General features: G+C 43.3%; 42 protein-coding genes (1 of these 42 running past the window's edge). 41 read left to right on the plus strand and 1 reads right to left on the minus strand.

Annotation, left to right across the window (positions count from 1 at the left end):
- From FS736_RS03420 to FS736_RS03530, 23 genes are all read left to right on the plus strand, one after another.
- Nucleotides 1–806, plus strand: the 3' portion of a protein-coding gene (locus FS736_RS03420; protein WP_251541956.1) for a BMP family lipoprotein. It extends 292 nt beyond the left edge of the window; 806 of the gene's 1,098 nt are visible here — the last part of the coding sequence; its start codon lies off the left edge, out of view; the stop codon is at nucleotides 804–806.
- Between the two features lie 192 nt (nucleotides 807–998).
- Nucleotides 999–2,522 (plus strand): ABC transporter ATP-binding protein, encoded by a 1,524-nt coding sequence (locus tag FS736_RS03425; RefSeq protein ID WP_144474930.1) that lies wholly within the window; start codon nucleotides 999–1,001, stop codon nucleotides 2,520–2,522.
- Nucleotides 2,519–3,598, plus strand: coding sequence for an ABC transporter permease (locus FS736_RS03430; protein WP_144474931.1), 1,080 nt, complete (start codon nucleotides 2,519–2,521; stop codon nucleotides 3,596–3,598). Before FS736_RS03425 ends, FS736_RS03430 begins: the two co-directional genes overlap by 4 nt.
- A gap of 1 nt (nucleotide 3,599) precedes the next feature.
- The gene (locus FS736_RS03435; RefSeq protein WP_144474932.1) at nucleotides 3,600–4,553 is read left to right on the plus strand and encodes an ABC transporter permease; all 954 of its coding nucleotides are present in this window, start codon (nucleotides 3,600–3,602) and stop codon (nucleotides 4,551–4,553) included.
- 186 nt (nucleotides 4,554–4,739) lie between these two features.
- On the plus strand, nucleotides 4,740–5,825 hold the full coding sequence (locus FS736_RS03440; protein WP_144474933.1) for a GGDEF domain-containing protein: 1,086 nt from the start codon (nucleotides 4,740–4,742) through the stop codon (nucleotides 5,823–5,825).
- Between the two features lie 230 nt (nucleotides 5,826–6,055).
- On the plus strand, nucleotides 6,056–7,333 hold the full coding sequence (yfmF, locus tag FS736_RS03445) for an EF-P 5-aminopentanol modification-associated protein YfmF (RefSeq protein ID WP_144474934.1): 1,278 nt from the start codon (nucleotides 6,056–6,058) through the stop codon (nucleotides 7,331–7,333).
- Nucleotides 7,333–8,625: an EF-P 5-aminopentanol modification-associated protein YfmH gene (gene yfmH / locus FS736_RS03450; protein ID WP_144474935.1), complete on the plus strand. Its 1,293-nt coding sequence runs from the start codon at nucleotides 7,333–7,335 to the stop codon at nucleotides 8,623–8,625. Before yfmF ends, yfmH begins: the two co-directional genes overlap by 1 nt.
- A 71-nt stretch (nucleotides 8,626–8,696) precedes the next feature.
- Nucleotides 8,697–9,419, plus strand: coding sequence for an elongation factor P 5-aminopentanone reductase (gene ymfI / locus FS736_RS03455; RefSeq protein WP_144474936.1), 723 nt, complete (start codon nucleotides 8,697–8,699; stop codon nucleotides 9,417–9,419).
- A 101-nt stretch (nucleotides 9,420–9,520) separates the two neighbouring features.
- On the plus strand, nucleotides 9,521–9,778 hold the full coding sequence (locus FS736_RS03460) for a DUF3243 domain-containing protein (protein ID WP_144474937.1): 258 nt from the start codon (nucleotides 9,521–9,523) through the stop codon (nucleotides 9,776–9,778).
- A gap of 194 nt (nucleotides 9,779–9,972) precedes the next feature.
- The gene (locus tag FS736_RS03465; RefSeq protein ID WP_144475010.1) at nucleotides 9,973–10,764 is read left to right on the plus strand and encodes a DUF3388 domain-containing protein; all 792 of its coding nucleotides are present in this window, start codon (nucleotides 9,973–9,975) and stop codon (nucleotides 10,762–10,764) included.
- A 20-nt stretch (nucleotides 10,765–10,784) separates the two neighbouring features.
- A complete protein-coding gene (locus FS736_RS03470; RefSeq protein ID WP_144474938.1) occupies nucleotides 10,785–11,666 on the plus strand; it encodes a helix-turn-helix domain-containing protein in 882 nt (293 codons plus the stop codon).
- Between the two features lie 223 nt (nucleotides 11,667–11,889).
- Nucleotides 11,890–12,468 carry a CDP-diacylglycerol--glycerol-3-phosphate 3-phosphatidyltransferase gene (gene pgsA / locus FS736_RS03475; protein ID WP_144474939.1) on the plus strand — a complete coding sequence of 193 codons (579 nt, stop codon included), beginning with the start codon at nucleotides 11,890–11,892 and terminating at the stop codon, nucleotides 12,466–12,468.
- Nucleotides 12,469–12,491: 23 nt separating this feature from the next.
- Nucleotides 12,492–13,739 (plus strand): competence/damage-inducible protein A, encoded by a 1,248-nt coding sequence (locus FS736_RS03480; protein WP_144474940.1) that lies wholly within the window; start codon nucleotides 12,492–12,494, stop codon nucleotides 13,737–13,739.
- A gap of 282 nt (nucleotides 13,740–14,021) precedes the next feature.
- A complete protein-coding gene (gene recA / locus FS736_RS03485) occupies nucleotides 14,022–15,062 on the plus strand; it encodes a recombinase RecA (protein ID WP_144474941.1) in 1,041 nt (346 codons plus the stop codon).
- A 295-nt stretch (nucleotides 15,063–15,357) separates the two neighbouring features.
- On the plus strand, nucleotides 15,358–16,920 hold the full coding sequence (gene rny / locus FS736_RS03490) for a ribonuclease Y (protein WP_144475011.1): 1,563 nt from the start codon (nucleotides 15,358–15,360) through the stop codon (nucleotides 16,918–16,920).
- 112 nt (nucleotides 16,921–17,032) lie between these two features.
- On the plus strand, nucleotides 17,033–17,830 hold the full coding sequence (locus FS736_RS03495; protein ID WP_144474942.1) for a TIGR00282 family metallophosphoesterase: 798 nt from the start codon (nucleotides 17,033–17,035) through the stop codon (nucleotides 17,828–17,830).
- A gap of 1,337 nt (nucleotides 17,831–19,167) precedes the next feature.
- Nucleotides 19,168–19,428: a stage V sporulation protein SpoVS gene (gene spoVS, locus FS736_RS03500; protein WP_010193268.1), complete on the plus strand. Its 261-nt coding sequence runs from the start codon at nucleotides 19,168–19,170 to the stop codon at nucleotides 19,426–19,428.
- Between the two features lie 104 nt (nucleotides 19,429–19,532).
- Complete coding sequence (locus tag FS736_RS03505; RefSeq protein WP_144474943.1) at nucleotides 19,533–20,468, plus strand: dipeptidase; 936 nt, start codon at nucleotides 19,533–19,535, stop codon at nucleotides 20,466–20,468.
- A gap of 282 nt (nucleotides 20,469–20,750) precedes the next feature.
- Nucleotides 20,751–22,484, plus strand: a complete 1,734-nt coding sequence (locus tag FS736_RS03510) for a 2-oxoacid:acceptor oxidoreductase subunit alpha (RefSeq protein ID WP_144474944.1) — start codon at nucleotides 20,751–20,753, stop codon at nucleotides 22,482–22,484.
- 1 nt (nucleotide 22,485) lies between these two features.
- On the plus strand, nucleotides 22,486–23,352 hold the full coding sequence (locus tag FS736_RS03515; protein ID WP_144474945.1) for a 2-oxoacid:ferredoxin oxidoreductase subunit beta: 867 nt from the start codon (nucleotides 22,486–22,488) through the stop codon (nucleotides 23,350–23,352).
- 355 nt (nucleotides 23,353–23,707) lie between these two features.
- Complete coding sequence (gene miaB, locus FS736_RS03520) at nucleotides 23,708–25,252, plus strand: tRNA (N6-isopentenyl adenosine(37)-C2)-methylthiotransferase MiaB (RefSeq protein ID WP_144474946.1); 1,545 nt, start codon at nucleotides 23,708–23,710, stop codon at nucleotides 25,250–25,252.
- Nucleotide 25,253: 1 nt separating this feature from the next.
- Nucleotides 25,254–25,691: a YlbF/YmcA family competence regulator gene (locus FS736_RS03525; protein ID WP_144474947.1), complete on the plus strand. Its 438-nt coding sequence runs from the start codon at nucleotides 25,254–25,256 to the stop codon at nucleotides 25,689–25,691.
- A 538-nt stretch (nucleotides 25,692–26,229) separates the two neighbouring features.
- A complete protein-coding gene (locus FS736_RS03530) occupies nucleotides 26,230–26,772 on the plus strand; it encodes an outer spore coat protein CotE (RefSeq protein WP_144474948.1) in 543 nt (180 codons plus the stop codon).
- 109 nt (nucleotides 26,773–26,881) lie between these two features.
- Here the strand turns inward: FS736_RS03530 and FS736_RS03535 are convergent, their stop codons facing one another.
- A complete protein-coding gene (locus FS736_RS03535; protein ID WP_144474949.1) occupies nucleotides 26,882–27,793 on the minus strand; it encodes a 4Fe-4S dicluster domain-containing protein in 912 nt (303 codons plus the stop codon).
- Between the two features lie 309 nt (nucleotides 27,794–28,102).
- Between FS736_RS03535 and FS736_RS03540 the strand changes: the two genes are divergently transcribed.
- From FS736_RS03540 to FS736_RS03615, 18 genes are all read left to right on the plus strand, one after another.
- Complete coding sequence (locus FS736_RS03540) at nucleotides 28,103–28,720, plus strand: TorD/DmsD family molecular chaperone (protein ID WP_186326643.1); 618 nt, start codon at nucleotides 28,103–28,105, stop codon at nucleotides 28,718–28,720.
- A gap of 24 nt (nucleotides 28,721–28,744) precedes the next feature.
- Nucleotides 28,745–28,873 (plus strand): hypothetical protein, encoded by a 129-nt coding sequence (locus tag FS736_RS25050; RefSeq protein WP_260983510.1) that lies wholly within the window; start codon nucleotides 28,745–28,747, stop codon nucleotides 28,871–28,873.
- Nucleotides 28,873–31,068: a molybdopterin-containing oxidoreductase family protein gene (locus FS736_RS03545; protein WP_144474951.1), complete on the plus strand. Its 2,196-nt coding sequence runs from the start codon at nucleotides 28,873–28,875 to the stop codon at nucleotides 31,066–31,068. Before FS736_RS25050 ends, FS736_RS03545 begins: the two co-directional genes overlap by 1 nt.
- The gene (locus FS736_RS03550) at nucleotides 31,068–31,604 is read left to right on the plus strand and encodes a 4Fe-4S dicluster domain-containing protein (protein WP_144474952.1); all 537 of its coding nucleotides are present in this window, start codon (nucleotides 31,068–31,070) and stop codon (nucleotides 31,602–31,604) included. The genes FS736_RS03545 and FS736_RS03550 overlap by 1 nt, the downstream gene beginning before the upstream one ends.
- A 6-nt stretch (nucleotides 31,605–31,610) precedes the next feature.
- Nucleotides 31,611–32,507 (plus strand): NrfD/PsrC family molybdoenzyme membrane anchor subunit, encoded by an 897-nt coding sequence (gene nrfD / locus FS736_RS03555; RefSeq protein WP_144474953.1) that lies wholly within the window; start codon nucleotides 31,611–31,613, stop codon nucleotides 32,505–32,507.
- An 839-nt stretch (nucleotides 32,508–33,346) separates the two neighbouring features.
- Nucleotides 33,347–33,805, plus strand: coding sequence for an NUDIX domain-containing protein (locus tag FS736_RS03560; RefSeq protein WP_144474954.1), 459 nt, complete (start codon nucleotides 33,347–33,349; stop codon nucleotides 33,803–33,805).
- Nucleotides 33,806–33,993: 188 nt separating this feature from the next.
- The gene (locus FS736_RS24120) at nucleotides 33,994–34,137 is read left to right on the plus strand and encodes a hypothetical protein (RefSeq protein WP_186326644.1); all 144 of its coding nucleotides are present in this window, start codon (nucleotides 33,994–33,996) and stop codon (nucleotides 34,135–34,137) included.
- Nucleotides 34,138–34,160: 23 nt separating this feature from the next.
- Nucleotides 34,161–34,487, plus strand: coding sequence for a hypothetical protein (locus FS736_RS03565; RefSeq protein WP_144474955.1), 327 nt, complete (start codon nucleotides 34,161–34,163; stop codon nucleotides 34,485–34,487).
- A gap of 291 nt (nucleotides 34,488–34,778) precedes the next feature.
- Nucleotides 34,779–35,276 (plus strand): GNAT family N-acetyltransferase, encoded by a 498-nt coding sequence (locus FS736_RS03570; RefSeq protein ID WP_260983511.1) that lies wholly within the window; start codon nucleotides 34,779–34,781, stop codon nucleotides 35,274–35,276.
- Between the two features lie 144 nt (nucleotides 35,277–35,420).
- Nucleotides 35,421–36,464: a sensor histidine kinase gene (locus tag FS736_RS03575; RefSeq protein ID WP_144474956.1), complete on the plus strand. Its 1,044-nt coding sequence runs from the start codon at nucleotides 35,421–35,423 to the stop codon at nucleotides 36,462–36,464.
- Nucleotides 36,451–37,068: a response regulator transcription factor gene (locus tag FS736_RS03580; protein WP_260983514.1), complete on the plus strand. Its 618-nt coding sequence runs from the start codon at nucleotides 36,451–36,453 to the stop codon at nucleotides 37,066–37,068. Before FS736_RS03575 ends, FS736_RS03580 begins: the two co-directional genes overlap by 14 nt.
- A gap of 161 nt (nucleotides 37,069–37,229) precedes the next feature.
- Nucleotides 37,230–38,171, plus strand: coding sequence for an ABC transporter ATP-binding protein (locus FS736_RS03585; protein WP_144475013.1), 942 nt, complete (start codon nucleotides 37,230–37,232; stop codon nucleotides 38,169–38,171).
- Nucleotides 38,172–38,182: 11 nt separating this feature from the next.
- Nucleotides 38,183–39,373 carry an ABC transporter permease gene (locus tag FS736_RS03590; protein WP_144474958.1) on the plus strand — a complete coding sequence of 397 codons (1,191 nt, stop codon included), beginning with the start codon at nucleotides 38,183–38,185 and terminating at the stop codon, nucleotides 39,371–39,373.
- The gene (locus tag FS736_RS03595) at nucleotides 39,366–40,499 is read left to right on the plus strand and encodes an ABC transporter permease (RefSeq protein WP_144474959.1); all 1,134 of its coding nucleotides are present in this window, start codon (nucleotides 39,366–39,368) and stop codon (nucleotides 40,497–40,499) included. Before FS736_RS03590 ends, FS736_RS03595 begins: the two co-directional genes overlap by 8 nt.
- A gap of 252 nt (nucleotides 40,500–40,751) precedes the next feature.
- Complete coding sequence (gene mutS, locus FS736_RS03600; protein ID WP_144474960.1) at nucleotides 40,752–43,403, plus strand: DNA mismatch repair protein MutS; 2,652 nt, start codon at nucleotides 40,752–40,754, stop codon at nucleotides 43,401–43,403.
- A gap of 397 nt (nucleotides 43,404–43,800) precedes the next feature.
- On the plus strand, nucleotides 43,801–45,726 hold the full coding sequence (gene mutL, locus FS736_RS03605; RefSeq protein ID WP_144475014.1) for a DNA mismatch repair endonuclease MutL: 1,926 nt from the start codon (nucleotides 43,801–43,803) through the stop codon (nucleotides 45,724–45,726).
- A gap of 189 nt (nucleotides 45,727–45,915) precedes the next feature.
- Nucleotides 45,916–46,362 (plus strand): hypothetical protein, encoded by a 447-nt coding sequence (locus FS736_RS03610; RefSeq protein ID WP_144474961.1) that lies wholly within the window; start codon nucleotides 45,916–45,918, stop codon nucleotides 46,360–46,362.
- A 108-nt stretch (nucleotides 46,363–46,470) separates the two neighbouring features.
- Nucleotides 46,471–46,989 (plus strand): DinB family protein, encoded by a 519-nt coding sequence (locus FS736_RS03615; protein ID WP_144474962.1) that lies wholly within the window; start codon nucleotides 46,471–46,473, stop codon nucleotides 46,987–46,989.
- Nucleotides 46,990–47,257 lie beyond the last annotated feature (268 nt).

Consider the following 47,257-nt stretch of genomic DNA (forward strand, 5'->3'; position numbering starts at 1 on the left):
GATATAAGTTCATCGTTACGCCTGGCTTTAAGTTCGAAACTGCTGTTTTCCAAGCCCAAGATAAATATAAAGATGCTAAGTTCGTCATTCTTGACGGAAATCCACATAATGGAGACTACAACCCTGTTGTAAAAGATAACACAGTCGCTGTATTCTTCGCAGAGCACGAATCAGGCTTCCTTGCTGGTGTAGCAGCTGCTCTTGAATTAAAAGAAGGTGAAGCTGGCTTCATCGGCGGTATGGAAATCCCTGCTGTACAGAAGTTCAACTGGGGCTTCCAGCAAGGTCTAAAGTATGCTAACGAAAACCTTGGAACAAATGTAGTAATCAAACAAGAAAACGTTATCTATCAAGGTTCATTTGATAATGCTGCTGCTGGCGGACAAATTGCTGCTCAGTACTATGACCGTGGCGTTGATGTAATCTTCACAGCTGCTGGCGGTGTTGGAGTAGGTGCTATTAAAGAAGCGAAAGACCGCGCTAAATCAGGCGAAAAAGTTTGGATCGTTGGTGTAGACGTTGACCAGTACGAAGATGGTAAGTACGAAGGCGACAAGTCAGTTATCCTGACTTCTGCAATGAAGAAGCTTGACCAGGTTTCTTACGACATGGTTCAGGCTGAACTTGATGGCAAATTCCCTGGCGGACAAACTCTGACTTTCGATGCCAAGAACGATGGTATCGGTCTTCCTGACAAGAACCCTAACCTAAGCGATGAAACTGTAAGCAAGGTTAAGGAAGTATATGAAAAGATCAAGTCTGAAGAGGTTAAAGTCTCTGCTGAACAAGGTGACTTGTTTAAGTAAAATAGAGTGAAAGAGACGGTTGTTTCCGTCTCTTTTGTCTATTAAAGTCTGAACGGTAAATTTTTGAAATAAGGACTTGAATATTTTCAATCTTTCAAAAGTCTTTTGAAGTTTTACCAGAAATTCTGTTCCAGTATAGGGGACTCCCTATTTAAAAAAGGTATAGAGTCTAATACAAAGGTGAGTGCTACTATGAGTTATGTTGTAGAAATGTTAAATATCCGGAAAGAGTTCCCGGGTATCGTAGCCAACGATAATATCACCCTTACATTGAAAAAAGGGGAAATCCATGCACTGTTAGGGGAAAATGGTGCAGGAAAATCAACCTTGATGGGCGTTTTATTCGGGATGTATCAGCCTGAAATAGGCGTTGTTAAAGTCCATGGAAAAGAAGTGCGCATCACGAATCCTAATGTGGCCAACCGTTTAGGAATCGGGATGGTGCACCAGCACTTTAAACTGGTTGAGAATTTTACCGTAACAGAAAATATCATACTGGGCAGCGAGCCGCTTAAAGGCATGGTGCTTGATATCGACAAAGCAGCAAAAAGAATTGAAGAATTATCAAAGCATTACGGATTGAATGTGGATCCACACGCGAAAATTGAAGATATTTCAGTAGGTATGCAGCAAAGGGTAGAAATTTTAAAGATGCTTTACCGAGAAGCAGACGTCTTGATATTGGATGAACCAACAGCTGTTCTTACACCAGCAGAAATTGATGAATTGATGAAGATTATGCGCAATCTTATTAAAGAAGGAAAGTCTATCATCATTATCACTCATAAACTGAAAGAAATTAAAGCAGTAGCTGACCGCTGTACGGTAATACGCCGTGGAAAGGGAATCGGCACTGTCAATGTGGCTGAAGCAAGTGAGGCAAGCCTTGCAGAAATGATGGTTGGCCGTCATGTTTCATTCAAAGTGGATAAGAAAGAAAGTGCTCCTGGAGAGGTAGTACTTAAAATAGATTCTCTATCTGTGAAAAACAATAGAAAAGTAATGGGCCTTAAAGATTTTTCACTTGAAGTCCGTACTGGTGAAATTGTTGGGATCGCCGGGGTCGAAGGCAATGGCCAAACAGAGCTTATTGAAGCAATCACAGGATTAAGAAAAGCGGAATCAGGCTCTATCCAGATTGATGGCACAGAGATCAGCAGCTTGCCTGTTCGCGAGCGACTTGAAAAGGGAATGAGCCATATTCCGGAAGACAGGCACAAACGCGGACTGGTTCTGGACTACTCGTTACAGGAAAATATGGTTCTGCAAATCTATAACAAGAAGCCTTTTTCAAAAAATGGGATATTGAACAAAAACGCTATGAAAACGTATGCTCAAAACATATTGACCAACTTTGATGTGCGATCAGGCGAAGGTGCAGTCTCTATCGCCAGGACACTATCAGGCGGCAATCAGCAAAAAGCGATCATTGGAAGGGAACTTGAGCTGGATCCGAAACTGCTGATTTGTGTACAGCCTACTCGCGGGCTGGACGTAGGTTCTATTGAATATATCCATAAGAGAATCGTAGAACACCGTGATAAGGGGAATGCAGTATTGCTTGTTTCTCTTGAGCTGGATGAAATCTTGCAGCTATCTGACCGTATAGCAATCGTTAACAACGGTGAACTGGTCGGAACAGTGATCGCTGCTGAAACGAACGAAAATGAAGTTGGTCTAATGATGGCAGGCGTGGCTAAGGAGAGAAGCATATGAGACATACCATCGTATCTATAATATCGATTTTATTAGGACTGGTGGCCGGGGGAATCCTGATGCTCTTCATCGGAAGCAACCCGATTGAAGGCTATTCCTATCTTCTTCAAGGTGCCCTGAAGAACCTTGAACGTATCGGGAATACCTTGGCTACGGCAACTCCACTTGTATTTACCGGTCTGTCCGTTGCTTTTGCATTCCGTACTGGTTTGTTCAATATTGGTGCTTCCGGCCAAATGTTAGTTGGCGGCTTATTGGCATCAGCTGTTGGTCTAACATATGATTTTTCAAGACCAGTCCTTCTTGCGGTCATGATTCTGGTGGGGATGCTTGGCGGAGCGCTTTGGGCATTCGTTCCTGGTTTGCTTAAGGCAAAATTCAATGTTCATGAGGTTGTATCGACAATCATGATGAACTGGATTGCTTATTGGACGATCTATTATGTGATTCCTGGATACTTCAAAGGGGAATTCCTCGAAACTGAATCCAAGAAGCTGGCAGAATCCGCTACCCTGCGTACGCCTTGGCTGACAGATATGTTCCAGGGTTCATACATCAACCTTGGATTGTTCCTTGCGGTCATTGCGGTAATCATTATAGCGTTCATTATCGATAAAACGACCTTAGGTTATGAGTTAAAGGCTGTAGGTTTTAATAGATTTGCAGCTGAATATGCAGGCATGAAAGTAAATCGCAATATTATTTTATCTATGCTGATTTCAGGTGCTCTTGCCGGACTCGGAGGAGTAGCGCTGTACACTGGTAATGCTTCCAGTATCCAGATCGGAATCCTGCCAGCCCAGGGTTATGATGGAATTGCAGTAGCATTGCTTGGTGCCAATAATCCAATTGGTGTATTCTTCGCAGCTGTTTTATTTGGAATCCTCTATTCTGGTACAGGCTTTATGAATGCGATGACTGAAATTCCTCCTGAACTGGCGAATACAATCATTGCGATCATTATCTACTTCGCAGCGACAAGTGTACTGATTGAGCGCTTGCTGAACAAATTCAAGAAGAGAAGCTCAAACCGAAAAGACAAAAGTGGTCCTGTAGTCGAGAAGGGAGATTCCTAAGATGTGGCATATTATAGAACAAATTTTTCCTTACGCGATTGTCTTTACAATTCCTCTTCTGATTACAGCCCTGGGCGGTCTTTTTAGTGAGCGAAGCGGAATTGTCAATATTGCCCTTGAAGGCTTGATGATCATCGGTGCTTTCTCTGGCGCTTTATCCATCCATTATCTGAGTGGTGTAATCGAAAACAATACGCTCGTTCTTTGGCTGGGATTATTGGCTGCTGTAGCAGCAGGCATCCTTTTTTCAATCTTGCATGCATTTGCGAGCATTAACTTGAATGCGGATCAAATCATCAGTGGTACGGCAATCAATTTGATTGCGACTGCCTTGACGATTTTCCTTGCAAGAAATATGACTGGAAGCGGGAATATCCGAATCACTAGTGGATTCACACCTTCGAATGTCCCTTTCTTGTCTGATATTCCGATAATTGGAGATCTTTTCTTTACAAAAACATATCCGACTACTTGGTTTGTATTGGCCATTCTTTTCATTAGTTCGTTTATCCTTTACAAAACAAGATTCGGTCTGCGTCTAAGATCCTGTGGTGAATTCCCGCAGGCAGCAGAGGCAGCAGGAATTAATGTGCGAAGAATACGCTATAGTGGAGTCCTTATTTCCGGTGCGTTTGCTGGTCTTGGCGGAGCTTTGATCATTGTGACTTACGCTGGTGAGTTCACAGGTACTGTATCTGGTCTAGGATTCCTTGCATTGGCATCCTTGATCTTTGGACAGTGGAAGCCGCTTGGCGTATTGGCAGCGACATTCTTCTTTGGTTTTGCCAGTACAATTGCAAACGTATCACAGGTAATTCCAGAATTGGCTGTCATCCCGCCAATTCTGCTGAAGATTTTCCCTTATGTCGTAACGCTGATCGCATTGGTCATCTTTTCTAAGTCTTCACAGGCTCCAAAAGCCGTCGGTGAAACATTCGACAGTGGAAAAAGATAAGTTTTTACCAAGAGGTGCCTTTATCGAGGTGCCTCTTTTCTATTCATTCGTTTAGTAACATTTGAGTAAAATGATAACCTTTAAAATATAGAAGAAAATGACACATTAAATTTAGAATTTTTCAAACCGTTATGGTAGAATATAGGAAAATGCTGGTTAAAAAAATAGCGGTAAGAGGTCTATAAGATGAAGCTATCATTATATTTGGATGACCGTGAAACAGAGAAGATATTTTCTTATTTGCGCTGGATTTTTCTTGTTATTGGTGTTCTTGTTTTTTATTATCCGCCTCTCGCTGACAGGCTGGATTTTACAGAAGAGACCTTCCCGCTGCTTTTGACAGTGGGATTCATTTATATGGCCTCTGCACAAATTGCCCTGGTCAAGCTGCCTCCTGGAAATGAATATTTTTCATTGCTTACTAAAGCAGGTATTGTATTCGACTATGTCGCACTCATCTGGCTGCTCGTTTTAACCAGGGGAACCATGTCTCCGCTATTTCCGATTTCATACTTGCTTGTCATGCATGCGACGATCTATTGGAGAACAAAGGGGGCGATTTTGTCCTCTGCCTTTTTAACTCTTGGATACAGCATCATTTATGTTACACAGGGACATTTTGAATTTTATACTTCCTTTGTGTTTATCCTGAATCTCGCGTTCATCTGGGTTGTCGGTGTATTTGGTTCACTTATTGTCATAAGGGAAAGAAAGCACCTCAAGCAAAAGGAAATTTTCCATGAATTGATGTTCACTGATTATCTCACGGGTTTATACAACCATAGGCATTTTCAGGAACAGTTGAGGATGCTTACTCTCAATAAGGAAGATTTCATGCTTGTCATGGGGGATATTGATTATTTTAAGCAGGTGAATGACCAGTTTGGCCACCTGACCGGTGATGAAATATTGAAGCGAATTGGGTTGATTTTTCAGGAGCTGGCCGACCGCCATGACGCACAGGCATTTCGATACGGTGGAGAAGAGTTTGCGTTCCTTTTGCCTTTAATGGATGAAATGAGACAAGTTGCCTTTTTTGAAGATCTTTATTCAACCCTGGCGGCTGAGGAATTTACCGGGGATTGTAAAACCATTACGATGAGCTTCGGAATTGCTTCCTCACAAACAGTGTCACTGCCTGATAAGCTATTAGGCTATACCGATCAGCTTTTGTACAGCGCGAAGGCTGCTGGCAGGAATCAGGTAAAATTTGAAACAGGCTATACATATCGTTTTGATGCTGTATCGGAAATTGCCGCAGCAAGAGAATGAAAATATAAAGCTCCCCATTTTGAGGGGAGCTTTTGTGTTCAAATTTAATCGAATTGGCAATTGCTTGAATTAGACAACTATGGAAAGGTATAGTTAGAGTGTATTTATAGGAATATTAAATATGAGCATCTCAACGTATACATAGAGTAAAGATGTTTTGCAGGATTACAAACAGTGAAGAATGGATAGAAAAAGATTACTTATCGTGTTCCCATTAAAGGAGGATTTAAATGGCTGTCATTTCAGAAACAATCAAGGATATGAAGGGTTACAAGCTTCACATCGTAAAAACAGCAAAGTTCAAGACAAACACAATTGTCTGGAAGATGAAAACACCTCTGACGAGCGAAAACGTAACAAAACGTGCTTTGCTTCCATACGTTCTGCAGAGCAGCTCAAAAGCATACGAGACAACTTCAAAGCTGCGCTCCTATTTAGATGAGCTCTATGGGGCCAATCTTTATGTTGATGTATCCAAAAAAGGGGAGTACCAGGTCATTAGCTTCTCGCTTGAAATTGCCAATGAAAAATTCCTGAGTGACCCAGAGCCTTTGTTGAAAAAGGGGATGGAATTAATCGCAGAAATCCTTGTCAATCCTCTGGCCGAGAATGATGCTTTTGACAAAGAAACGGTGGAGAAGGAAAAGCGCACCCTTAAACAGAGGATTCAGGCAGTTTATGATGATAAAATGCGCTACTCCAATTTCAGGCTTGTACAGGAAATGTGTAAAGGTGAGCCGTATGCATTGCATGTGAATGGAGAAATAGACGATATCCCCCAGATTAATGAGGGGAACTTGTATGAGTATTACAAGCAGGCTTTTGCAGAGGACGAAATGGATTTGTACATTATTGGCGATGTGAACGAAGACGAAGTCCATTCCACTGCTGACGAACTGCTTCAATTCGAGGATAGGGTCCCTGTGAAGGTGGAAACACATCATGCTGGCAGCATAGAAGAAAAAACAGTAAAAGATCAGGAAGATGTAAAACAAGGCAAGCTGAATATCGGCTATCGGACAAATGTGCTTTATGGTGATCAGGACTATTATGCACTTCAGGTGTTCAATGGTATCTTTGGCGGCTTCTCACATTCCAAGTTATTTTTGAATGTCCGCGAAAAAAACAGCCTTGCCTATTATGTCGCCAGTCGTCTTGAAAGCCACAAGGGTTTGATGATGGTCATGTCTGGTATCGAATTCGAAAATTTTGAGCTCGCTGTTAAAATAATCCGTGAACAAATGGAAGCCATGCAAGCAGGCGATTTTACCGATCAGGAAGTTGAACAGACAAAAGCGGTGATTGAAAACCAAATGCTTGAAACTATGGATACTGCAAGAGGCATGGTAGAGGTCCTTTATCATAATGTTGTATCAGATCAAAATGTTAGCCTCGATGACTGGCTTCAGGGCATGAGTAAAACCACAAAAGAAGAAATCGTCGATGTAGCCAAGAAGGTCCAGCTTGACACGGTTTACTTCTTAACTGGATTGGAGGCGGACAAATAATGGAGAAGATCACTTTTGAACAACTTCAGGAAGAAATGTACTATGAAAAGCTGAATAATGGGCTTGATGTCTACATTCTGCCGAAAAAAGGCTTCAATAAAACATATGCCACATTTACAACGAAATTCGGTTCAATCGATAATCACTTCCTTCCTCCGGGAAAGGATGAATACGTTAAGGTCCCTGATGGCATTGCCCACTTCCTTGAGCATAAATTATTTGAAAAGGAAGATGGGGATGTATTTCAGCAGTTCAGCAAGCAGGGTGCATCTGCGAATGCTTTCACATCGTTTACGAGGACTGCTTACTTATTTTCCAGTACCTCCAATGTGGAGAAAAACCTTGAAACACTGATTGACTTCGTTCAAGAGCCTTATTTCACAGAGAAGACGGTTGAAAAGGAAAAGGGAATCATCGGGCAGGAAATCACGATGTATGATGACAACCCTGACTGGAGGCTGTATTTCGGGCTTATACAGAATATGTATAAAAACCACCCAGTAAGCATCGATATCGCGGGTACCATCGAATCGATTTCCCATATAACGAAAGATATGCTGTATGAATGCTATGAAACCTTCTACCACCCAAGCAATATGCTGCTGTTTGTGGTTGGTCCTGTCAACCCTGATGAAATCATGGGCCAGATAAAAGATAACCAGAGCAAGAAAGAGTATAAGAACAAGCCTGAAATCCAGCGGAAATTTGATGCAGAACAGGCTGGAGTCGCTGAAAAGAAACAAGTCCTTAAAATGAACGTCCAAACATCAAAATGCCTTGTGGGAATCAAAGCTGCCAACCCGACTGAATCAGGAAGCGAAATGCTGAAAAATGAACTTTCAGTTAATGTGCTCCTTGATATGCTATTTGGAAAAAGCTCTGATAACTACACTGAATTGTATAGTTCGGGGTTGATTGACGACACGTTTTCCTATGACTATTCACAGGAGCAAGGTTTCGGGTTCGCGATGGTTGGCGGAGATACAAATGAGCCGGATGTCCTGGCCAGTAAGCTTGAAGCGATGCTGAAGGAAGCGAAATCGGGTCAGGGACTCACTGCTGAAAGCCTCGAAAGGACAAAAAAGAAAAAAATTGGGGCTTTCTTAAGAGCGGTGAATTCACCAGAATATATCGCAAATCAATTCACGCGTTACGCTTTCAATGATATGGATTTGTTCGAAGTAGTCCCTGTGCTTGAAAGTCTCACAATGGATGATCTCAATCAGGCAGCTGAACGGCTTATATCAGAGGACCGATTCACAGTCTGCCAGGTAGTTCCAAAGGGGAAGTAACTGACATATGAAGCGTGTGCGCCGGCCTTTCCCGGCGCATATTTAATTAGAAATGGTGAGAGGGAAAAGACATGAAAAGATTCGCATTGGTGACAGGTGCAAGCGGAGCAATCGGTAAAGCAATCTCAATCAAGCTGGCATCAGAAGGTTATTCGCTTTACTTACATTACAATCAGAACGAAAAGGGAATTGGAGAGCTTTTAAGCGAGATTGGCTCATTTGGCGGAGAATATATACCGATCAAGGCCAATTTAGCCTCGAAGACAGGTTATCTTGAATTAGCCAACCAGATTTTTTCGATTGATGCAATCGTACATAATGCTGGCAATGCTTTATATGGCCTTCTCGAGGATTTGGAAGAAGAAGAAACAGAAGCCTTGATTCAAATCCATGTTACAACGCCGCTTCTTCTGACAAAAAAGCTGCTTCCAAAATTGCGGCAAAAACAAAATGGGAATATTGTGATTGTCTCATCTATATGGGGCCAGACAGGAGCGTCATATGAGGTGGCGTATTCAACAGTAAAGGGAGCGCAGTTGGCATTTGCGAAAGCGCTAAGCAAAGAACTGGCACCTTCTAATATTAGGGTGAACGCAGTTGCGCCTGGAGCGATCCAGACTCCAATGGTAGACGGATTTACCCTCGAGGAACTTGAAGCGATTGCTGCTGAGGTCCCATCCGGCCGTCTTGGGACCCCTGAAGAAGTAGCAAATGGCGTGGAATTCCTTTTATCAGAGAAATCCTCCTATATTACCGGACAGGTTGTGGCAATCAACGGCGGCTGGCTGACCTGAACAATTTGTGACAAATTTTCTAATCCCGTTTCTTGATGAATAATTCTCCGCGAACCAATGCAAAATAACCTTGTACTATTTTAGACAAGGAGGTTGTCAATATGTCTGTATTGGAAAATTGGAATCAGTGGAAAGACTTCCTGGGAGACCGTCTTCATCAGGCGCAGGATAAAGGGATGAATAAAGAAGTAATGGGTGATCTTGCATACCAGATCGGCGACTATCTTGCCAAGAACGTCGACCCTAAGAACGAACAGGAAAGAGTTCTTTCAGACCTTTGGTCAGTAGCAAGCCCGGACGAGCAGCATGCGATCGCTACCATGATGGTAAAGCTTGTTCAAAACAACGGAAGTAAATAGGTGAGTTTGATGAAGAGGGGACTTACATTCCTCTCTTTTTTTATTTATAACAGTCCATATCAGATGCATTAGGGCAGTTTTCATTTCTGGCTTGTTTTTCCTTTCATCTTCTTAGAAAATCATATATTATAGTAGCTAGATAATCGATGTCAAAATGTGTCGCAATTATTGGCTGAAAGCAGAGGAGGAGAATGATGGAGAAGAAAGAATGGTACTTGGAATATGAAATAATGATTAACCGTCCAGGACTGCTAGGTGATATTTCCTCTTTGCTTGGAATGCTGTCCATCAATATTGTAACGATCAATGGTGTGGATGAAGGAAGACGTGGCCTATTGATCCTTGCGAAAGATGATGATCAAATTGAGAGACTTGAGTCAATTTTAAATACTATGGATACAATAAGGGTAATTAAAATCAGGGAGCCTAAACTGCGTGACCGGATGGCGGTAAGACATGGCAGGTACATACAACGTGATGCGGACGATAAAAAAACATTCCGGTTTGTAAGGGATGAACTTGGACTGCTGGTCGACTTTATGGCAGAATTGTTTAAGATGGAGGGGCATAAACTGATTGGCATACGTGGAATGCCTCGTGTCGGAAAGACAGAATCTGTTGTGGCATCAAGTGTTTGTGCCAATAAAAGATGGCTTTTTGTTTCCTCTACATTATTGAAGCAGACAATTCGCAATCAGTTGATTGAGGATGAGTACAATGCTGATAACCTATTCATCATCGATGGTATTGTTTCAACAAGGAGAGCCAATGAAAAGCACTGGCAGCTTGTCAGGGAAATCATGCGCCTTCCTGCAGTCAAGGTTGTGGAACATCCTGATATTTTTGTCCAGAACACAGAATATACATTGGATGATTTTGATTATATTATCGAATTAAGAAATAACCCCGATGAGGAAATCGTATATGATATGGTCCAGAAGAATCACATGTTTACTGATTCCGATTTTGGAGGATTTGATTTTTAACAGTATTGGAAGGTGTTATCGTGTCTGAGTTAGGAATTATTTTAAAGGAAGCACGGGAAGCAAAAGGTCTCAGCCTGGACGAACTGCAGTCCATCACGAAAATTCAAAAGCGTTATCTCCTGGGCATTGAAGAAGGCAATTATTCTATGATGCCAGGTAAGTTCTATGTTCGGGCATTCATCAAACAATATGCCGAAGCAGTGGGCCTTGATCCGGACCAGCTTTTTGAACAGCATAAATCCGAAATCCCATCTTCATATAACGAAGAGTTGCCAGAACAGCTGTCACGTGTCCAATCGAGGAAGAGTCTTTCACCAGAAACTTCTAAGGTTCTGAATGTACTTCCAAAAATATTGATTGGCATATTCATTATTGGCGCGATAGCTCTCGTGTGGTATTTAATTGTCAAAAACGCTGGCGATGACGCTGGACAGACTGCGAATACCAAAAAGGACCAGCCAATCGTTGAAGAACCTGCAGGGAGCGCGGAAGATGCCGCTGATGATGATCCAAGCGAATCTGATACCCCTGCTGAGGAAAAACCTGCTGAAGAAGAAGCAGAGCCTGAAACCCCGGCACAGGAGCTTACAGTCTCTTCTAGCAATGGCAGCAAGACGGTATACGAACTGAAGAATACCGATAAATTTGCCATCAAGATTGTTTCACTTGGGCAAACATGGGTTGGCCTTTCTAATGGGGCTGGGAAATCGATCTTCCAGGGTATGCTGGATAAAGACAAAACTGGAAGCCATACAGAAGATATGACCAGTGAAACAGAGGCAGTCATCAATATCGGACGGGCTACCGAAACGGAAATTTACGTAAACGACCAAAAGCTAGAGTACGCCGTTTCGCCGGAAGAGGATATGACCCAGCTGATCACAATCAAATTTGTGAAATAATGTAACGTAATAAAATGCAGTCCGATTAGAGGCTGCTGCAACAAAAATGCCCGTATGGACGTTTGTTTATACGGGCTATACTATTAGTGCTAAGCTCCAGCGCTTCTCGGAGCTTGTTGAGGTGCTTGCCGCTTCAGGCATATTTAATGTCGTTTTTTACATATTGGATATAATGAAGAAGTCAGCCAAATGGCTGTGTAATTAACATCTGGAGGAATAGGATATGAACTTGCCAAATAAAATTACGGTTTCACGCATTTTATTGATTCCGTTATTCTTGATCGTGATGGTTGTTCCATTTTCCTGGGGCGAGATTGCCCTGCTTGGAACGACAATGCCGGTCACTCATTTAGTAGGAGCGCTGATTTATATTTTCGCTTCTGTTACAGACTGGGTTGATGGGTATCTTGCACGGAAACATAATCTCGTTACGAATCTGGGGAAATTCCTTGATCCGCTGGCGGATAAACTTCTGGTCTCCTCGGCACTGATTGTGCTTGTTGAACTTGGGTATGCCCCAGCGTGGATTGTCATCGTGATCATCAGCAGGGAGTTTGCCGTGACAGGGCTTCGTTTATTGCTTGCGGGAGGCGGCGAGGTTGTTGCTGCCAAGATGCCAGGGAAAATCAAAATGTGGGCTCAAACAGTCGCGATTTCCGCTTTGTTGCTGCATAATATCATCTTTGAAGCTTTCTCAATCCCGTTTGCCGATATCGCCTTATGGGTGGCGATGTTCTTTACAATCTGGTCTGGTTGGGACTACTTCGCCAAGAACAAGCAAATATTCAGCAATTCTAAATAAAGGATTTGCCAGGAGGATGTCATATGAATGCAGAAATCATAGCAGTTGGATCTGAATTGCTTCTCGGGCAAATTGTCAATACAAACGCCAGGTTCCTGTCAAGGCAGCTTGCAGACCTGGGAATCAATGTATTCTATCACACGGTTGTCGGGGATAATTCCGATAGGCTGAAAAGTGCAATCAGGATTGCCCAGGAACGTGCAGAATTGATCATTTTCACTGGCGGCCTTGGGCCAACTAAAGATGACCTCACCAAAGATACCATTGCCGCTCAGCTCGGAAAGAAATTGGTGCTTGATGAGGAAGCCATGAGGTCGATCGAACTCTATTTTGAAAAAACGAAGAGGGTAATGACCGAGAATAACAGGAAGCAGGCTCTCGTGATTGACGGTTCCGTTATTCTTAAGAACGAAAATGGCATGGCTCCGGGTATGTTCCTGTCAACATCTGACCACAAGTATATGCTGTTGCCGGGTCCTCCTTCTGAAATGGAGCCCATGTTCCTGAAATATGGCCAGGCAGCTATCACTGGCATAAATGGCAGCCAGGCAAGGATTGAATCAAGAGTCCTGCGTTTTTTTGGAATAGGCGAGGCAGCATTGGAAGCACAAATAGAGGATTTAATCGATCAGCAAAGCAATCCGACCATTGCCCCGCTGGCAGGTGACGGGGAAGTGACCCTGAGGCTTACAGCAAGAGATGATGCTAATGGCACTGCCCAGGAATTAATTGATAAAGTGGAAGCGGAAATCATGGACAGAGTCGGCGAGTATTTCTATGGTTACGACGAAACCTCACTAATATTGGAACTTTCCAAACTAGTAAAAAGCAAGAACTTGACGATATCAGCAGCGGAAAGCCTTACAGGCGGGATGTTCCAGGAGGAATTGACCTCTGTTTCCGGAGCCAGCAGCCTTTTTAAGGGCGGGATTGTATGCTATTCAAATGAGGCTAAAATCGGACTGGTGAACGTCAGCCCTGCTACAATAGAGAACTTCGGGGCTGTCAGCAAAGAATGTGCGGAAGAGCTTGCGGTCAATATTGCATCGATCACCAATTCGGAAATTGGCTTAGGCTTCACGGGAGTGGCAGGCCCTGACTCTCTTGAAGGGCATCCGGCAGGAACTGTTTTCATTGGTGTACATATAAAGGGGAAGCCAGTGCATGTAGAAAAATTGAACCTGAGCGGGTCACGAGCTGCAATCAGGAGCAGGTCAGTGAAGTTTGGCTGCCAGCTGCTAATTAATAGATTATCAGAAACACGGAAGTGATTTGCTTCCGTGTTTTTTCATTAGCGAGGTTCCTGGAGTACCGAATAGGCAGATTACTTGCCGAATTCGTGTTTTAAAGGGGATGTTCCTACTCAAAATTAGTAAAAAAGCTATTTAAAATTCAGTTTTAATGATTATTCCAGCTTCAAAAAAAACGAATAAATGTTCGATTTTTTAATGGACAAACCGCATGGAAAAAGGTATAGTAATAGTAGGCTTTGAATAAGAGATTTGCGGACAGGCAGTATGCAGTTCGTTTTTTATATAAAAGGAGGAAATTGTGTGAGTGATCGTCAAGCGGCGTTAGATATGGCATTAAAACAAATCGAAAAGCAATTTGGTAAAGGCTCTGTAATGAAGTTGGGTGAGAAGACAGATACCAAGATTTCTACTTCTCCAAGTGGTTCTCTTGCGCTGGACACAGCGCTGGGAATAGGCGGCTATCCTCGCGGACGTGTTATCGAAATCTATGGACCTGAAAGTTCAGGTAAGACAACTGTTGCGCTCCATGCGATTGCTGAGGTGCAGGCTAATGGCGGCCAGGCAGCGTTCATTGACGCTGAACACGCGCTGGATCCTGTATATGCACAAAAACTCGGTGTAAACATTGATGAGCTTCTTTTGTCACAGCCGGACACAGGAGAGCAGGCGCTTGAAATCGCTGAAGCACTTGTACGAAGCGGCGCGATTGATATCATTGTTATTGACTCCGTTGCAGCTCTAGTCCCTAAGGCAGAAATCGAAGGTGAGATGGGTGATTCCCATGTCGGTCTTCAGGCTCGTTTGATGTCCCAGGCATTGCGCAAACTTTCCGGTGCAATCAACAAATCAAAGACTATCGCGATCTTCATCAACCAGATTCGTGAAAAGGTTGGCGTCATGTTCGGTAACCCTGAGACTACACCAGGCGGCCGTGCTTTGAAGTTCTACTCAAGTGTCCGTCTTGAAGTGCGCCGTGCTGAAACGTTGAAGCAGGGCAATGACATGGTCGGTAACAAAACGAAGATTAAAGTTGTCAAGAACAAGGTTGCACCTCCGTTCCGTACAGCTGAAGTGGATATCATGTACGGTGAAGGAATCTCCAAAGAAGGTGAAATCATCGATATGGGATCAGACCTTGATATCGTAGATAAAAGCGGTTCATGGTATTCCTATAATGGTGAACGTCTTGGACAGGGAAGGGAAAACGCAAAGATTTTCCTTAAAGAAAACCCATCCATCCGTCTTGAAATTCAGAAGAAAATCCGTGACCACTACGGTCTGGATGGCGAATTCACTGTGACTGAAACAGACGAAGACCAGGAAGAACTTCAACTGGATTAATAGATTTACACTAAGGATTAGCAAGGTCTCCTGAATGACAGGAGGCCTTTTTGGTATGAATTCACTCTAAAAATAAGAATTGATTGAATAATTAATTAAAATCGATGACATCCTTATGGGACAAACCCTTGACAATAAAATTTGGCAGCTTTACAATTAAAAATGTATATTTTACATTTTCATGGTATTAAAAACGTTTAAAAGCATTAGAGCTGTATGTTGATGCTTGTAACAATGTACATGCCGACACTTTAAAAAACGTAACACAAGTTCATAGCAAGAGGAGGTGAAAATGATGGATCTAATTATTTCAATCATCTCCATTTTGCTTGGCCTATTCGTCGGTGCAGTTGTTGGCTATTTTTATCGTAAATCCGTTGCGGAAGCAAAAATTGCAGGTGCCAAAAACGCCGCAGAACAAATTATTGAAGATGCGAAGCGTGGAGCAGAGGCAATGAAGAAGGAAGCCCTGCTGGAGGCTAAGGATGAAAATCACAAACTGCGTACTGAAGCAGAACGTGAGATTCGTGAACGAAGAAATGAACTGCAAAAACAAGAAAATCGTTTATTGCAAAAAGAGGAGAATCTTGATCGTAAAGATGAGTCGTTGAACAAACGCGAGAATCTTTTAGAGAAAAAAGATGACGCTCTTACCAAAAGACAACAGCATATTGAAGAGATGGAAAGCAAAGTGGACGAGATGGTACGAAATCAGCAGGCTGAACTGGAACGCATCTCGAGCTTAACGCGTGATGAGGCTAAATCCATCATTTTGGAGCGTACTGAGCAAGAACTTGCTCACGACATTGCACTAATGATTAAGGAAAACGAAAACAGGGCGAAAGAAGAATCCGATAAGAAAGCGAAAGAGGTACTTTCACTTGCCATCCAAAGATGCGCAGCTGACCATGTCGCTGAAACGACTGTGTCGGTCGTGAATCTTCCGAATGATGAAATGAAGGGACGCATTATCGGACGTGAGGGACGGAATATCCGCACCCTGGAAACGTTGACGGGAATAGACCTCATAATTGATGATACTCCGGAAGCAGTTATATTATCCGGATTTGACCCAATCAGACGTGAAACAGCCCGATTAGCTCTGGAAAAGCTTGTCCAGGATGGACGTATTCATCCGGCCCGAATCGAAGAAATGGTTGAGAAGGCACGCCGTGAAGTGGATGAACATATTCGCGAGGTTGGTGAACAGACGACCTTCGAAGTGGGAGTACATGGGCTGCATCCAGACCTCATCAAGATTCTTGGCCGCTTGAAGTATCGTACAAGCTACGGACAGAATGTTCTTAAGCATTCAATGGAAGTAGCCCAATTGTCCGGATTGCTTGCTGCAGAGCTAGGTGAAGATGAAACATTGGCTCGCCGAGCAGGACTCCTGCATGACATCGGAAAGGCAATTGACCATGAAGTAGAAGGCAGCCACGTTGAAATTGGCGTGGAGCTCGCTACCAAGTACAAGGAACATCCTGTTGTCATCAACAGCATTGCTTCCCACCATGGTGATACTGAGCCTACATCGATCATCGCAGTTCTAGTTGCTGCTGCTGATGCATTATCAGCTGCAAGGCCAGGTGCCCGCAGCGAAGCACTTGAAAACTATATCCGCCGTCTTGAAAGACTCGAAGAAATCTCGGAATCCTATGAAGGGGTCGAGAAGTCCTTCGCTATTCAAGCGGGAAGAGAAATCAGGATCATGGTTCGACCTGATCAAATCGATGACTTGCAGGCACACCGCCTCGCTCGTGATATCCGTAAGAAAATCGAGGAAGAGCTCGATTATCCAGGACATATCAAGGTTACAGTCATCCGTGAAACACGTGCAGTTGAATACGCAAAATAAAGCGGTGCTTCGGCGCCGCTTTTTATATTGTGGTCACATTGCTGTTTTCCTCTGATCACGATGATATGATACAATTTTTATATAAATAACTTATAGGCAGGAATGAAGATTAATGAGAATTTTATTTGTAGGGGATGTTGTAGGTTCTCCAGGCAGGGATATGGTTACGGAATACCTGCCAAAGCTGAAGGGGAAATTTCGTCCGACTGTTACGATCATAAATGGTGAGAATGCAGCGAGCGGTAAAGGGATTACCGAAAAGATTTACCGGCAGTTTCTCGAGCAGGGCGCACAGGCGGTCACTCTAGGAAACCACGCATGGGATAACCGTGATATTTTTGAGTTCATCGATGGAGCTAAATATCTGGTACGGCCTGCTAATTTCCCAGAAGAAGTTCCTGGCAAAGGGATTGTTTATTTAAAAATCAACCAGGAGGAACTGGCAATAATCAATTTGCAAGGCCGAACATTCTTGACGCCAATTGATTGCCCATTTAAAAAAGCCGATGAACTGATTGAAGAAGCTAGAAAGCGCACATCCCTCATATTCGTTGATTTCCATGCAGAAGCAACTAGCGAAAAGCAGGCAATGGGATGGTATCTTGATGGAAAAGTTTCCGCCGTGGTCGGTACGCATACTCATGTCCAAACTGCAGATGAGCGAATTTTGCCTTCTGGTACAGCATATCTGACCGATGTAGGCATGACCGGTCCATATGATGGCATTTTAGGAGTAGAAAAAGAAGCAGTTCTCAGAAGGTTCATTACAAGCCTGCCAACACGTTTCGAAGTAGCCAAGGAAGGAAGGAACCAGCTATCAGCAGTATTGATCGATTTGGATAAGAAAACTGGCAAAGCAGTGAAAATCCAGAAAATCCTTATCAATGAAGACCACCCTTTTTATGAATAAGACATTAGAGTGACAATCGTGAGACTGCAGGAAAACTCATTCGAGTTTATCTGCAGTCTTTACTTATGAGCTGAATTTGGTTATTTGGAGAAGGATTAAGTTGGATGAAAGATACCCTTGTGAAGAGGTAGGAGGGTGGATAAGGGTATCATTGCTGTCGAGAAATACCCTTTTGATGGGAAAAGAGTGCGCATAAGGGTATCATTCCTGTCGAGAAATACCCTTATGACGAGAAAAGAGTGTGGATAAGGGTATCATTCTGCCTGAGAGATACCCTTATGAAGAGTGAAGAGTGCACATAAGGTCACCATTGCCTCCGAGAGACACCCTTATGAAGAGTGAAGATTGCGCATAAGGTCACCATTCCGCCAGAGAGACACCCTTATGAAGAGTGAAGAGTCCACATAAGGGTATCATTCCTGTCGAGAGATACCCTTATGACGAGAAAAGAGTGTGGATAAGGGTATCATTCTGCCTGAGAGATACCCTTATGAAGAGTGAAGAGTGCACATAAGGTCACCATTGCCTCCGAGAGACACCCTTATGAAGAGTGAAGATTGCGCATAAGGTTACCATTCCGCCAGAGAGACACCCTTATGAAGAGCTAAGAGTCCACATAAGGGCATCATTCCGCCAGAGAGACACCCTTATGAAGAGCTAAGAGTCCACATAAGGGCATCATTCCCCCAGAGAGACACCCTTATGAAGAGGCAAGAGAACGCATAAGGTCACCATTCCGCCAGAGAGATACCCTTATGAAGAGTGAAGATTGCGCATAAGGGCACCATTCCACCCGAGAGATACCCTTATGAAGAGTGAAGAGTCCACATAAGGCCACCATTCCGCCAGAGAGACACCCTTATGAAGAGGCAAGAAAACGCATAAGGGCACCATTCCGTCAGAGAGACACCCTTAAGAAGAGGCAAGAGTGCACATAAGGGCACTATTCCGCCAGAGAGACACCCTTATGAAGAGGCAAGAGTCCACATAAGGGCATCATTCCGCCAGAGAGACACCCTTATGAAGAAGAAAGAGTCAACATAAGGGTACCATTGCCCCCGAGAGGTACCCTTATGAAGAGAAAAGAGTCCGCATAAGGTCACCATTCCGCCCGAATAGCATCATAACAGGGGTGTGATCCCGGTTCTAAAGGGAATTACCATTATAAAAAAGCCTTGCCATGCAAAAAAACAGAATCAAAGTCATCACTTGCAATGCTTTTTTTAACTGAAGGTCATATGTGGGCTTCCTCCTGAATATAGTAGCAGTGGAACAGACTAACCTGGATGTCCACAAACAGGACATCTGGTACGGGACAAAATAAGGAGGAGCCAGGAATGGAGATATTAAAAGTTTCAGCAAAATCTAATCCTAATTCTGTAGCTGGTGCGCTTGCTGGAGTACTGCGCGAAAGAGGGGGCGCAGAAATTCAGGCAATTGGGGCGGGTGCATTAAATCAGGCCGTTAAGGCAGTAGCGATCGCAAGAGGGTTCGTAGCACCCAGCGGCGTTGATTTAATTTGCATCCCGGCATTTACTGATATCCTGATTGATGGCGAAGAGCGGACAGCCATTAAGTTGATTGTTGAACCCCGATAAAGTAAATATCAAACACATAAGAAATTATTGATATACTCGCCTGTTTGCATGTGCAAGCAGGTTTCTTTTATTTTCTTGTATAATGGGCACAAGGGGGAATTCTTTTGAAAATCTATGATGGACATTGTGATGTTCTCTATAAACTATTAATGGATCCGACACTTGATTATGTTAAAGCAGGGGAATTACAGGTCAATTTGGAAAAGCTGAATGCTTCAGGAACGAAAGTCCAGTTGTTCGCCATTTATGTACCCGAATCGGTCCATCCTGATTTGAAATTCGAGGCAGCACTTAGGATGGTAGATTTGTTCTATGAAAAGGTTCTATCGCCGAATCCCCAAATGAAGCTTGTGACTAACAGGGCAGAGATTAATGACCTCACTGAACAAGAAATAGGTGCTGTCCTGACTCTTGAAGGTTGTGATGCCATTGGTCAGGATTTGTTGAAGCTGCGAACGCTGTTAAGGCTTGGGGTGCGTTCCGTAGGATTGACGTGGAACTTTGGAAATTATTGCGCCGACGGGGCGTTAGAGGAACGGGGGGCAGGGCTGACGAGATTTGGCCGGCAGGTTGTCCAGCTCCTGAATGAAACGGAAACAGCCTGTGATGTCTCCCATCTATCCGAGAGGGGGTTCTGGGATGTGCTGGAAGTATCAGACCGTGTGTTTGCGTCCCATTCAAACAGTTATACGAAATGCCAGCATCCGCGGAATTTGAGGGACGAACAAATCAAAGCGCTGATCGATTTGGATTCTGTCATGGGCCTCACCTTTGTCCCGGAATTTTTATCGGGTAAAAAGGAATCGGCATCGATTGATGATATAATCCGCCATCTGGAACATGTCTGTACTCTTGGAGGAGAAAATCATGTAGGCTTCGGTTCCGATTTTGACGGTATAGAATTTACGGTGAAGAATCTATCGGGAAATGATCAATATGAGAACCTTTGGAACGAATTGCAAAAATATTATACTGATATACAAGTCCGAAAGTTTCTTTTTGACAATATGGCGTCCAAACTTCCGTTGAAAAACAGCTGAAATCAATAGACACAACAGGTTTCAGTCCCTGAATAAGAGGGCCAGAATGCAGGAAACTTAAAATATTTTAACAAATAAAAAAATATTCATATTTTCGTCAAGAATTATTCTGAAAGGGTTGCTTTTTTTTTCACATAGGTCTAGAATTGAAAGCGTTTAGTACCATCCATTTACTAGATTTGACAGGGGTTTTAGAGATACCCACTAAATTCTAGTGAATTACTTGGAAAAGTGCTACACTTAATAACGAAGCGTTTTTACATATCTAAAGGGGTGTAAGAGATGATCAATCAACTTTCATGGAAAGTTGGCGGACAGCAGGGAGAAGGAATTGAATCTACCGGGGAAATTTTCTCTATTGCTTTGAACCGTCTAGGCTACTACTTGTATGGCTACCGTCACTTTTCATCACGTATCAAGGGCGGACACACAAATAACAAGATTCGGGTAAGCACTACAGAGGTTCGATCTATTTCTGACGATTTAGATATTCTTGTAGCGTTCGATCAGGAAACGATCGATGTTAACTACAAGGAATTGCATGAGAAAGGCGTCATTTTGGCTGATGCGAAGTTTGATCCTAAAAAGCCAGAAGATACTCAAGCTGCATTGTATGCGGTTCCATTTACGGAAATAGCTACTGAACTTGGAACATCTCTTATGAAGAACATGGTCGCGATTGGTGCGACAAGTGCAATCCTTGACTTGGACATCCAGGTTTTCGAGGAAGTCGTCCAGGAAATCTTCGGACGCAAAGGACAACAGGTTGTCGATAAAAACATGGAAGCCATTAAAGCTGGCTACGAATATACGAAGGAACAATTGTCGGGCGCCGAGACGATGCAGCTTGAAAAGGCTGATGGACAGAAACGTCTGTTCATGATCGGCAATGACGCAATCGCAATGGGTGCAGTAGCAGGAGGCTGCCGCTTTATGGCTGCTTATCCAATCACGCCTGCATCAGAAATCATGGAATATCTGATCAAGAAGCTGCCGGCTCTTGGCGGAACTGTCATCCAGACAGAAGATGAAATTGCTGCTGCTACAATGGCAATCGGTGCCAACTATGGCGGAGTTCGTGCGATTACAGCATCTGCGGGTCCTGGCCTTTCTTTGAAAATGGAAGCAATCGGCCTTGCCGGAATCACTGAAACTCCGATCGTTATCGTTGATACACAGCGTGGCGGTCCATCAACAGGTCTTCCTACTAAACAGGAACAATCAGACCTTATGGCAATGATCTATGGAACGCACGGCGAAATCCCTAAGATTGTCATGGCTCCAAGTACGGTCCAGGAAGCATTCTATGATGCAGCTGAAGCATTCAACCTTGCTGAAGAGTATCAATGCCCTGTTATCGTCCTGACTGACCTTCAGCTTTCACTTGGAAAGCAAACAGTCGAGCCGCTTAATTTTGATAAAGTGGAAATCCGCCGAGGCAAGCTGGCGACAGAAGAACTTCCTGAAATTGAGAATAAAGGGTACTTCAAGCGTTATGAAGTAACTGAAGATGGTATTTCACCTCGTGTCATTCCAGGCATGAAAAACGGAATCCACCACGTTACTGGTGTTGAGCATGACGAAACAGGAAAGCCTTCAGAATCTGCTGCGAACCGCATTGCCCAAATGGATAAGCGTTTCCGCAAAATCAGCAATCTGAAGTTCGATACGCCAATCCATAAAAATGCTCCGCATGAGGAAGCTGATCTCTTAATCGTAGGTTTCAACTCTACTAGAGGTGCAATCGAAGAGGCAATGGGAAGACTGGAGAAGGATGGTTTGAAAGTAAACCATGCTCATGTACGTTTGATCCACCCATTCCCTGCCGATGAAATGATGCAGCTTGTAAATTCTGCTAAGAAAGTGGCAGTTATTGAAAACAATGCGACAGGACAACTTGCGAACATCATGAAGATGAATGTCGGAGGACACGAGAAGATCCACAAGATCCTCAAGTATGACGGAAATCCGTTCTTGCCGCAGGAAGTCCACACAAAATGCAAGGAGTTGTTCTAGGATGGCGACTTTTAAAGAATTTCGCAATAATGTAAAACCAAACTGGTGCCCAGGCTGCGGAGACTTCTCTGTACAGGCAGCGATGCAGCGTGCTGCTGCTAACGTTGGTCTTGAACCCGAAGATCTGGCCGTCATTTCAGGTATTGGCTGTTCTGGCCGTATCTCTGGATATATCAATTCTTACGGTTTCCACGGAATCCATGGCCGCTCACTTCCAATCGCACAAGGTGTGAAGATGGCGAACCGTGATTTAACGGTTATCGCTTCCGGTGGTGACGGGGACGGTTTCGCGATCGGTATGGGACATACTGTCCATGCGATCCGCCGTAACATCAATATCACTTACATTGTCATGGACAACCAGATTTATGGTCTGACAAAGGGACAAACTTCTCCGCGTTCGGCAGCTGGATTCAAGACAAAATCAACACCTGCTGGTTCCATCGAGCAAGCTATTTCCCCTATGGAACTGGCTTTGACAGCTGGTGCTACTTTTGTGGCACAAAGTTTCTCAACTGACCTGAAAGACTTAACTGCCCTGATTGAAGCAGGTATTAAGCATGAAGGTTTCTCGCTGATCAATGTCTTCAGCCCTTGTGTAACTTACAACAAGGTAAACACATATGACTGGTTCAAGGAAAACTTGACAAAGCTGAGCGACATTGAAGGTTATGACCCGTCAAATCGTGAAGCGGCTATGCAGACTTTGATGGAACATAAAGGTTTGGTTACTGGCCTAATCTATCAAAATACAGAGCAAAAATCTTATCAGGATCTGGTTAGCGGTTATTCTGAAACTCCGCTTTCAAAAGCAGACCTTAAGCTTGACCAGGCTCATTTTGATAAGCTTGTTGCTGAATTCATGTAATAAATCTGCACATTGCAATAAAACCCCAATCATCATGGATTGGGGTTTTATTTTTCAGTAAGAGTATGAAACTGAAAACTTGCGAAATGATTTATAGTGATAAGTATCACTACTATAATGACAGTTATAAGGTAATATGATTGAGTCGGTTTTTTTTACCGTGAATGCTGTATTTCCAATGCATACTATTGTTTTCATTGAATCAAGAGTTTATACTATTATAATGTGTATATTTAATAATTTCAGGGTAAAATATCGCCCTTTTTGCAAGTAGAATGCAGTTCAGTATGCTTCCCAGGAAAAATTACCGGGAATCTATGCTGCCTGCAAGCTTTCTATTGAAAGGAGATCTGTCATGAACGAAAATCAACGCCTGGAAGGACAGCAAGTACAAACTGAAAATTCTTCGGACAAAAAATCCAGCAAGGATTATAGCAAGTACTTTGAAACAGTATATACTGCTCCTTCTTTGAAGGATGCGAAAAAGCGCGGAAAAGAAGAGGTAAAGTACCATAAGGACTTCGACATCCCACAAGAATTCATCGGGATGGGAAAAGGCCGCAAATTCTATATCCGTACGTATGGGTGCCAGATGAACGAACATGACACTGAGGTCATGGCTGGTATTTTCCTTGGGTTAGGCTATGAGCCTACTGACAGTGTCGAGGATGCGAATGTCATCCTGCTGAATACATGCGCAATCCGGGAAAACGCTGAAAACAAGGTGTTCGGTGAACTTGGTCATTTAAAGCATCTGAAACGTGAAAAACCGGATCTGCTTTTGGGTGTATGCGGCTGTATGTCACAGGAAGAATCTGTCGTCAATAAAATCCTGAAAACCTATAACCAGGTTGATATGATTTTTGGTACGCATAATATCCATCGCCTGCCGAATATTCTCCAGGAAGCATACATGTCCAAAGAGATGGTCGTGGAAGTTTGGTCCAAGGAAGGGGATGTCATTGAAAACCTTCCTAAGGTACGCCGCGGCAATATCAAGGCATGGGTTAACATTATGTATGGCTGCGATAAATTCTGCACATACTGCATCGTTCCTTATACACGGGGCAAAGAGCGAAGCCGCCGTCCGGAAGATATCATCCAGGAAGTACGCCAGCTTGCGGCACAGGGCTATCAGGAAATTACCCTGCTGGGCCAGAATGTAAACGCATATGGAAAAGACTTCTCAGATATTAAATACGGACTGGGAGACCTGATGGATGAAATCCGTAAAATCGATATCCCGAGGATTCGATTCACTACGAGCCATCCACGTGACTTCGATGATCACTTGATAGAAGTCCTGGCAAAAGGCGGAAACCTGATGGACCATATCCATCTTCCTGTGCAATCAGGTTCTACCGATGTATTGAAAATCATGGCCAGGAAGTATACGCGTGAACAATATCTTGAACTTGTACGCAAGATTAAGGCAGCCATTCCGAATGCCACTTTGACAACGGATATCATCGTCGGATATCCGAATGAAACGGATGAACAATTCGAGGAGACATTGTCACTCGTCCGTGAGGTTGGCTATGAATCAGCGTATACCTTCATCTACTCTCCAAGAGAGGGAACTCCAGCAGCGAAAATGCAGGATAATGTTCCTATGGAAGTGAAAAAGGAGCGTCTTCAGCGTCTGAATGCACTTGTGAATGAACAGTCTGCCCAGTCGATGAAGAAGTATCAAGATCAGATTGTTGAGGTACTGGTCGAAGGCGAAAGCAAAAACAATCCGGATGTACTTGCGGGATATACAAGCAAGTTGAAGCTCGTCAATTTCGTAGCTCCTAAGTCGGCAATCGGCAAAATCGTCAAAGTAAAGATCACAGATGCAAAAACATGGTCTTTAAACGGGGAAATGGTAGAAGAAAACGAACCAGTTGAGGTGAAGTAAGTTGGCAAAATACAATAAAGATGACATTATCGAACGTTCAAGAGAAATCGCACGAATGATTGCTGAAACAGAAGAAGTGGACTTTTTTAAGCGTGCTGAAGCACAAATTCATGAGAATGAAAAAGTAAGAACGCTTATTTCTTCTATAAAAGGTCTTCAAAAACAAGCTGTAAACTTCCAGCATTACGGAAAAACAGAAGCTTTGAAAAAGACCGAGGAAAAAATCGCTTCCTTAGAAGCGCAGCTTGACGCAATTCCGGTAGTACAGGAATTCAAGCAATCCCAGATCGATGTAAATGACTTGCTGCAGATGGTCGCAACGACTATTTCTAATACTGTTACAGATGAAATCGTTGTATCAACCGGAGGAGATATCCTCCGCGGCGAAACCGGCGCTTCACTCCAGAACGGAGCAAGCTGCCACACCCACGAACATTAAATCACTAGTTTAAAACAAGGCACCTGTTTATAGCAGGTGTCTTTTTTATGGAAAAGGCTCTGTTAAACAGGACAGTTAATATGCGTTCCAGGTGCTTCGCTTTCCGCGTGGATGGGGTTAGCTGAGCTGCTTCTGCAGGGTCTCACATGACCAGCTGCGCCCGCAGGACAATGAGAACCTTCCTCGAACTCGCCAACGCATGAGGAAAAATTCGGAGGAGTCTACGCGCCTTCCACTACATACAATCAACAGGTGTAATACCAATATTGAACTTTAACAGAGCCATGCGAAAAAGAGCTTTCCGTCTACAAGTGCAAAACATTATTTTGCTTTCTTTTTCAGGTTTCTCACTATAAATGGACTCCAGTGAATGCTCAAATGAATTACCCATCATCTTTCATCAATCGGGAACATTCATCGCCTGTGGGCATACAATGAACTATGCCTAAATTTTTAACAGCGGTTCTAAAATTAATCGCACACTAGTCTAATATCACGCATAGGATGAATTGAAAAAGATTGAGGAGGTTTCGCTCGCATGGGAGATTACAGAGAGATTATCACGAAAGCCGTCGTAGCGAAAGGACGTAAATTCACACAGTCCAATCATACGATCAACCCAGCGCATCATCCAAGCAGCATTCTTGGCGCTTGGGTCATAAACCATAAGTACAAGGCAAAGAAAGTAGGGAAAGTGGTTGAGGTAAACGGGTCCTACGAAGCCAACATCTGGTACTCCTTTGATGATAATACAAAAACAGAAGTAGTCACGGAGAAAGTAACTTACTGCGATGTCATCAAGCTTAAGTACCGTGATCCAGATTGCATGGATGACCATGATGTGCTCGTTGAAGTCCTTCAGCAGCCTAACTGCATCGAAGCGGTCATTTCGCCAAATGGCAACAAAATCATCGTTCACGTCGAAAGGGAATTCCTGGTCGAAGTCATCGGTGAAACCAAGGTTTGTGTCGTCACTCACCCAGGCGGATGTGACTGTGACGAGGACGAGTGGGGTCACGGAGTCGATGACGATGAATTTGAAGACTTGAACCCAGACTTCCTGCTTGGTGAGGAAGAATAACATCGAACTAGGAAGCTTCTACTTCCTAGTTTTTTTTTACGCAATAAACAGGCAGCAGCTACCCTGTAAGGTAACCCGGGGTCGCTGCTGCCTGTTTTCGTTCATGTATTTATAAGAAGAAATTCGGTTTTTCAACAGAGCTGCAAATTGGACATAATTCTGCTGCTCTCCAGGAATGGAAGGGAGTATGGCATTTTTGGCAGTTAGTTTTGATGACCGGGAATCTCTCTTCATCACTTTTATGGACTTTAGGGAAGATTTGCACTGATTTTTCTCTGCATATGTCACTGCAAAGACGGCAGCCGCTGCAGTTATGATCCGTAAGTTTCAATGAATCATCAACAAGGCGGAATACATCAGAGGGACAAATCGCAAAACATGCCTCGCATAATGTACAATCCTCTTGATTCAACTTTACCTCATAAAATGACCAACCTTTAAAAAGGTTCGAGGTTTTGAAGCTGCTTTCATTGAACCGCCATTTGATTGGAGTCATAGAAGAAAGAACGGTCTTTTTGCTGTCTGAAGTAAGCTTGGCAAAAAAGGCACGTCTTGATATCAGGAGCTGATCTCCTATATCTAATTCAACTTTATTTACGAGGGATAGTGGCTCAAATTCCATTTTCGCGAGCAGTTCATTTGTCCGCTTGACTTTCTCCTTTAGCTCCTCGCACATCAATGGATCATGGACGCGCCGTATTCCTTTCTTATGATAATAAAGAAGTTCAGTGACAGTAGGTAAAGCAGAACCATCCTCCAATAAAATATGATTTTGGATGATTCTCCTTGGTGGTGACTGTCCTTTAATCGCCTGTACCGGGCAAATCGTGATACAGACACCACAAGTCGTGCATGATTGTTTGCTAATATTTATTTCGCCATTTTCCACACGTATGGCTTCTGTGGGGCATTCGTCTATGCAGGCTGTACAGGAACTCATGTGACTGATTTTTCTTGTACAGGAGGAGGAAATCTCCAATTCATAACTCAAGCTTTCAATCCAATTGCCAATCAGCGACATTGAAGGTCACCTCAACATTCATTTTTACTACACTACCATTCTACGATTAAAGTCTTTTAAAAAAGTCGTGTTCGCCAGAAATTCATATAGATGTTAAGGAATGTTCACAAAACCTCTAGCACAAATATAGAAAAAAAGCAGGTTAGAGCGGACTTAGCACAGTGTATGGCGGGAAGGTCAATGAAAATCTTCCAGTCTTATTAGGTGAAATCCTTCACATACTAAAAGGCTATTCTCCACAGAATGTTTGTTGTTTCACAAACTTGCTTGAAATATAGTGAAGATGTAATCGAAAGGTGGTGTAACCAGATGATTGAGTCAATCGAAAAGAGAGCCGGAACTGCGGTGGTTTTTAACATTATTGCAGACTTATATAAGCCGCCTGTTTTGGAGACCTGGAAAGAGATGGAGCAAAACCATTTACTGAAAAGGCTAGAGTTACTGGCCAGGGATTTATATGGTTTTGAATCTTCATTAGACGGGATCTTGCCTGATGACTTTGAACAATTATGCAAAATACATAAAAAGGCGATCGGGTCAGCAGAAGAGAAAGCCGTCCTTCCGATAGAGTCGCTATATAAACCGTGGACCCAGGATGAAACTTGTACTCTTCCATTTGCTCGGGAAAAAGGCTACCTGCAAGGTGATCCGGCCCTGCACATTACCTTCCTCTTAAATGAACTGAAAATGGAAATTCCAATGCAGTACAAAGGCATTCCCGATCATATATCCATTCTGCTTGAGCTGGCAGCATACTTCATCGAACATGCTCCTGAAAAATTCAGCAGAGAGTTCATTGAGGATCACCTGGACTGGCTGAGTGAATTTGAAATAAAACTTAAAGAAAAATCGATCCATTCTTTCTATGAAGGGATTACTCGTTTATTAATAAAAGTTATTGAAGCGCAGCAGAAAATGGATAATTAAAAAGGTCTGCAACATAAGGTGGTGATGCTTTCGGTGCGAGCAATGAGACGATTGCAAAGAGGGAAGGCTGGGTTTGATCTGTTCAAGGTTTGTGAAGCAGCCTGCCTGACTGAAGGCGGAAAAGGGTCAAGAGAAAAAGGAGGGCTAGTATAATGCTAGAAACAAAACTATCAAGGCGGCGATTCATAAAAGCTTCTGCCGCGACAGCTGCCCTGGCATCTGCGGGGACTGTTGGCTTTAATGAATGGTCTAAAGAATATGTAAAAGCTAGTGCTAACGCGGAAATTAAAGAAATTCCCAGTACATGCAATGCATGCTCCAGCAAATGCGGAATGGTTGGCCACATCAAGAATGGGCGTTTATGGAAGCTTACCGGGCATCCAGACCATCCATATTCCAAAGGAAAGCTTTGCGCCAGAGGACATGGGTATGCGACGGTTGTTTATTCTCAAGACAGGCTGACCCAGCCGCTGAAACGGGATGGAAAGAATAACTTCGAGCCCATTACCTGGGAGCAGGCTTATAAAGAAATTGCTGAAAAATTAAATAAGATCATCAAAGAGCATGGTCCCGAGGCGGTGGCGCTCACAGAAGACCCAAGAGCTACAGGAAAGTTCTATTCTCCACGATTTATTAATGCGCTGGGCTCGGCCAATTATTATACACATCATGTCGTTTGTTCAAATTCAAGAGATGCGGGTTTTCTTCATACAGTCGGAGTGACTGCTACCAGTGCGGACATCAGCAATGCAAAATATATTATGTTCATTGGCAGAAGCTACGGCGATGGAATCCGTCCGAGTTCGGTCCAGTCTTTGGCAGCTGCACGGGACAATGGAGCAAAGATTGTCATCGTGGATCCGCGATTGAATAACACGGGCAATCTCGCTACTGAGTGGCTGGCCATTCGTCCAGGTACTGACCTTGCCCTCGTGCTGGCAATGTCACATGTTCTTATCAAGGAAAACCTTCATGATTTGGATTTTATTAAAAAGTATACAGTTGGTTTTGAAGCGTATGCCAAAGAATTGGTAAAATACACTCCGCAATGGGCAGAGGGTATCACGGGTATTCCAGCTGCAGATATCACCCGTATTGCAATTGATATGGGGAAAGCAAAACCAAAAGCCCTGATTGAACAATCTTGGAGAGGCGCATTTGGCTGCAACTATGAAAATAGCACAGAAACCGGCCGCGCCGTCGCCATGTTCAATGCTTTACTGGGTAATTACCAGCAAAAAGGCGGAAGTATCTTTGGAGCTAAACCCCACCTGGGCAAATTAGATGAGGTGAAATATCCAAACCCGAAAGAACCAGAGTCACCAAAGGCAGGCAAAAAGGAATTCCCTCTTGCCTACCAGGGTAGCGGTGTCGCAACAATAGTTGCGAAAGAAGCACTGGAAGGCAAAATGAAGGCGGCTATTTACTACCATTCCAATGCTGCCCTTGGCTATGGGAATCCAAAAGTGATGAAAGAAGCATTTTCAAAAATGGATTTGGTTGTAGCCATTGATGTCCAAATGTCTGAAACGGCTCAATTGGCCCATTATGTTCTTCCGGAAGTCACCTATATCGAGCGTGATGAGGTCATTGAAGAGTTATCCGGTAAAGTACCGGGAATCGCCTTAAGACAGCAGATGGTTGATAAAGTCCATCCTAAGACAAAGCCAATCCATGAGATTTATACAGAGTTGGCAAAAGCGTGCGGTGTAGGCCAATATTTCAATTTCACTCTGGATGAGTTGAACGAAGCAATGCTTGCACCGACAGGAATAACCTATAAGCAGCTGAGGGAAAAAGGCACTATCATGTTCCCTGCTGAGGAAATTACGATAGGGGAAATGCCGAAAGTAAAGACACCATCTGGAAAAATTGAATTCTACAGTGAAACGTATAAGGAAGCCGGTTTTAACCCAATTGTCGAATGGATCGAGCCAAAAGTTAGTCCTGCAGATGATTCTTTCCGGTTAATCACAGGAAAACAGGCAATCCACAGCCATACACAAACTGCGAATATCCCCATATTGATGCAGATTACTAAAGATTATGATTTAGAAAGAATCTGGATCAACCCAGTTCGTGCCAAAGCGCTGGGAATAAAGGATGGGGATATGGTGGAAGTGAAATCCAGTGAAGCCACCAGCAAAATCCGTGTTAAAGTAACTGAGAGGATCCATCCGGAAGCAATCTTTGTTCCAAGCCACTATGGGATCACATCCAAGGATTTAAAGACCGGATACGGTGTGGGCTTTGGCTACATGGAACATGTACCCTTCGATTTTGAAAAATGGAGCGGAGCAGGAAATATCCACGAAGTAATCGTGAAGGTTAGGAAGGTGAATGGCTGATGGCACGCTATGGAATGGTGATAGACACAAGAAAATGCGTCGGCTGTTACGCATGCCGGGTGAGCTGCCAGATGCAGAATGAACTTCCGGTGGAAGAGTCCTTTATTAAATTTTACGAAAAAGAAACGGGCGTTTTCCCGAACGTAAAGAACGAAATCGTCCCTGTGCAATGTCAGCATTGCGAGGATGCACCATGTGTAAGTGTCTGCCCGACCAAGGCTACCTACACAACAGAAGAAGGCATCGTACTTGTAGACTCAGAAAAATGTATAGGCTGCAAATATTGTATGGTTGCTTGCCATTACGGTGCAAGAACACAGAATCACGAGACGGGAGTAGTGGAAAAATGCCGTTTCTGTTCCGAACTTGTGGCGGAAGGAAAACAGCCGGCCTGTGTCACAACATGCATTAGCAATGCCCGGATTTTCGGTGACCTTGATGATCCGAGCAGTGAAGTATCAAAGGCGATTGTAAAATTAAATGCCCAGCCTTTGAGACCGGATTTAGGAAAGGCAAAAATTTATTACGTGAGGTGATTATAAATGGTTTGGGGAACTATTATCGCAGCTTATTTATTCCTTGCCGGGCTGAGTGCAGGGGCGTTCTTAACCTCTTCCTATGCAGCAAGAAAATATCCTGATGCTGTTGCCGTCCGTTTTGCTGGCAGACTGATCAGTCCAATCCTGATGGGGATCGGTCTATTGCTTCTCATTGTCGATGCAGAGGCAGGATTGAAAGATCCATTGCGCTTCATCTATTTGTTCACGAATTTCAATTCAGTCATGACCATTGGGACTTATTTCATCAGCTTCTTTATGATGGCTGCAGCCTACATGGCCGTGATGGAATTGTTGAAAAAAGAAACAAACAAAATAATCGAATACGTCGGCATGGTTTTTGCTGTTGCAACAGCAATTTATACAGGCTTCCTAATTGGTGTCATTGGTGCTGTACCACTTTGGAACACGGCCATTTTGCCTATCCTGTTTGTTGTTTCTGCCTTCTCAACAGGGATTGCCGGGACGATGCTTGCGGCATCGATAATGGATAAAAAAGTCATCCATCATGTGATGTCCATCAAAAAAATTCACCTATCGCTGCTGATTGCTGAAGTCTTCCTGATATTCACAATGTTCTTGATCACATCTTCAACCAATGAATCGGCTGCCCAATCGGTATCCATGCTGCTGACTGGCGAATACAGCACAATTTTTTGGGTCGGCTTGATTGCAATAGGGCTGATTGTGCCAATCATCATCGAAGGTCTGGAGTTATTTAACTTCAAAAAGCTGAACACCAGCCGCGCAGGACTGGAAGTTGCAGCCGGAGGTACAAGCGGGATTGCCGCAACCCTCATAACCGAAAGCGCAGTTCTTACCGGAGGCTTCATCCTTCGTTATCTATTGCTAGCCGCAGCAGTACCTGTCATCTTTTTATAAGAACAAAACGAATCAGCGTGAAATCTTGATATAAGATTTCACGCTTTTTAATTTGTCTTTTTCTCGGACAAAACCTAGGCATAATTAGCTGGAAATGTCTGAAGTAGGTCCATGTTCGGTCAAGACTTATGCATCACCAGCTGAAAATGTCTGAAGTGGGGTCGTGTTCGGACAAAAGCCTGGCGTCAGCAGCTATAAATGTCCGAAGTGGGGTAGTCTTCGGACAAAAGTCCGGCGTTAGCAACTCGAAATGTCAGAAGTAGGTCCATGTTCGGACAAAACTCAGGCATCAGCAGCTGGAAATGTCTGAAGTAGGTCCATGTTCGGACAAAACTCAGGCATCACCAGCTGGAAATGTCTGAAGTGGGGTCGTGTTCGGACAAAAGCCTGGCGTCAGCAGCTGGTAATGTCTGAAGGAGGGTCGTGTTCGGACAAAAGCCTGGCTTCAGAACCTCGAAATGTCTGAAATAGGAGTATGTTCGGACAAAACTCAGGCATCAGCAGCATGAAATGTCTGAAGTAGGAGTATGTTCGGACAAAACTCAGGCATCAGCAGCTGGAAATGTCTGAAGTAGGACCATGTTCGGACAAAAGCCTGGCTTCAGCAACTCGAAATGTGTAAAGTAGGAGCGTGTTCAGACAACAAAACCATGCGGTCAACATCCGAAAATGTCTGAACTATAATCGTGTTCAAAAAAACTCCCGATTGCAGAAGAATTATCACCTTAAAAAACCAATAATTAAGCTGAATCCTTATCGATGTTCAACTTGTTGACATTAAAAGGGATTTCCAGCGATAATGTCATAAAATGCACCTGATAAACTGAGAGGATAAGAAAATGATAATCTTTGGAAAAAAGGAAGCAGACATCAGTTACAAATGGAGACCAGGTGTTTATGGATTGATTTTTAATGAAAAGAATCAAATCGCCTTGATCCGGACTGATGAGGGTAAGTATTTCCTTCCAGGTGGCGGCATGGAAGATTATGAAACTCACCAGGAATGTCTCGTTAGGGAAGGTATAGAAGAAACCGCCCTGATTCTTACAGTCGGTGAATGGATTGGCAAAGCGAAGCAATATTTTTATTCGGAAAATGATCAACAACATTATTTGTCCGAAGGAGATTTCTATTTAGCTCATATTGCGGGAAAAGCCGATGGGCCTGCTGAACTAGACCACCACTTGGAATGGATCGAATTGGACGCAGCTATTGAAAAACTATTTCATGAGCACCAGCGCTGGGCTGTCCGAAAAGTTTTGAAGCTGGCTAAGAATCACCATCTGCATTCTATTTAATGAATATGGTGAAAGAAGGAGAATCCGTGCCATTTGGGAAAATCAAATGACCCAAATTACCTCTTTTCTTTCACACCTGCTTAATGGTAATGTTAGCTTAATCACCTTTTCCTTACATAAAAATAGTTTGATGGAAGCATTTAGTGGGAAAATATTTCATAGAACAGCAAAGAATAATGAGGGTGATTATGGATATCAACTATGAATTTCAGATCTTCCACGAAGAATTAAGAAAGCTGAAAAAAGATTTTCAGCGTTGTGAAGATGTGACAATAAAGAAATCAATTGCCAATGACATTGAACTTTTGGAAAATGCGCTTAAAGCGATCTGAAAAAATGAAGCAGGAGATTTACTATGAATAGACAAATAACTGATCCAGAATTCCTTTCTTTCTGTGAAACTGCCAAACCGATCGAAGTAGTTGAAAAGATCACTGATCATAACATCCGTGGGCTTGAGAATATTGCGCTACGTTCGATTTCGACTCGGAACAAGCTTCCGGCAAATGTTGTGAACCTTTTGGTGGCCTATTTTTACAGCCACTATGGGAATCAGGTGTATAATCGGAATGATCTGGCACGGCTTTATGATTACTGGGCCTCAAAGGATGTCAGGACAATGGCCAAAGCTTCTGAAATGGTCCAGGAGGATATTGAGGAAGTCCTTAAATCATTGAAATAGCCCAATTTATGAACAGGCTGATAGCAGCCTGTTTTTTTTTGGAGGAAAATCACATTTCATCGCGAAATCTTATACAAAGGCTGTATTCGTAAAGATTGTTGTTAAAATCCTAAAGCCGATTTTAACGTGATAAAAGCCATTTTGTTGGTCGGGACTAAGTTGGCAAGCTCTTTTCTCATATTAAGCGTGAATTTTGTGAAGAAACTTAGGTAGTTCCATCCTAATTTGTATTCAATAGCAACAATGTTTGAGAAAAGAGCCTATACAAAAGATTGAAAGCAGGGTGGTATTTTGCTCAAGGAATCTCAGATAAAAATAGCCGGAAATGATGACGGTCAAAAGGTGGTCCAGTTTTTAAAGCGAATCGCACAGTGGATGAAGGACAATGATATCAATCAGTGGCGATACCTTCTTAGTGGCGGGGATGATGAAGAAATCCTGCATGCGGTAAAGAAGATGGAAACTTATATCGTTTTGAATGGAGATGAAGTGATTGCTACCTTTACTATTTCGGAAGACCAGAGTGAATGGGATCATCATATCTTTGGTGTAGATTTCGCCCGGGATTCACTTTATTTGCACAGATTGGCCATTTCTCCAGAATTGATAGGAACTGGTGTGGGAAGCGAACTATTGGACTGGATTCATCAACACATATCAACAGACAAATCCTTCCTCAAATTAGATTGCGTTTCGGATAACAGGAAATTGAACAAGTTTTATATAGACAACGGTTTTGAATATTTGGGCGAAACGGATCATCATAGCAAATACCAAAAAAAATTATAAAGATGAATCAGAGGACTCTATGCGGGTCTTTTTTTTATACAGCAATGGGAAGATGTCACTCAATGTTAATAAACAAAACATTTTACCCGCAAAAACAGAGGTTACAATAGAGTTGTAAAGATACCGCAGTTGCGAGGGATTGCTATGTTGATGCAGACAGAATATTTGGCAGATATTGTGAATCATTTGCCTGAGGGTATGATTGTAATGGATACAGAGCGGACGATTCATTACCTTAATGAAAAGGCAATAGAAATGACAGGCTGGAAACTTGGAGAGAAGGTGCCATATTGCACTTATTGCCAGGAACGTGAAGTGAATGAGGATGAGAACCGCTGTATTCTTACGGCTGATGAGCCAATTCCTTCTTTTAACTCCCATCTGGCTGTATATGAAGGACTTGAAGAGTTTGAAATGTCCTTGAAAAAACTCATAATAGCTGAAGTAACCTATTATGTCCTGCGCATCCGACAGCCAGTGCAGAATGAAAATAGCGAACGCGCCAGGTTCCATGAGCTGCTTGTCCGGGAGACGCTGCTTGCCCAGGAAGCAGAACGGAAAAGGATTGCCAGGGAATTGCACGACCATATCGGCCAAAGCGTATATAGTATATTCCTTGGCTTGGAGGTCATAAAGCAGGGATTCAGCGATGAGAAATATCAGCACCATCTTTTCAATATGATAAATGTCATGGAAAAAACGCTTAAAAATATCAAACAGCTGACCAAAAGTCTCCGGCCAGAAATTGTCTACGATATCGGCCTCGAAAAATCACTTCGCCAGGCTGTTAAGGACTGGCGGAAATTATATCAGATAGAAATCTTCCTTGAAATGGAGCTGGATAAAAAACAGGAGCTTGACCCGGAAAAAGAGCTCCATCTATTCAGGGTCATCCAGGAAAGTGTTGCCAATGCGGTTCGCCACGGACAAGCAACCTATGTCTCCATTCATTTAAAAACCTATTATCAATATGTCTTTTTCAATTTATACGATAACGGAATCGGATTCTTATCAGAAGGCTGTAAAAAGAAAGGACTTGGCTTAAAGCATATGTATGAGCGCTGTAAAATGCTTGATGGAGATATCAAGTGGCTTAGCAAAGAGGGCGGGCCGACAAGGGTGGAAGGATTTGTATCTTTGATCAAAGCGGAGGGAGAGAGGGAAAGTGAACTTAATGATCATCGATGACCATGAGATTGTCAGGGATGGATTGAGCATGCTTCTTCAACAATCATTTTGCATTGATGGAAGGATCTGTGCCTGTGATGGTTATGAAGCTGTAAAAGCTGCGGAGAATTTTCCGGCAGACCTCGTCCTGCTGGACCTTTCGATGCCCGGCGGGTTGGATGGTATGTCAACTCTGGAAAGATTGAGGAAATTGCTGCCGGAGGCCAAGATTGTCATCTTTTCAATGCACGATGATATAGTCTACCAGAAAAAAGCTTATGAGGCAGGAGCTGACGGCTTTTTAATCAAACAGTTGAAGCGGGATGATCTCATCCAATCCCTTGATCAGATTTTGGCAAATCAAAAGGTGTTCGATACATATGTTTGGGAAGATAGTTCAGAAGGGGATCATTTTAATCTGGTCGACCTCCCGATAACAAAACGCGAAAAAGAGGTTTTCGTACTGACTGTTAAAGGATACTCGCAAAAAGATATAGCAGAAAGGCTTGACATTTCCGTCAAAACTGTTGAAAATCACAGACAGAAAATCGGTGAGAAGCTCGGTACCCACAAGCGTTATGAATGGGTTGAAACTGCAAGGAAATACAATGTATTTTACTCTTAACAACAGGGCAAAAAAATGTCCTGTTTTTTTTACTATATAAATAAGGGCTGTAATCCAAAGTGATTTTTTGATGAAATGTCCATTTTTTTTTGGGATTATTTCATGCTGGGATTTTTTTTGCGATAATGGAAGAATAATAGTACGAAAGCAGGTGTTTTGTGTTGCAAGTACTTCAAGTGAATCAGGTAACCAAGAGATTCAAAGATTTTGAGGCTGTAAAAAATGTCTCTTTTTCTGTTAACAAGGGGGAATCATTTGGTCTGCTTGGCCCTAATGGCGCTGGTAAGACAACGACAATCCAGATGGTATCCGGACTGTTTCCTCCAAGTTCGGGAAGCATCGAGATTGCTGGCATTGATATGATCAGGCAACCCAAGAGAGGACAGGGACTTTTAGGAATAGTTCCACAGGAAATAGCTCTTTACCAAACGATGAGTGCAAGGGAAAACCTTGCTTTCTGGGGGAGGATGTACGGTTTAAGGGGACAAAACCTGCAAAAGAGGATAAACGATGTGCTGGAAATCATCGGGCTGGCTGATCGGGCAAAGGAAAAGGTTGAGACTTTTTCTGGAGGAATGAAGCGGAGAGTCAATATTGGAGCTGCCATATTACATAATCCTGAGTTATTAATCATGGATGAGCCGACTGTAGGGATCGATCCCCAATCACGGAGCCACATCCTTGAAACAGTAAAAAAGCTGAATCAAGAAGGAATGACAGTCATTTATACAAGTCATTATATGGAGGAAGTCGAGTATCTTTGTGAAAAGATTGGCATTATGGACCACGGAAAATTCATCACTTCAGGAACAATTTCTGAATTAAGGGAGACAATCGGTGATCGTTCTCGGATTGTCATGAATTTCTCGGAAGCGCACGAACCTGAGAACATAAAGAAGGCACTGAGCCAATTAGTGCCTGAAGAGGATCTGGCTATCCAAGAAAGTGAACTAGCCATCTTTCATAATGAACCGCAAAAGGTCTTGAGTGAATTGATTCAGACAGTTACTGGAGCAGGATTCGATATCACATCTGTTGAGATCGTTGAACCAAATCTTGAAAGTGTCTTCCTCCATTTGACCGGACGAAGCTTAAGAGACTGAGGGGGATTATCATGGGATTTTGGTGGCTGGCATTGAAGGATGCGCTCCTGATTGGAAGAGACAAAAAAGCGTTGCTGACACTTGTTTTCATGCCTATTTTATTAATTGGTATTCTTGGCGCAGCATTCGGCAATATGATGGGAAATGAAGAAGAAGCTCCCATCAAAGAATTCAAGATTGGAATTGTCAATCTTGATGAAGGTCCACTTGGCAAGGTTTTAGAGGAAGAAGTCTTCATGGAAGGACTGCCAGATCTTATCTCTGCTGAGGCAATGGGTGAAGACGAATTAAACGATCAATTAAAGCAGCAGGCCATCTCCGTGGGAGTCATTCTTCCACCAAATTTTTCTGATCATATCATTTTAGGTGAAGAATCAAAAGTTCGAATCATCTCCATTCCATCTGCTTCGATCCAGTCGTCGATCGTGGAGAGCGCAGTGCTGCAGTTCGCGCAGGGTGCTGCCGTTAATATGGCAGCCATAAAGGTTGCGGGTCCGCCAGACTCTGGAAAGTCCGTTACTGCATTTGCTCTGCCTGCCATTGAAACTTTTGACCTTGTCGAAGAGGTTGCAGTGAAGCAGGAACAGAAGCCCGTTGGCTCGTTCCAGTATTATGCAGCAGGTATGGGAGTGATGTTCTTACTTATGACCGTTATTACGGGTGTATGCACAATGATTGAAGAAAAGGAACAGGATGTTTTTAATCGTCTGCTGATCACCAAGTTGACCAATACTGATTACCTTATAGGCAAATTCATCGGTTTGCTGTTCATGTCCTCAATTCAATTTTTCATCATCATTATCGGAACAAGATACCTGTACGGAGTTGATTGGGGAAATTCGATGTTGGGTGTCATGGTGGTTGGCCTGTCTTTCGTTTTTAGCGTATGCGGGCTGGGAGTCCTTCTGGGCACGCTTGTGAAAACAGAGAAAACCTTCAATGCGGCTGGTATGCTTGGCACGCAGATCATGGCGGCTGTTGGGGGGAGCATGGTCCCGTTATATGTTTTTCCGGAGTGGATGAATTCAGTCGTAAAAATCCTTCCCAATGCTCTTGCACTCCAGACATTCCTTGAGTTGATGACCGGGGCAGACGTGGGGCAAGTGTTAGTGGAAGCGGGTATTTTAATTGCCATCGGAGTCGGTTCGATTGTACTTGCGTTTGCATCCCTTTCTGTAAAAAGGAGGGCTTCACATGCTTAAAGTGTTCTCCATTGCGGTTTTACATCTGAAAACATTGTTTAAGACCCCTTCTGCACTCATTTTGATGTTTGTCATGCCCATTATGTTCAGCTTGATTTTTGGCGGAATTGGCTCAGGTGGATCCTCTGAAAAAAATAAGCCAGTGGTCATGGTGGTAGAATCAAAAGAGGATGTGGATGGCTCGATCATGAAGCTCTTATCCTCTAACAGCCAGTACAAATGGCAGCGGGCTAGTGAAAAAGCAGCAAGAGATTCGGTCGACAACCAGAAAGCAATCGCAGCAGTGGTCATGGCTGAATCAATGATTGGAAATTATGAACAGGAACAACCTCTATTTCAAATGATTGTCCAAAGAAAAACCCAAGAGTATCTTGCTTTGAACAACTATATCAAAGGAGTCGGAAGGACAGTTGGACAGTCAATGGAAGTCAGCGCGGCTCAAGGCAAAGAGAAAGCTTTTGATATGATTGGCGAAGTGGCAGCAAAGGATCCGATTGGGGTGAACAGGGAAATAGCCAAAAAAGAGCAATCAGAATCAGAGTCTGTGGGAATGCTGGCGATTGGTTTTACCATCATGTTTATGATGTTTGGTATTTCAGGAGCTGCATCAGCCATCCTTGACGAAAGAATCGGCGGAACCTGGCAGCGGCTGCTCACTTCTCCTGCTACCAAAGTCCAGGTCATGGCAGGGTATTTAATCTCCTATTTCTTGATGGGAGCTATTCAATTATCCGTACTGATGGCGGTGATGAACCTGATCTATGGTTCTTCCTGGGGAAATCTGGTTTATTTCGCTCCTTTTGCGGCATTGGTGATCATAACGATTGTAGGCTTTGGCCTGATGATGGCTGGCATCGTGAAAACCAGACAACAGTCTGGGGCATTAAGTGCAGTACTGATTGTCAGTACCTGTATGCTTGGGGGAGTCTATTGGCCGATTGAGATTGTACCGGAGTTCATGCAGCAGATTGCCAAAGCAGTGCCTCAGAGCTGGATGATCACAGGATTTCGGGAAATCGTCAGTGGCAGCCTTTATACCCCGGCAATTGTCAGCTCCACACTGGTACTGCTCACTTTCAGTACGATCTTTTTTACTATTGGCTTAAGGAAAATGAAATTTGATTGAATTTTTGCCAGTCCATTTATGGGCTGGTAATTCTTTTTAAGTGGATTCTATCGAAAATTATAATTTGTCGAGTTATAATAGATATTTAGAATAAGAGTCGAAACAGCGGCTCTTTACTTTGTCTGAAAAAGGGAAAGAACCGTGAAAAGGTAGAATCAGAGGTGCTTCACTGCCCTTAAAACAAAGAAGTATATGAAACGTAAACGTGAGTATAAACTCAACAACTACGCAATGTGAATTTTGGAGGATAATATGGCTGCATATACCCCTATGATCAAGCAATACCTGCAAGTGAAGGCAGATTACCAGGATGCCTTTTTATTTTTCCGTCTGGGAGATTTTTATGAAATGTTCTTTGAGGATGCGCTAAAGGCATCCCAGGAACTTGAAATCACACTGACCAGCAGAGAGGGCGGCGGTGAGGAACGGATCCCGATGTGCGGAGTTCCATACCATTCTGCTCCTAACTATATCGAACAGTTGATAAACAGAGGGTACAAAGTGGCCATCTGCGAACAAACGGAAGACCCGAAGACAGCTAAAGGCGTCGTAAAGCGTGAAGTGGTCCAATTGATTACGCCCGGAACAGTGATGGAAGGGCGAGGACTTCTTGAAAAAGAGAATAATTTCATTGCCACTGTATCTGTATTTTCTAATAATCGATTCGGTTTTGCCTGCAGCGACCTTTCAACTGGAGAAAGCAGGGCAACATTGATTAATGGAAGTATTGATGAGCTGATCAACGAATTATCGATGTCTGGCGCAAAGGAAGTCGTCATCGAAAGCACACTTTCACCAGAGATCCAGAAAAAGCTCAGGGAACGATCCATTCTGGCCCTTTCAATAGAGGACAATAGCGAAGTGAATGAGAGTTTTTCAGATTTGTTTGCGGAACTGGATAATGAGGCACTGATCACCACTGTCTCAAGACTTTTCAATTATCTGTACCGAACCCAGAAGCGAAGCCTTGACCATTTGCAAAAGGTCTCAGTTTACCATGTTCAGCAATATATGAAGATCGATTATTTTTCAAAGCGGAATTTAGAGCTTACTGAAACAATCCGTTCCACAGCGAAAAAAGGTACGCTTTTATGGCTGCTGGATGAGACGATGACAGCAATGGGCGGCAGGATGCTTAAGCAATGGATCAACAGGCCGCTGATTGATAAAACTGAAATCGGCCGCCGCCAGGAGCTGGTTCAATTATTCGTTGGCCAGTTTTTCGAACGACAGGAATTACGGGAAAAATTGAAGGACGTATACGACCTGGAACGCCTGGCAGGCCGCGTTGCTTTTGGCAATTTGAATCCTAGAGACTTAATGCAGCTGAAAAGATCATTGCTCCAGGTTCCTGTGCTGAAAGATATACTGGAGAATCTCTCCCATGAGGAAGCTGCCAGGATGGCAGAAAGGCTAGATCCTTGTGAGGAAGCTGCCGATTTGCTTGAACAGGCAATCGTGGAAAATCCCCCTATCTCAGTAAAAGAGGGGAACATCATTCGTGACGGATATGACCAGCAGCTGGATCAGTATCGTGATGCGAGCCGCAATGGGAAGACATGGATTGCGATGCTTGAACGTGAAGAGCGTGAAAAGACGGGCATTAGATCGCTTAAAGTTGGCTATAACCGGGTGTTTGGCTACTATATCGAAGTGACTAGGGCGAATTTGCATTTGCTCCAGGAAGGACAGTATGAGAGAAAGCAGACTCTTTCAAATGCAGAGCGTTTCATCACTCCTGAGCTGAAGGAAAAGGAAGAATTAATCCTTGCTGCCGAGGAAAAAAGTGTCGAGCTGGAGTACCAGCTATTTACCGGCATACGTGAAACAATCAAAGAATATATTCCGAGATTGCAAGGACTTGCAAAGGCGCTCAGTGAACTGGATGTCCTGCTTGGGTTCGCAGAACTTAGTGAACAAAGGCATTATGCCAGACCTGTGTTCTCCGCTGACCGGAAAATATATTTGAAGGATGGACGCCATCCTGTAGTCGAAAAGGTGATGGACGCGCAGGAATATGTACCCAACGATTGCTATATGGATAATGAACGTGAAGTCCTGCTGATCACAGGTCCGAATATGTCTGGTAAAAGCACTTATATGCGCCAGGTTGCATTAACCGCCATCATGGCTCAAATTGGCTGCTTTGTACCTGCTGAGAAGGCTGAGCTGCCTATTTTTGACCAGGTGTTCACCCGAATCGGGGCTGCCGACGATCTCGTCTCAGGTCAAAGTACCTTCATGGTTGAAATGCTTGAGGCGAGGAACGCGATTATTAATGCTTCCAGGGACAGCCTGATTCTATTCGATGAGATTGGCCGGGGAACATCGACCTATGATGGAATGGCTCTCGCCCAGGCAATGATTGAATACATCCATGACAAAATTGGCGCAAAAACCTTGTTTTCAACCCATTATCATGAATTGACTACGCTTGAAAAGGAACTGCATAAATTGAAAAATGTCCATGTCAGTGCTGTGGAGCAAAACGGCAAGGTCGTCTTCCTTCATAAAATCAGAGAAGGCGCAGCGGATAAGAGTTACGGTATCCACGTTGCCCAGCTGGCTGAATTGCCGTCAGAACTGATTGAACGTGCTGCCGAAATCCTGCAGATCCTAGAGCAGACGGACAGCCAGGTTTCAGGTGATGTGGGCTTTGAAAGTGGCCTGGATACTGTCATGGCATCTGCGGAGGTAGACCAAAGTTCGCTTCAGGCCAGGGAAACAGCAGCTGCAGCACAACTGTCATTTTTTGATGAAGAGCCCGGACAACAAAAAACCAATAAGGCCAGCAAGAAAGAAAAGCAGGTCCTCGATCAATTGAGCGGACTTGAGATTCTGGATATGACCCCATTACAGGCGATGAATATGCTTTATGAATTGCAAAAAAAGCTAAGAAAGTAATGAATAACAAGATAATATTTAAAATTGGCTCTGTTAAAGCCCAACGTTGTTTTTATTCCTGTTGATTGTAGTGGAAGGCGCGTAGACTCCTCCGAAAATGCTAACGCATTTCCATCGTGCGTGGGTCCATTCGGGGAAGCTTTTCAATGTCCTGCGGGCGCAGCTGGTCAGGTGAGACCTAGGTGAAATGATTCACGTGAGGAATCATTTGCACCCCGCAGGAGCAAAGCGACGAGGAGGCTCAGCGCCAGCCGGGAAGAATTGCCTTTTGAAAAAGCCTGCAGTTGGGCGTTTTCATTATTCTTCCAGCGGAAAGCGAAGCGCCTGGAACGAAAATCAACAGCCTGGTTTAACAGAGCCTTTAAATAAAAAATTCATGATTGCTGGAGGTGAAGAATTGGGAAAGATCATGCAGCTCGATGATGCACTATCGAATAAAATCGCAGCCGGTGAGGTAGTTGAACGGCCGGCTTCCGTTGTAAAGGAGTTGCTTGAGAACGCAATCGATGCCAACAGTACTGTAATTGAAATCGATTTGGAAGAAGCTGGGCTTGCAAGGATTCGGATAACAGATAATGGTGATGGCATCGAGGAAGAGGATGTTCTTATCGCCTTCCAAAGGCATGCTACCAGCAAAATCAAGAATGAAAACGACTTATTCCGGATCAGGACACTCGGCTTCAGGGGAGAGGCATTGCCAAGTATCGCCTCTGTTTCGAGACTTGAAATGAAGACATCTACCGGATTGGAAGGCAATAAAGTGTTGATCGAAGGCGGCAAAGTCGAATCGATAGAAAAGGCAGACAGCCGAAAAGGAACGGATATCAGTATCTCTGACCTGTTTTTCAACACACCGGCACGACTTAAATATATGAAGACCATCCATACAGAGCTCGGCAATATCACAGATGTCGTGAATCGTCTGGCACTGGCGAATCCGACTATTTCATTCAGGCTTGTCCATAATGGGCGCCAGCTATTGAAGACGACCGGAAATGGAGACGTTCGCCAGGTGCTCGCTGCTATTTATGGCATCAATATGGTCAAATCCATGATTCCCATTTCCGGTGAGTCATTGGATTATAAAATCAGCGGCTATATTTCAATGCCTGAGATTACAAGGGCATCGAGAAACTATATATCGACGATGATCAATGGACGTTTTATCAAAAACTATGCGCTGGTGAAGGCAATCCAGGAAGGGTATCATACCCTGCTTCCGATTGGCCGGTATCCGGTTGTCCTGCTTAACATCGAAATGGACCCGCTGCTCATTGATGTGAACGTCCATCCTTCGAAAATGGAAGTGCGTTTAAGCAAGGAGCAGGAACTTAATAATCTTGTGTCAAGCGTGATTAAGGATGCTTTCAAAACGAAAGAGCTGATCCCAGCAGGGTTTGTTGCACAAAAACAGGAAAAACCCAAATCGGAACAAACTTTTATGGAACTTGACCACATGGAGAATCCTGCTAACCAGCAAGATAATGGGCAAAGCTCTATGGCCAGCAAACCTTTCGTTGAGGAAAAAGCAGAAGAACTGAGCGGGCGTTACAAAGCAGCAGGACAGCAGGATTTCCCAAAAACAGAGATGCCAAACTGGCAAAATGCCTTCGTAGCCCAGGAGCCCTTCATGGAGACGAAGTTCGATGCAAGGGATGAACAAGATGATGATGGCAAAAACGCGAGTGAACCTGAGGTTTTTATTGACGTTCCAGAAAACCAGCCAGAGGTGACATCCTCCCGGGTTCCTCCTTTATATCCAATCGGGCAAATGCACGGAACATATATACTTGCCCAGAATGACCGTGGCTTATATATCATTGACCAGCATGCTGCCCAGGAACGGATCAAATATGAATATTTCAGGGAAAAGGTCGGCCAGGTGGCAACAGAGCTTCAGGAAATGCTTGTTCCGATTACACTTGAATATTCTGCCGATGAATGCATGAAAATCAGTGAATATCAACACGAACTTGAGAAGGTCGGTGTATTCCTGGAGCCATTTGGCTACAACAGTTTCATTGTCCGCTCGCACCCACAGTGGCTTCCCCGCGGCGAGGAAAAAGAGCTGATTGAAGACATGATCGAACAGCTTTTGCTGATGAAAAAGGTGGATATTAAAAAGCTCAGGGAGGAAGCAGCGATCATGATGAGCTGCAAAGCATCCATTAAAGCGAATCATCACTTGCGTATGGATGAAATACAGGCTTTGCTTGATGAACTACGCCGCTCGTCTGATCCCTTCACTTGCCCGCATGGCAGGCCCATAATCGTCCATTATTCAACCTATGAAATGGAGAAAATGTTCAAAAGAGTAATGTAATGCTAGAAAGCAGTGTTTCCCAAAAGGAGACACTGTTTTTTTTATTAATAATGAAAGATTTTCATCAATAGGATAAAAATGCTTTAATTTATGTATAAAATGGTGTAAAATTACACTAATAGAAAAATAATTACAAATCATCATCCATACCAGCTGATTTTAATATGATAGAAGGAGGGGGGAGATTCATTGGTTGCCTTTTCGTTATTATTTACAATCATGCCGATTGTGGTACTCGTTTTTATTGTAGCTTTTGCAGTTAAAAATAAGGAGCAGGGGGGAGAAAAAGTGGTTAGACATTTATACACTTATCTAGTTTTATTTGCAACATTGATGATGGTCATAGGCGGAGGGGTGTCAATTTTCATGGCGGCAGCTGATCTTGCAAGCCCGTCAGGCTATTATCAAAGTTTTACAGAATATAAGCAATTGACGATAGCTGGTAAAATAGAAGGTTCAAAAACCGAAATGAGCGAACAAGAACTGCGGAGTAACTATGAGGTCTATGTTAAAGAGGAAGAAAAGCGGCAAAAGGACAGGGCAATCAACCAAATCATCAAGAGTCTCGGCTTTATTGTCATTCCGCTTCCGGTTTTCCTTTATTTCAACAGGCTAAGAAAGCAGCAATCAGAGTGAATTTAAATTTCCTGAAGGCACTGCATCTGGTGCCTTTTTTTATTTTTTAAGAGGAATAAACCACATTATAACGAATTTAGAAATCGAACGAAGAAAGGTGGCGATCAAATGTTAAAACGACCAGATCTAGAAGAGTTTCCAGTATATATGAGGAGTTATGTTCAATTGATACCAGAAGGCGACATAATCCAAATCCTCAACGGACAAATGGCATCGACGCAGGAAATATTTTCTGCGGTCACAGAAAAACAGGCTGAATACAGGTATGCAGAAGGAAAATGGACTTTATCTGAAGTATTGGGACATCTAACTGATACCGAAAGGATCATGAACTATAGAATCCTCCGTATTGCCCGTGGGGACAAGAGTCCTTTGATGGGATTCGACGAAAATGAATATGTACAAGAGGCTTCCTTTAATGAACGACCGATAGCTGATCTGCTGGAAGACTATCAAAATGTTAGAAGAGCAACGATCAGTTTGTTGAAAGGCCTGCCACAAAAATCTTTACAGAACAAGGGCAATGCCAATGGATTTGAAGTAACAGTGGAAACGATCGCTTATATGATTGCAGGACATGAACTTCATCATATAAAAATCATTCAGGAAAAGTATTTGAAAGATTAAATCAACACAGTTTTAGATAGATGCTATGGAATCAAATAGATTGCAAGTGTTACAAAGATATGAGCAGGATTTACAAATATTCATATACACTATGTGACATAAAAGGTATCTGGTAAGATGAGGATCTAGTTGAAAATAGTTGTGTTTTAACAGAATGAATAGAAAAAGATCGCTAACTAAATAGCGATCTTTTTTTACTGTGTTAGAAAACCCCTGGCTATGCCGGGGGTTCCAGAGAGCTTATAGCGTGGTAGTAATAAAAAAACCT

This window comes from Cytobacillus oceanisediminis 2691 (genome assembly GCF_007678455.1).
GTDB lineage: Bacteria > Bacillota > Bacilli > Bacillales > Cytobacillaceae > Mesobacillus > Mesobacillus oceanisediminis_A.

What these genes read in the sequence shown, in the direction of transcription:
- FS736_RS25050 (WP_260983510.1), top strand. Translation starts at nt 28,745, where the DNA reads ATGCTTTCGGTGCGAGCAATGAGACGATTGCAAAGAGGGAAGGCTGGG.
- FS736_RS03495 (WP_144474942.1), top strand. Translation starts at nt 17,033, where the DNA reads ATGAGAATTTTATTTGTAGGGGATGTTGTAGGTTCTCCAGGCAGGGAT.
- ymfI (WP_144474936.1), top strand. Translation starts at nt 8,697, where the DNA reads ATGAAAAGATTCGCATTGGTGACAGGTGCAAGCGGAGCAATCGGTAAA.
- FS736_RS03560 (WP_144474954.1), top strand. Translation starts at nt 33,347, where the DNA reads ATGATAATCTTTGGAAAAAAGGAAGCAGACATCAGTTACAAATGGAGA.
- yfmH (WP_144474935.1), top strand. Translation starts at nt 7,333, where the DNA reads ATGGAGAAGATCACTTTTGAACAACTTCAGGAAGAAATGTACTATGAA.
- FS736_RS03590 (WP_144474958.1), top strand. Translation starts at nt 38,183, where the DNA reads ATGGGATTTTGGTGGCTGGCATTGAAGGATGCGCTCCTGATTGGAAGA.
- miaB (WP_144474946.1), top strand. Translation starts at nt 23,708, where the DNA reads ATGAACGAAAATCAACGCCTGGAAGGACAGCAAGTACAAACTGAAAAT.
- FS736_RS03440 (WP_144474933.1), top strand. Translation starts at nt 4,740, where the DNA reads ATGAAGCTATCATTATATTTGGATGACCGTGAAACAGAGAAGATATTT.
- FS736_RS03435 (WP_144474932.1), top strand. Translation starts at nt 3,600, where the DNA reads ATGTGGCATATTATAGAACAAATTTTTCCTTACGCGATTGTCTTTACA.
- FS736_RS03460 (WP_144474937.1), top strand. Translation starts at nt 9,521, where the DNA reads ATGTCTGTATTGGAAAATTGGAATCAGTGGAAAGACTTCCTGGGAGAC.
- FS736_RS03615 (WP_144474962.1), top strand. Translation starts at nt 46,471, where the DNA reads ATGTTAAAACGACCAGATCTAGAAGAGTTTCCAGTATATATGAGGAGT.
- nrfD (WP_144474953.1), top strand. Translation starts at nt 31,611, where the DNA reads ATGGTTTGGGGAACTATTATCGCAGCTTATTTATTCCTTGCCGGGCTG.
- FS736_RS03595 (WP_144474959.1), top strand. Translation starts at nt 39,366, where the DNA reads ATGCTTAAAGTGTTCTCCATTGCGGTTTTACATCTGAAAACATTGTTT.
- FS736_RS03425 (WP_144474930.1), top strand. Translation starts at nt 999, where the DNA reads ATGAGTTATGTTGTAGAAATGTTAAATATCCGGAAAGAGTTCCCGGGT.
- FS736_RS03530 (WP_144474948.1), top strand. Translation starts at nt 26,230, where the DNA reads ATGGGAGATTACAGAGAGATTATCACGAAAGCCGTCGTAGCGAAAGGA.
- FS736_RS03565 (WP_144474955.1), top strand. Translation starts at nt 34,161, where the DNA reads ATGAATAGACAAATAACTGATCCAGAATTCCTTTCTTTCTGTGAAACT.
- mutS (WP_144474960.1), top strand. Translation starts at nt 40,752, where the DNA reads ATGGCTGCATATACCCCTATGATCAAGCAATACCTGCAAGTGAAGGCA.
- yfmF (WP_144474934.1), top strand. Translation starts at nt 6,056, where the DNA reads ATGGCTGTCATTTCAGAAACAATCAAGGATATGAAGGGTTACAAGCTT.
- pgsA (WP_144474939.1), top strand. Translation starts at nt 11,890, where the DNA reads ATGAACTTGCCAAATAAAATTACGGTTTCACGCATTTTATTGATTCCG.
- FS736_RS03480 (WP_144474940.1), top strand. Translation starts at nt 12,492, where the DNA reads ATGAATGCAGAAATCATAGCAGTTGGATCTGAATTGCTTCTCGGGCAA.
- FS736_RS03580 (WP_260983514.1), top strand. Translation starts at nt 36,451, where the DNA reads ATGATCATCGATGACCATGAGATTGTCAGGGATGGATTGAGCATGCTT.
- FS736_RS03515 (WP_144474945.1), top strand. Translation starts at nt 22,486, where the DNA reads ATGGCGACTTTTAAAGAATTTCGCAATAATGTAAAACCAAACTGGTGC.
- FS736_RS03535 (WP_144474949.1), bottom strand. Translation starts at nt 27,793, where the DNA reads ATGTCGCTGATTGGCAATTGGATTGAAAGCTTGAGTTATGAATTGGAG.
- FS736_RS24120 (WP_186326644.1), top strand. Translation starts at nt 33,994, where the DNA reads ATGGATATCAACTATGAATTTCAGATCTTCCACGAAGAATTAAGAAAG.
- FS736_RS03465 (WP_144475010.1), top strand. Translation starts at nt 9,973, where the DNA reads ATGGAGAAGAAAGAATGGTACTTGGAATATGAAATAATGATTAACCGT.
- FS736_RS03575 (WP_144474956.1), top strand. Translation starts at nt 35,421, where the DNA reads ATGTTGATGCAGACAGAATATTTGGCAGATATTGTGAATCATTTGCCT.
- FS736_RS03540 (WP_186326643.1), top strand. Translation starts at nt 28,103, where the DNA reads ATGATTGAGTCAATCGAAAAGAGAGCCGGAACTGCGGTGGTTTTTAAC.
- FS736_RS03550 (WP_144474952.1), top strand. Translation starts at nt 31,068, where the DNA reads ATGGCACGCTATGGAATGGTGATAGACACAAGAAAATGCGTCGGCTGT.
- FS736_RS03510 (WP_144474944.1), top strand. Translation starts at nt 20,751, where the DNA reads ATGATCAATCAACTTTCATGGAAAGTTGGCGGACAGCAGGGAGAAGGA.
- spoVS (WP_010193268.1), top strand. Translation starts at nt 19,168, where the DNA reads ATGGAGATATTAAAAGTTTCAGCAAAATCTAATCCTAATTCTGTAGCT.
- FS736_RS03430 (WP_144474931.1), top strand. Translation starts at nt 2,519, where the DNA reads ATGAGACATACCATCGTATCTATAATATCGATTTTATTAGGACTGGTG.
- FS736_RS03545 (WP_144474951.1), top strand. Translation starts at nt 28,873, where the DNA reads ATGCTAGAAACAAAACTATCAAGGCGGCGATTCATAAAAGCTTCTGCC.
- rny (WP_144475011.1), top strand. Translation starts at nt 15,358, where the DNA reads ATGGATCTAATTATTTCAATCATCTCCATTTTGCTTGGCCTATTCGTC.